Raw genomic sequence first — 54,874 nt, forward strand, 5'->3', positions numbered from 1 at the left:
GGGCGGGCCGACGAGGCAGAGGATCGGGCCTTTCAGCTTCGTCGCCCGCGCCTGCACGGCGAGATATTCGACGATGCGTTCCTTGACCTTTTCCAGACCGTAATGGTCACCATCCAGCACCTTCTGCGCGGCAGGCAGATCCTTCTTGGTGCGCGACTTCACGCCCCATGGCACGCCGAGGAGCCAGTCGAGATAGTTCCTGACAACAGTGGCCTCGGCCGACATCGGCGACATCGACTTCAGCTTTTTGACCTCGGCTTCGGCCTTCTCCTTTGCCTCTTTCGAGAGCTGGGTCTTACGGATCCGCTCTTCCAGTTCGGCAATCTCGTTCTGGCCGTCCTCGCCGTCGCCAAGCTCCTTCTGAATGGCCTTCATCTGCTCATTCAGGTAGTATTCGCGCTGCGTTTTCTCCATCTGGGTTTTCACCCGGGTCTTGATCTTTTTCTCGACCTGGAGGACGGAAAGCTCGCCCTGCATCTGGCCGTAAACCTTCTCAAGCCGCTCGGCGATCACCAGCGTTTCAAGCAGATCCTGTTTCTGCGCCACATCGACGCCCAGATGGCCGGCCACCAGGTCAGCGAGGCGCGCCGGCTCGCGGGTGTCAGAGACCGCAGCCATCGCCTCTTCGGGGATGTTCTTCTTGATCTTGGCGTAACGTTCGAACTCTTCTCCGACCGCGCGCAAGAGCGCATCGACCGCCGCCTGATCGCCGATCTCTTCTTCCAGCGGCGCGACGCTCGCCTCGAAATAAGACGGGTTCTCGATGAATTCGGTGATTTTCACGCGCGACTTGCCCTCCACCAGCACCTTGACGGTGCCATCGGGCAGTTTCAGCAGCTGGAGCACATTCGCCAGCACGCCCGTCCGGTAGATCCCTTCGGGTGAAGGGTCGTCAACGGTCGGGTCAAGCTGACTGGACAGGAGGATCTGGCGATCATCCTGCATCACCTCTTCCAGCGCCCGCACCGATTTTTCCCGGCCAACGAAAAGCGGCACGATCATATGAGGGAAAACCACGATGTCGCGGAGCGGCAGGACGGGGTAAGTGGAGGTTTTCATATCGCTCATCATTCATCCTTCATTCTGGCAGAGGGTGCGGCCCCGGGTATCGGCAGCCATCGTCCTCTCCATCGGATTGCCTGTTAATCTGTGTTTGCCACAGTATGAATTCAAGTCCGCCCTGTCGCTGGGTCAGCAAGGCAGAATAGCGAGCAGACGTTTCTCTGCAAGTGGAAAGGAGGCCCCGTCTGAGAATGAGCGAGACCGGGAGAAGTCAGCGGGAAGATCGCGCCAGCTCCGCTCGGGCGCGCGGGCCTGGGCGCGAAAATGACAGCCTGCGGGAAAATTTCCCGCACCCGGCCTGCCGCCCCTGTCAGCGGCGTCAGAGGTCCGGCCACAATTCCCGGCGGGGACCCCGGGGAAGGCAAGCGGTCGGGGACGATCCGCCTGCCCGGTCAGGTCGCCCTGACCGCCACACAGCCCGAAAGCATACCTTTCTCGCCTTTGGCGGTGTTTTTTATGCAAAACTTGTCCTTACCCCTGAAACCGGCGGCGGACGTGTAAATGATCACGTCTTTCGCGAGGCTGATCGTGGCACCCTGGTCAGGGTCATTTCGGTCGCAGGCACGCAGCGTTTCCCGTCTTCACAGATGAAACCCGGATAGCCGATCCGGCAGCCGCCATCCTTGCCCGACATCTCGAAACTGCCATGGCCATTGCTCCAGCCGCGGCCATTGCCGCCGGAGCATTCCGCCTGAGCGGCGGAGGCGAGCGTCATCGCCATAAGAGAAAATGCCGCGAAAACGGCTTTTCCTGTCATGGGAACACCCCTGGTGAAGGGTCTGAAAATGCTGCAAGACAGTTGAAAAGGAAACGATATCCTGCGGAAATTTACCAGAGACCCAACCGGTCACAAAAACGGAACTGGGGCGCTTCCGGGCGGTCAGACCCTGCCCCGCAAACCGATCCGGGCTGGGATTGCCAAAGCGCGTTTAAAGGGGCTCAATATCGCCTTCGGCGCGTTTTGCATGGAAAGCGGCAACAAAGGCTGAAAGCCGCCCTGCCCCGATGGCTTCCCGCAGGCCGGACATCAGCTCCTGATAGTAATGCAGATTATGCCAGGTCAGCAGCATCGAGGCGATGATCTCCTGGCTGCGCAGCACATGATGCAGATAGGCGCGGGAATAGTTGCGGCAGGCGGGGCAGCTGCAATCCTCGTCCAGCGGGCGCGGGTCGTCCTGGTGGCGGGCGTTTTTGATATTGACCTGACCGCGCCGGGTCCAGGCCTGGCCGGTACGGCCCGAGCGTGACGGCAGCACGCAATCCATCATGTCGATGCCACGCTCGACCGCGCCGACGATATCGTCAGGCTTGCCGACCCCCATCAGATAACGCGGCTTGTCTTCCGGCAGGAAACCGGGCGCATAATCGAGGACGCCGAACATAGCCTCCTGCCCCTCGCCGACCGCCAGCCCGCCGACCGCATAGCCGTCAAAACCGATCCCGGTCAGCGCCTTCGCCGATTCTTCGCGCAGATCCCGCGTCACACCGCCCTGCATGATGCCAAACAGCGCATGGCCCGGCCGGTCGCCAAAGGCATCGCGGCTCCGCTGCGCCCATCGCATCGAAAGCCGCACCGACTTCGCGACCTCTTCCTCGGTCGCAGGCAGCGCCGGGCATTCGTCGAAACACATCACGATATCTGATCCGAGCAGTTTCTGGATCTCCATCGAGCGCTCGGGGCTCAGCATATGTTTCGAGCCATCGACATGGGAGGAAAACTTCACCCCCTCCTCGGTCAGCTTTCTGAGCCCGGCAAGGCTCATCACCTGGAAACCGCCGGAATCGGTGAGGATCGGCTTTTGCCAGTTCATAAACTTATGCAGACCGCCCAGCCGGTCGATCCGCTCTGCGCCCGGGCGCAGCATCAGGTGATAGGTGTTGCCGAGCAGGATATCCGCGCCGGTTGCCGCCACCGAATCCGGCATCATCGCCTTTACCGTCGCCGCCGTGCCGACCGGCATGAAGGCCGGCGTGCGGATATCGCCCCGGGGCGTATGGATCACCCCCAGCCGCGCCGCGCCATCTTTCGCCTTCAGTTCAAACGAGAACCGGTCCTGCATCACCATCTCCAGCCATCCCGGGGCCGGTACAGGCGCGGAAATCCGCCCGCCACCCCGCCCTTTCGCGCGGCTTCTGCCACAGATCGGCGGCATTTGCACTTGCAGAGTCGCGCCGCCTCTGCTTTACGAGAATGAACGTTCATTCACTCCACCGGGCCGCCAGCATTTCCGCCCCCCGGTATTACAGGCCTTTGGTCTTACAGACCCCCGGACACATCAGATGGACCCCGCCACCACCACGCCAGCCCATGCCCGCAGCTCCGAAATCCTGACCTCGATCCGCAGCACATTCGCGGCAAAGGGGTTCGAGGGCACTTCGATGAATGATCTCGCCCGCGCTGCCGGCATGAGCGTCGGTAATTTCTACCGCTATTTCCCGTCGAAAACCGCGATTGTCGAAGCGCTGGTCGCTCAGGATGTCGAGGAGGTGCGCGAGCAGTTCCAGCTGGTGCTCGCTGCGCCCGACAAGATGGCGGCTTTGCGCATCGGCATCGCGCAGCATCTGGAGGAAACCGGCCCCGATGATTGCCGGCTGGCGGCCGAAATCTCGGCCACCGCACTTCGGCAATCCGAGATTTCCTCGGCCTGTCAGCGGATGGAGGAGACCGTCCGCGACATGCTGATCGAGGTTTTCTCCGCCCATTCCGGCCTTTCGCCCGGCGTCTGCCGCGACCGTTATACCTCGCATGCCCGCTTTATCGTGCTTGTTCTGCGCGGATATGGCCAGCGCTCTGACCTGACCCCCGACCTGATGCTGACCGATCTCATCCAGCGCAGCATCGACCAGATCCTTGATGATATTCCCGACACCCTTTCTGACGGTTGACCGATGCGCCAGCTTCTGACGATTGCCGCCCTTGCCGCCCTGCCCGCCTGGCCGCTGATGGCCGAAGAGGGGGCACCGACGACCGCGACTGCGACCGAAATCGCCCTGCCCGCGATCCGCGTCACCAGGGTATCCGAACTGGATATGACGCAGCGCCTGATCGTCACCGGCCTGATCGCGGCGGTCGAAGAGGTCCAGGTGCAGCCCCTGATCGAGGGCCAGCCCATCGAGGAACTCCGCGCCGATATCGGCGATTATGTCGGGACCGGCACTGTCCTGGCGGTGCTGTCCTCCTCGACGCTGGAGCTGCAACGCTCGCAAAGCCTTGCAGGTCTGGCCCAGGCCCGTGCTGCGGTTGCCCAGGCCGAGGCGCAGCAGATCGAGGCCGGCGCCGCACGCGATGAGGCAAAGCGGGTGGCGGGGCGCACGGCCCGGCTGAAGGATCAGGGATCGGCATCAGAGGCGGCGCTGGACAGCACAACCGCCGCGCTGCAGGCCGCCGAGGCGCGGGTTGACCTCGCCCGCGAGGCGCTGGCGGCGGCGCATGCCCAGGCCGATCTGGCCGCGGCACAACTGGCCAATGTCGATCTGATGCTGACCCGGACCGAGGTGAGGGCCCCCTATGCCGGCCGCATCACCGCAAGGAATGCCACCATCGGCGCGGTGGCCTCGGCGCAGGGCCTGCCGATGTTCGTGCTGGAGAAAGAGGGCGCGCTTGAACTCCGCGCCGATGTGCCCGAGACCGCGATCTCGGCGCTGCAACCCGGCCAGCCGGCCAGCCTGCGCGCCGCCGGCATCCCGGATGCGCTCAGCGGCAGCCTGCGCCTGATCGAGCCCGCCATCGACGCCACCACCCGCCAGGGCCGCGCCCGAATCAGCCTGCCAGAGCGTTCCGACCTCAAGGCCGGCATGTTTGCCGAGGCGACGATCACGCTCGCCGAGGCGAGGCTCCCGGCGGTGCCGCTTTCGGCGATCGGCACCAAAGACGGCCTCGGGCAGGTGCTGCTGGTGCGCGACGGCCTGGTCGAGGAAGTGCCTGTCATCGTCACCATCCGCGACAATGGCATGGCCGGGATCGCAGAGGGCGCCCTGAAACCCGGCGATCTGGTGATCACCCGCGCCGGCGCCTTCATCCGCCCGGGCGAAAAGATCAACCCGGTCACCGACGAAGCGGCCCAGTGAGGAAAGCGCCATGAACTTCTCTGCCTGGGCGATCCGCAATCCCGTCGCGCCGATCCTCGCCTTTGTCATGCTGATGGCTCTGGGCTGGCAAAGCTTCACCAGCCTGCCGGTCACGCGCTTTCCGAATATCGACGTGCCCCTGGTCTCGGTCTCGGTCACCCAGGCCGGCGCCGCGCCCTCCGAACTGGAAACCCAGGTCAGCAAAGAGATCGAAGACGCCGTGGCCGGGCTGAACGGGGTGAAGAATGTCACCTCGAATATCTCGGACGGGCTGTCGACCACGCTGATCGAATTCCGCATGGAGATCCCGACCACCACCGCCGTCCAGGACGTCAAAGACGCGGTCGACCGGATCACCGGCGATCTGCCCGCCGATGTCGAGACCCCCATCATCACCAAGGTCGATGTCGAGGGCCAGGCGATCCAGACCTTCGCGATTTCCTCGCCCGCCATGACCATCGAGGAACTCTCATGGTTCACCGATGACACGCTGACCCGCGCGCTCCAGGGTCGCCCCGGTGTCGGTCAGGTCAGCCGCTATGGCGGGGTCGACCGCGAGATCCGCGTCGACCTAGACCCGCTGCTTCTGGGCAGTTACGGCATCACCGCGCTGGCGGTCAGCCAGCAGCTGGCGCAGACCAATGCCGATCTGGGCTCGGGCAAGACCGAATTTGCCGGCGGCGAACAGGCGATCCGGACATTGGGGAACCAGCAGACGGTGACCGGCCTTGCCGGGGCCACCATCGCGCTGCCGAATGGCCGCTTCGTCCGCCTGTCGGATCTGGGCGACGTGCGCGATGGCTATGCCGATCCGCAAAGCTTTGTGCGCCAGGACGGCAATCCGGTGGTGGCGCTGGCGGTCTACCGCTCGAAAGGCGCCTCAGAGGTCTCGGTCGCGGCGACGGTGGGCGAAGCCCTGGAGCGCGTCCGCGCGGACTACCCCGAGGTGCAGATCTCCCTGATCGACGATCAGGTCTATTACACGCAGGGCAATTACCAGGCCGCGCTGGATACGCTGATCGAGGGCTCCATCCTCGCGGTGCTGGTGGTGCTGGCTTTCCTGCGGAACTGGCGCGCGACCTTTATCGCGGCCGTCGCGCTGCCTTTGTCGGCGGTGCCGACCTTCCTCGTGATGGATCTGATCGGCTTTTCGCTGAACCTGCTGTCGTTCCTTGCGCTGACGCTGGCGACCGGCATCCTGGTCGATGACGCCATCGTCGAAATCGAGAATATCGCGCGGCATATGCGCATGGGGAAATCGCCCTGGCGCGCTTCGATCGACGCGGCGGATGAAATTGGCCTCGCGGTAATCTCGACCTCGGCCACCATCATCGCGGTCTTTGTGCCGGTCTCGTTCATGCCAGGCATTCCCGGCCAGTATTTCATGCAATTCGGGCTGACCGTGGCGGTGGCGGTGTTCTTTTCGCTGCTGGTCGCAAGGCTGATCACGCCGATGATGTCGGCCTATATCATGCGCGCCAAAGATGCCGGGGGCCATTCCGACGACCATCGGGACGGGCCGGTGATGCGCGGCTACATGGCGCTGGTGCGGCTGAGCACCGGACCCACATGGATGGGCCGCTACCGCTTTCTTGCCCGCTACCTGACTTTTGTTTTCGCCGTGGTGCTGGTGACCGGATCGGTGATCGCCATGACGCAGATCCCCGGCAACCTCTTCCCGCCCGATGATGAAAGCCGCTTCACCATCTCGGTCGAACTGCCGCCGGGATCGGGGCTGGCCGAAACCGACCGCGTCACCGAAGAGATGCGCCAGACCATTGCCGGCATCCCTGGCATCAACCATATCCTCGTCACCGGCGGCGCCTCGCCGCTGGGTGATCGCGAACTCCGCCGCGCCACCATCACCGTGCTGCTTGAGCGCCGCGATGTCAGCCTCACCCGCCGGCTTTCCGAAGTGGCGGGATCGCTGCCGCTGATCGGCGCCTCGCTGACGCCGCCCCCTTCCGAGACCCGCACAAGGCCGCAGGACGAGATCGAGGCCGAGGTCTTCGCCCGTCTGGCCTCGGTCCCGGATGTGCGCGCCTTCAAGCTCGGCGGCCCCGGCGGGCCGGGCGGGCGGCCGCTGGCCTATGACATCCTCTCGCAGGACGAGACTGCGCTGAACGCCGCCATCGCGATGCTCGAAGGCGCGCTGTCGGGCGAGCCGCTGCTCAGCAATGTCTCCACCGAAAGCGCCCTGCCACGCCCGGAAATCCGCGTCACACCGCGCCTTGACGAGGCCGCGCGCCTGGGCGTCACCACCGGCGCCATCGCGGCGACGCTGCGCACCGCCACCATCGGCGATTTCGATGCGGCCCTCGCGAAGCTCTCCATCGACAACCGGCTGATCCCGATCCGGGTGCGGCTCAACGATGCCGCGCGGGGCGATCCCGACCGGCTGGCCGCGCTGAAGGTCCAGACCGCCAGCGGCGCGCTGGTGCCGCTGGCCTCGGTCGCCGATATCGCCATCTCGCAGGGCCCGGCGCAGATCAAGCGGCTGAACCGGTTGCGCGTGGCCCAGATCGGCGCCGATCTGCCGCCCGGCGTCGCGCTTGGCGATGCCACAGCCCGGTTCGAGGCGGTCACCTCGGCGCTTGACCTGCCCGAAGGCGTCATCCTGCGCCCCTCGGGCGATGCCGAGATCCAGGCAGAATTGCTCGACAGTTTCGCAAATGCGATGATCATGGGGCTGATGCTGGTGCTCTCGGTGCTGATCCTGCTGTTCCGCTCGGTGATCCAGCCGATCACCATCCTCGCCTCACTGCTGCTTTCCGTCGGCGGCGTCGCCATCGCACTGATCGTCACCAATAACCCGGTCTCGATGCCGGTGCTGATCGGCATCCTGATGCTGATGGGGATTGTCACGAAAAACGCGATCCTGCTGATCGACTTCGCCATCGAGATGCGGGCACGCGGCATGGAGCGGATCGCCGCCGTGGTCGAGGCCGGCCATAAACGCGCCCGCCCCATCGTGATGACCTCTATCGCGATGTCGGCGGGGATGCTGCCATCGGCGCTTGGCGTGGGCGAAGGCGGCACCTTCCGCTCCCCCATGGCCATTGCGGTGACCGGCGGCATCATCGTCTCGACGGTGCTGAGCCTCGTGATCGTGCCGGCCTTCTACCTGATCATGGATGATATCGCGCGGCTCTTCGCCTGGATCTTCGGCCGCCTGATCGGTCAGCCCGAACGCGAGCCCGAAGCCCCCGCCCCCGAGGAACTCGCCGCCCGCATTGAAACCCTGACAACAAGGCTCGACAAGCTTACCCCGCCCCTGCGCCGCAACCACGCCGCCGAGTAACCCTTCCTCTTGATTAAAATACTCCGGGGGGAGGCCGAAGGCCGTGGGGGGCAGCGCCCCCCGCTCCGCAGCTGGTATCACACCTTACGGCAATACAGCTCCAGCCGGTGATGGATGATCTCATAGCCCATCTCCGCCGCGATCCGGCGCTGCAATTCCTCGATCTTCTCGCTGTGGAACTCGATGATCTCACCACTGTCGAGATCGAGGATATGGTCGTGATGCCCCGGCGCCGCCACCTCAAACCGGGCCGAGCCATTCTCGAAGGAATGGCGGTGGATCACGCCTTCGCGCTCCAGCACCGTCAGCGTGCGGTAAACCGTCGCCAGCGACACCGTATCGTCGATCAGCTGCGCCCGGCGATGCAATTCGGTTGCATCGGGGTGATCGGCGGATTCGGTCAGCACCCTGACCAGCGCCTCACGCTGCCGGGTCACCCGCACGCCGCCATCGCGAAGCGCCTGGGTCATTCTCGCTGCCTGACTGGCCGCCTGATCGGAATGTTTTGCTTTCATGTCCGATCTTTAGCATGACGGTTCTCAAATGGAAACCGCCAGTTGAGAATCCATCCACAGCTTTATGGCCACAGCTTTCTGGACAAAGCATTCTGGCAGGCATCACTGATGCCTGAGCGCCTCGATCGGATCCATCCGTGCCGCGCGCAAAGCCGGGAACCAGCCGAACACCACGCCGACAAAGGCCGAGAAGACAAGAGCCAGCAGAATCACCAGCGGGTCCGGAACGAACGGGATTGCCATGAAAATCCCGGCAATGAAGGCAAGGCCCAGCCCCAGGCCGATCCCGATCACCCCTCCCATCAGCGACAGGACCACCGCCTCGACCAGAAACTGCGTCAGCACCTGGCCCGAACTGGCGCCAATCGCCAGCCTGATGCCGCTCTCCCGCGTGCGTTCCGTCACCGAGACCAGCATGATATTCATAATGCCGATGCCACCGACCAGCAGGCTCACCGCCGCGACCGAGGACAGCATCCCCGACAGCACTGCAGTGATCGAGCTGAGCATCTCGGCAATTTCGCGCATATCGGTCACGTTGAAATCCTCGGCGGCGCCAAGTGCGATGCGGCGGCGGTCGCGCATCATGCCGCCAACCGCATCAATGCCTTCGGCCGTGGTGACCCCTTCGGCCAGCGCGATCTGGATCGAACCGATCCCGTCATTACCGTTCAGCCGCCTTTGCACCAGCCGTGCCGGCATCAGCACCAGATCGTCCTGATCCATGCCGAAGGCGCCGGCGCCTTTGGCCTCCAATATACCGATCACCTGGCAGAAGATCTGCTTGACCCGCAGCAGCTCCCCAACCGGGTCCGCCGCCCCGAACAGACGCTGCCGCACCCCCTCGCCCAGGATACAGAACGCAGCCCCTCCCCGCGCCTCGGCGGCGGTCATGTTGCGCCCGAGCGCCAGTTTCCAGCCCGAGACCCAGTTCTCGTTCGAGCCGGTCACCTGGGTCTGGTGGTTGCTGCTGCCGTAGACCACCCGCGCCTGGGCAGTGGTGACCGGCGCCACCAGCCGCGCCTCGGGCAGATCCTCCAGCGCATCGGAATCGCGCAAGCTGAAGGGGCGGTTCATCCCCGGCTGCGGCGGGCCAAAGCCGCGCACGCCCGGGCGCAGCACCAGCAGATCCGAGCCCAGCGACGAGACCGATTGCGCCACCTGCTGCTGCGATCCCTGCCCCACGGTGACCATCGCAATCACCGCGCCGACGCCAATCACCACGCCAAGCATGGTCAGGAAGGATCTCAGCTTGTTTCGCAGGATCGAGCGCAGCGCCAGCCGGATTGCCTCGAAAATCATGGCGCCCCCCTGATGAGGCTCTCAACGCCGCGCGCGGCACCACCGCCTCGTCGCGGATGATGCGGCCATCGGTGAAGACGATCAGCCGTCTGGTCCAGGCGGCGATATCGGGTTCATGGGTGACCATGACGATCGTGATGCCGTCATCGCGGTTCAGCCTTTGCAACAGCGCAAGGATCTCATGGCTGCGCTGACTGTCGAGATTGCCGGTCGGCTCATCGGCAAGGATCACCGAAGGATTTCCGGCCAGCGCGCGGGCAATCGCCACCCGCTGCTGCTGGCCGCCCGAGAGTTGCGAGGGCTCGTGATGCTCGCGCCCCGCCAGCCCGACCCTGGCCAGCGCGTCCCGCGCTGCCTGCGCCCGCGCCGCCGCAGGCAGCCCCTTATAGATCAGCGGCAGCTCGACATTTTCCTGCGCCGTGCTGCGCGACAGCAGGTTGAAACCCTGGAATACAAAGCCAAGGTAATGCCGCCGCAGCAGCGCCATCGCATCCGCGGTCATACCCCCGATATCGGTGCCGCGAAAGAGATAGGCCCCCGATGTCGGCCGGTCGAGCCCGCCGATCACATTCATCGCGGTGGATTTCCCCGAGCCCGAAGGCCCCATGATCGCGATGAACTCGCCCTCTTCGATCACCAGATCGACCTGGTCGAGGGCGCGAACCTCGGCCTCGCCCTCACCGTATAGCCCTGAGACAGCGCGCAATTCGACCAGCGGCGGCGCCATCAGCGGGCGTCCCGTTGCGACAGGATCACCTGATCATCCACGCGCAATTCTTCCGAGGTCACGACAATGCTGGTGCCATCCGTGGCGCCCGGCGTCGCCCGGACCCGAAGCGGCACTTTATCCCGCAGCACCCAGACGCCAGACCCATCCCCTACCCCCGGGCGCGAGGCGCCGGGTGGTGGCGGCATCAATATCCCCATCAGCCCGCCGCCCGAACGATCCGCGCTGATCTGAGCCGGCGGCGCATAGCGCAAAGCCGCCATCGGCACCATGAGCTGGTTTTCCACCCGCGAAACCACGATCGTCGCCGTCGCCGTCATCCCCGGCCGCAGCAGCAGATCCTCGTTTTCCACCGCCAGCACTGCCGTATAGGTAACGACATCGCTCTCGCTTTCGTCAGGGGCGAAACGCAGGCTGGTGATCACCGCACCGAACCGGCGCCCGGGCTAGGCATCGACGGTGAAGGTCGCCTCCTGCCCCGGCTGCACCCGGCCGATATCGGCCTCGTCGACGGAAACCCGCAGCTCCATCCGCCGCAGATCCTCGGCCAGCGTGAACAGCACCGGCGCATTCAGCGAGGCGGCGACGATCTGGCCTTTCTCGGCGGCGCGGTCCAGCACGATGCCGTCAATCGGAGAGCGGATCACCGCCTTGTCGAGATCGGCGCGGGCCGAGGCGAGATTGGCCTCTGCCAGCGTCACATCGGCATTGGCGATCCCCACCGCCGCCACCGCACGGTCATGGGCGGCACGGGCCGCGATGATAACCGAACGGGTGTTCAGACCACGCCGGTCCAGCGCCTCGGCACTGTCCAGCGCATCCGCCGTCTCGGTCACCGTGGCTCTGGCGGAATCAAGCCGCGCGCGGGAGGCGGTCAGCTGCGCCCCGGAATTCAGCACCTGGGCTTTCAGCTTGGTATCATCCAGCCGCGCCAGCACCTCTCCGGCGGCGATGGTCTGATTGTATTCGGCATCGACCGTGGCGAGGGTGCCGGAAAGCTCTGACGAGATCTCGACCCTGGTGGTCGGCTGCACGGTGCCGGTGGCGATCACCGTCACCGCAAGATTGCCGCGCGTGACCGGCGCGGTGACTTAAGAGACCGGCGCCGGCGGACGCGCGGCCAGCCACCAGGCCAGCGCCGCCAGAACCAGCAATGATCCCGAAAATCAGCCAGCGCCTGCCACGGCGTTTTTTTCCATCCGGGCCAGTGTCGCCACATCGGGCGGATTGGAATTCGTCACCTCGGGCCGCCTCATGCTGCATTGCAGCAAGCCGCAGGGATTGTCCCGCGATGGCCTGCTGGCTGTGTCGCAGCATCATGGCGGCGGCGGCGGGAAAGCGAAATCAGATTGTCGTCACCCAAGCGAAAAGCAGGCCCCGGACGCGCCCTGGATGGGGAAAGCCCGGCCCCGGGGGACCCCTCTGGCTGAGGCCATGGCCGCGTCAGACGGTGGCGAGCCGCGCCTGATGGCCTTCCAGCACCCAGGCGAAAACCTGATCGGCGTTGCGCGGCAGTTCCTCGGCATGGCCGGCGGCATAGTTCAGGAAGCCTTCGAGGAAGTGGTCCGCCATGCCGCACAGCACCGGTTTGCCGTCGCCAAGCGCGTCAGCGACGGAATCGGCGAGACCATGACCGTCAGCCTCCTGCTTGCCGAATTTGTTGACCATCAGCACATCGGCTGCGCTGAGCCGCTGCGCCACGATCACCGCCGCATCCTCCAGCGCCGCCGTGTCAAGCCGGCAGCCGGCCGCTGCCTCACCGCGATCAAGACTGATGCGGATCTGCGGCCCCTCGGGCAAAAGCCAGAGATCCATATCGCTTTTGCTCCGCCCCGGCTGCCGTGTGTTGATCTGCAGCGTGCCGGCCATGTTCAGACCATGGGCGATCAGGCGGCGGGACACCTCCTGCAGCAAAAGGTCGGTTTCCCCCTCGGGGCCCGCAGAAATATAGCCAAGCTTCATGGCACCCTCTCAGGTCACTGCGTTATGTTCCGATATTTATATCGGATAGCCGCCCCGGGTAAAGCCTCAGCGCCGCGCCAGCGCGTCCTCCAGCACCGACAGGACCAGAGCGGGCGGCACGTCATCGGCCACGAAAGCCTCGCCAATGCCGCGCGCAAGGATGAAGCGCAGCCTGCCATCGACCACCTTCTTGTCCTGGCCCATCAGCGCCAGCAAGGCAGCCGCATCCGGCAGATCGCCGGGGATATCTGCGAGATCGGTCTTCATACCCATCGCATTCAGATGCGCGCGGACCCGGCTGGGCGCCTCCTGGGCGCAAAGGCCCATGCGCTGCGACAGTTCAAACGCCAGCGCGCAGCCGATGGCGACGCCCTCGCCATGCAACAGGCGGTCGGAATAGCCGGTCGCGCTTTCCAGCGCGTGGCAGAAGGTGTGGCCCAGGTTCAAAAGCGCGCGCTCGCCCTCTTCGGTCTCGTCGCGCTCGACAATGCCGGCCTTCATCTCGACCGAGCGCGTCACCGCTTTCAGCCGCGCCGCGCGGTCGCCACGCGCCATTGCCGGGCCTTCGGCTTCCAGCCATTCAAAGAACAAGGGGTCGCCGAGCAGGCCGTATTTCACCACCTCGCCATAGCCAGCAAGGAAATCACGGGGCTTCAGCGTTTCCAGCACGCCAATATCGGCCAGCACCAGCGAGGGCTGGTGAAAGGCACCGACAAGGTTCTTGCCCTGGGCGGTGTTGATGCCGGTCTTGCCGCCGACCGAACTGTCGACCTGGGCCAGCAGCGAGGTCGGGATTTGCACAAATCGAACGCCGCGACGCAGCACAGCCGCAGCGAAGCCAACCAGGTCTCCGATCACGCCGCCGCCGAAAGCGACCACGACATCCTTGCGCTCGACCTTCTGTTCCAGCAGCCATTCGACGGTCTGCGTCAGGTAGGGCCAGGACTTGGTGCCCTCGCCCGCAGGCAGCGCCAGATAGGAAATCTCAATGCCCACAGCGGCCAGCCCGGCGCGGAGCCGCTCCAGATGCAGCGCGCCGACAGTCTGGTCGGTCACCACGGCCAGCTTCTTTCTGCGCAGCATGGGAAGGATTGCTGCACCCGCATTTTCGATCAGACCAGAGCCGATCCTGACCTCATAAGCGCGCTCACCCAGATTGACCGGCACAATATTCGACATTTTCATCTCCTGATCCCGCCAGATCTCTTCCGGCACTCAGCCCCGTTCCGGCACTCAGATTTCTTCCAGCACATCGGGCCGCGTCATCAGCGCCCCCACCACCCGCGTGGCCATCTGCTCGACCGTCAGCCCCGAGGCCGATTCCACCGCCAGATCGGCCAGCCGGTACGAGGGCTCGCGCGCGGCGCAAAGATCCATAAGCGTCTGGCGCGGATTGGCGGTGCGCAGCAAAGGCCGCGTCGTCTTGTGGCGCACCCGCTGCCACAACAGTTCGGGTTCGGCCTGCAGCCAGACCGAAATGCCATGCGCGCCGATCTGGCCGCGATTGCGTTCGGCCAGAAAGGCCCCGCCGCCGGTCGAGAGAACCGCCGGACGCCCGCGCAAAAGCCGGCCGATCACCTCATATTCGCGGTCACGGAAAAACGGCTCGCCATCGCGCTCGAAGATCTCGGCGATGCTGCGATCGGCGGCTTTGACGATTTCCTCATCCGAATCGACAAAGGGCACTTTCAGCAGTTTTGCCAGCGCCGTTCCGACGGCGGTTTTCCCCGCCCCCATCATACCGACCATGGCGACGGTCTTTTTCAGTCGATACATTGCCTTCACCATCGCGTGAACGCGGCAGAGATCACGGAAAGCCGCCGCGCTTTTCGCTCTCCAATGGCGTGATCTTGATCGGAAAGCCATATATATTCACCCGGCGGGCAGGCGATCGGGCGCGAAAACGACCGGATCGGCGGCAAATCACAGCCCGCGAGGCAGTGCTTGAGTCAAAGCGAATACAAAGGGACTGGTATATGGGGCGGATCATAAAGGCGTTGCTGGTTCTGGCGATTCTCGGCTTTGCGGCGCTGACCGCCTATGCCTATCTCGTGGATCTGACACCGCCTGCCGGAGAGGTGACAAAACCCGTGGTGCTGGATGCGAACTGATTTCCCTGCCGGTTTCCCCTCTGGCCTTGCGGTGGGACGGCCCCCGGCCTGCGCGCCCCGGCCCGGCCATAATGGTGCCTTTCGTTGCCTGATCGCCTCTGGTTTTCTGGGGTTTGTCGCGCTGACCGCCTCTGCCGGGGCAGCGCTGGCGGCGGGCGATGACCCGCTTTCCGCGATTGACTGGCTGTCGCAATCGGTCAGCACACCCGGCACGGCCAGGTCCACCGGCACGGCAAAGCCGGTGGAGCCGCCGGTCGCCAGTGATGGCGCACTGCCGGTGATGGTGTCTTCGACCTCGCTTGACATCCCCTCGCCCGATTCCGTCGGGCTGATTTCGCCGTCCGTTTCGGGGCTGCCGCGCAATCTCTGGGGCGCCGGCCTCACGGATGAGATCGCCCGCGCGGTGATCCGCGACCGGATGGAGAGCCTGCCGGCGCTGCGCCAGCTTTTCCTGACCATGCTGCTGGCCGAGGCCGATGCGCCGATTGATGCCGGCAATAAGGGGCATCTGCTTCAGGCAAGGATCGACAAGCTCTTGCTGATCGGCGGGCTGGAACAGGCGGCGGCGCTGATCGACATTGCCGGAGACAATACGCCCGCGCTTTTCCGCCGCGCCTTTGACATCGCGATCCTGACCGGGCGCGAGGACAAGGCCTGTGAGCGGATGCAGAAGGCCCCCGGCCTCGCGCCCACCCTCCCCGCCCGCGTCTTCTGTCTGGCGCGGAGCGGCGACTGGGATGCGGCCGCGCTGACCCTGACCAGCGCCGATGCGCTTGGAGATGTCGACAAGGGGCAGACCGCGCTCCTGTCGCGCTTTCTCGACCCCGACCTGTTCGAGGCCGATACGGTGCCGCCGCCACCCAGTCCGGTGACACCGCTGGACTGGAAACTCTATGAGGCGATTGGCGAGACCATCCCCACCGGCCGTCTGCCCATCGCCTTCGCCTATGCCGAGACAGGGCCGCAATCGGGCTGGAAGGCGCAGATCGAGGCCGCCGAGCGGCTGACCCGCGCCGGCACCATCGCGCCCAATGTGCTGCTTGGTCTTTATACCGAGCGGGATCCGGCCGCTTCGGGCGGGGTCTGGGACCGGGTCGATGCCTTCCAGATATTTGATGCCGCGATGCAATCGGGGGACCCGGCGCGAATCGCCGCCGCGCTGCCGCCGGTCTGGTCGCGGATGCAGGAGGCCGAGCTTGAGGTCCCCTTCGCCTCTCTTTACGGTCCCGCGCTTGCGGGGTTCGACCTGCCCCCCGATGCGGCGCGGATCGCCTTTCGCATCGGCCTTCTGTCGCCGCAATTCGAAACCATCGCCCGCGCGCATAAGCCGCTGGACGAGACCGAGACCTTCCTTGCCGGGCTGGCGCTTGGCGATATCACCGATCTGCGCGCGCCTGACACGATGGGCCGCGCCATTGCGCCGGCCTTCCTTGCGCCCGAATTGTCCGATGAGGCGCGGATGCTGCTGGAAGGGATGCGGCTGGGCGAGGCGATCCTGCTCGCGATTGAGGATATCCAGCGCGGCGTTGACGGCAATGTCACCGGCGTGACGCGGGGCCTGTCGCTTTTGCGCAAGGTAAAGCTGGAAAATGTCGCACGCCGCACCGCGCTGGAACTGATGATCCTTGAGCGGCGGGGCTGAGCCATGGCCGCCGGCAACCGGGGCGCGCAGAACCCGGCCTTTCGCTGGATCTCGACCTTTCTCGACGCCATTGCCGCCGAGGCGGGTGCCGCGCGGAATACCCGCCTCGCCTATGGCCGCGATCTGAAGGATTTCGCCGAATGGATCGCGGTACAGGGCCATGACATTGCCAGCCTCGACCGCAGCACCATCGGGGACTATCTGATCCATTGCGATGCCCAGGGGCTTTCCGCCGCCACCAGGGCGCGGCGGCTGTCGTCGATTCGCCAGCTCTACCGCTTTGCCTTCGAGGAGGGCTGGCGCGAGGACAATCCGGGGCTGCGCATCTCTGGTCCCGGCAAGGCGAAATCGCTGCCGAAGACGCTTTCGACCGACGAGATCAGCCGCCTGCTTGATGCCGCAACGCAGCATGGCCGCAGCCAGGACGACCGGCTGCGCAACACCGCCCTGATGGAGCTGCTTTACGCCACCGGCATGCGGGTGAGCGAACTGGTCACCCTGCCCCAGGCCTCTCTGCGCGGCAATCCGGCGATGATCCTTGTGCGCGGCAAGGGCGATAAAGAGCGGATGGTGCCGCTCTCGCCGCCTGCCCGCGCGGCGGTGGCGGCCTGGCTGACAGCGCTGGACGCAAAGGCCGACCTGTTGAAAACCTCGGGTCGGCCGGTGCCGAAATACCTCTTTCCCGGCAGCGGCGCCGATGGTCATATGACCAGGCAGAGCTTTTTCGCCCTGATCAAGACGCTGGCGGTCAATGCGGGGATCTCGCCGGCAAAGGTGACGCCGCATGTGCTGCGCCATGCTTTCGCGACCCATCTTCTGGCCGGCGGCGCCGATCTCAGGGTGATCCAGACGCTGCTGGGTCATGCGGATCTGGGCACGACCGAAATCTATACCCATGTGCTGGAAGATGAGCTGAAAGAGCTGGTGCTGAACCATCACCCGCTGGCAAAATCCCGCGATGATGCGTCCTGACCGGGCAAATTCCGTCCCGCCTGGTCCCGCCCCCCCCGGAACCGGGCCCCTGCCGCCACAGCACCGGCCCTGCACCAATGGCGAATTTGATCCTGATCAATTCTTCGTTGCGGCGCCTCACGGTGACCGCTAAACACGGATCAGCAAGGGAATGAGGCCCCAGCGACTGGCAACAGCCGGGCGTGGGTCCGAAGTGCAATAGCGGGAGACGCCTATGGCGGATGCAGCCATCCACGGGCATGACCATGACAATCGCGGATTTTTCGTCCGCTGGTTCATGTCCACCAACCACAAAGATATCGGTATTCTCTATCTGTTCACGGCGGCAATCGTCGGGCTGATCTCGGTCATCTTCACCGTCTATATGCGGATGGAGCTGATGGAGCCGGGCGTGCAGTATATGTGCATGGAGGGCATGCGTCTCACGGCCGCCGCCGCCGGGGAATGTACCCCGAACGGCCATCTGTGGAACGTGACCGTCACCGCGCATGGCATCCTGATGATGTTCTTCGTGGTGATCCCGGCGCTGTTCGGCGGTTTCGGCAACTATTTCATGCCGCTGCAGATCGGCGCGCCGGATATGGCCTTCCCGCGGATGAACAACCTCTCCTACTGGCTTTATGTGGCCGGGACCGCGCTGGCGGTGGCGTCCCTGTTCGCGCCGGGCGGTGACGGGCAGCCGGGTTCGGGCGTGGGCTGGGTGCTTTACCCGCCGCTTTCCAATCTGGAAGCCGGGTTCTCGATGGATCTGGCGATCTTTGCGGTCCACCTTTCGGGGGCCTCGTCGATTGTCGGCTCGATCAATATCATCACCACCTTCCTGAACATGCGCGCGCCCGGCATGACCATGCATAAAGTGCCGCTGTTCGCCTGGTCGGTTTTTGTCACCGCCTGGCTGATCCTGCTGGCGCTGCCGGTTCTGGCCGGTGCGATCACCATGCTGCTGACCGACCGCAATTTCGGCACCTCGTTCTTCCGCCCCGAGGGCGGCGGCGACCCGATCCTCTACCAGCATATCCTGTGGTTCTTCGGTCACCCCGAGGTCTATATCATCGTGCTGCCGGCCTTCGGGATCATCAGTCAGGTGGTGGCGACCTTTTCGAAAAAGCCGGTCTTTGGCTATCTGCCGATGGTATATGCGATGGTCGGGATCGGTGTTCTGGGCTTTGTCGTCTGGGCGCACCACATGTACACCGTCGGCATGTCGCTGTCGCAGCAGCAATATTTTATGATGGCGACCATGATCATCGCGGTGCCCACAGGCATCAAGGTGTTCAGCTGGATCGCGACCATGTGGGGCGGCTCGGTCGAGTTCAAGACGCCGATGCTCTTCGCCTTCGGCTTCCTCTTCCTCTTCACCGTTGGCGGCGTGACCGGCGTGGTGCTGAGCCAGGCGCCGCTGGATCGTGGCTACCACGACACCTATTACGTCGTCGCCCACTTCCACTATGTGATGAGCCTCGGCGCCGTGTTCGGGATCTTTGCCGGGGTCTATTTCTGGATCGGCAAGATGTCGGGCCGTCAATATCCGGAATGGGCGGGCCAGCTGCACTTCTGGGCGATGTTCATCGGGGCGAACCTGACCTTCTTCCCGCAGCACTTCCTGGGTCGTCAGGGCATGCCGCGCCGCTATATCGACTACCCGGTGCAGTTCGAATACTGGAACTACATCTCGTCGATCGGCGCCTTCATCTCCTTCGCCTCGTTCCTCTTCTTCATCGGCATCGTGTTCTACACCCTGTTCGCCGGTCGCCGCGTGACCGAGAACAACTACTGGAACGAATATGCCGATACGCTGGAATGGACCCTGCCCTGCCCGCCGCCGGAGCATACCTTCGAGCAGCTCCCGAAGCGCGAGGACTGGGATCGTTCGCACAGCCACTGAGAGCGTGGCCGGAAAGACAGAAAACGCCGGGGCATTCCCCGGCGTTTTTCATTTGCGGGCTTGCGGATGGCGCATGTGTTTTCGATTGCGCCGCGCGCAGGATCTGCGAGACACGACCCGGGAAAACCTGCAGAAAGGTTTGTAAAGAGTGGAAGATATTCTCATTTCCGTCGCCGCGATCCTGACCCTGATTTCGGGTTTCGCTATTGGCAAGCGCTATGGGCTCTGGCGGGGTGTTGCGGCCGGTCTGGTGGTTTTCGCCATCATGGTGCTGCTGATCGTCGGGCTCGGCTACGGCTATTGACCCCGGCGCAGATCGCCTGACAGCGCGCCATGGCATTTGCCGGCTCCGTGGTCTTTACCTCGACCGGCGCGGCGGTCTATCACCGGATGCAGCGAGTGCAGCGGAGCCGCCATGCCCTATCACTGGTCTAGCGACAGCGACGGCAGCCGCCGCCTGAGCCTCACGCCCCATTCGGCCCTGAGCCGCACCGGCTTTGCCTGGTTCATCGGCGCGACCGCCGCGCTGATCATCCTGCCGCTGCTGTCGGTGATCGCGACGCCGGTATTCTGGGGGCTCCTGCCCTTCATCCTGATCGCAATCACCGGGATGTGGTTCGCGCTGAAACGCTCCTGGACGGACCGCAGCATCACCGAAGAGCTGGTCCTGACCCGCGACAGCGCTGTCCTGATCCGCAAAGGCCCGCGCCGCAGGCTGCATCGCTGGGAGGCCAATCCCTATTGGGTCTCGGTGCATCTGCACCCGACCGGCGGGCCGGTGCCCGATTACCTGACCCTGAAAGGCGATGGGCGCGAGGTTGAACTGGGCGCCTTTCTCACCCCCGAAGAGCGCCTCATGCTGCGCTCAGAGCTGCAAACCGCGCTTGCCGGGGTAAAGACGGCGGCCCCTGGCTGAGCCGATGCACCAAAGGCGATTGCCGGTCAGAAATGCTGCCACCGCGCGCAAGTAGCGGCGGTTCATTTCGGCCAGGACGAAGACCGTGATCCCCCAGCCGAGGCCGATGGCCGAGGATCGGCAGCCTCACCATATCGGCATCCCGGCGGAAGCAATCGGCGCTGCCGTAAAGCGACCCGCCCCTCCTGATGACGATCGCGCGAAACAGGATCCCTCCGGACGAGATCTGCTTTTCGACACGGATCACCCCGGGGAGGCCAGGGATCCGGAAAACGCTGACCTCACGGCCCGAACCCATCGGACCCTTCCCTCGCTCTCCATCCCGGTGCCGTCAGAACGCCGTCAGCGCAGCAGAGGGTGCTACCCGGTGCAGGTGTCGCCCTCGCTGATCCGGTTGCCGGTCACGATACCCTGCCCGGACAGCCCAAAGCGATATCAGCGCCATTGATCCCGGCACATCAGCAGACAGAAAGCGGTCAGCGCAGCGCAGACCGGCCCCGGCATTTCGCTGATATCAGGGCAAATCACCCCGGGCCTGTCACCAGGCCCCCTGACATCACTTAGCCCACCGGCTGAGCGGCCGGTTTACAGGAGAAGCTCTGCATGATTTTGGGGCACTGAAATGGCCGCGCCCAGGCCGGGTCAGGTCAGGCTGTTCAGGCTCAGGCCAGCTTTTCGCGGATCTTCGCACCGATCACCGCGAAATCCAGCTGGCCGGTATAATTCGCCTTCAGCTCGGCCATCACCCGGCCCATATCGCGGATCGAATTCGCACCAAGCGCCGCAATCGTCTGGTCGATCACCGCCGCGGCCTCATCATCCGACATCTGGCGTGGCAGGAATTCCGAGATCACCCGCACCTCGGCAAGTTCCTTCTCGGCCAGCTCCAGCCGGCCGCCCTCTTCATAGATGCGGGCAGATTCCTGGCGCTGCTTCACCAGCTTGCCCAAAAGCGCCAGCAGCTCGGTTTCTCCCACGCCTTCCTCGCCCCGGCCTTCGCCCCGCGCCGCGATATCGCGGTCCTTGATCGCGGCACTGATCAGCCGCAGCGTCGAGGTCCGCGCAGAATCGCGCGCCTTCATCGCCTCTTTCATCGCGTCATTCAGGCGCTCACGCAGGCTCAAAACCGGGCTCATCGTCGGGCTCCCCTTATGGTCCCCTGGTCACAGACGCCCAATCTGCCATGGCCGCACGATTCCGGCAAGTCAGGACCGCAGGAGCAAGCCACTGATTACAAACAATAATATCAATATTCTCAAAGCCTTGACCCTGCAAGGACAGAGGCATAGGTTGCGCCCGTTTAAGCCGCCAATACAGAATCCCCTCACGCTCCGGAGCCAACCATGCCGCATGCAGCACCCCGTCCCACTGCCTGTCTCGTGCTGGCGGATGGCACGCTTTTCTACGGCCACGGCTTTGGCGCAACGGGCGAGACCGTGGCGGAACTGGTCTTCAACACCGCGATGACCGGCTATCAGGAAATCATCACCGATCCCTCTTATGCCGGCCAGGTGGTGACCTTCACCTTCCCCCATATCGGCAATACCGGAATCACCCCCGAGGATGACGAAACGGTGGTGCCGGCGGCGGCCGGTATGGTGGTGAAATGGGACCCGACCGAGCCCTCGAACTGGCGCGCAACCGGCGATCTGCAAAGCTGGCTCGCGAAGATCGGCCGGATCGGGATCGGCGGCATCGACACCCGCCGCCTGACCCGCGCGATCCGCCAGCAGGGCGCGCCGCATGTGGCGCTGGCCCATGACCCCGAGGGCAGGTTTGACATCGAGGCGCTGGTCGCCAAAGCCCGCGCCTGGAAAGGTCTCGTGGGTCTCGATCTCGCGAAAGACGTGACCTGCCCGCAAAGCTACAGCTGGGACGAGAAACGCTGGGCCTGGCCCGAAGGCTATACCAAACGCACAGCCCCCGGCCCGAAGGTCGTGGCCGTCGATTACGGTGCCAAGCGCAATATCCTGCGCTGCCTGGCCTCGACCGGCTGCGAGGTCGTGGTGCTGCCGGCTCAGGCCACTGCCGAAGAGGTGCTGGCGCATAAGCCGGACGGCGTGTTCCTCTCGAATGGCCCCGGTGATCCGGCGGCGACGGGCGAATATGCGGTGCCGATGATCAAAGGCGTGCTGGAGGCCGATCTGCCGGTTTTCGGCATCTGCCTTGGCCATCAGATGCTGGCGCTGGCGCTTGGCGCCCAGACCCGCAAGATGAATCACGGCCATCACGGCGCCAACCATCCGGTCAAGGATCTGACCACCGGCAAGGTCGAGATCACCTCGATGAATCACGGCTTTACGGTTGACGCCGACACCCTGCCCGAGGGGGTGGTCGAGACCCATGTGTCCCTGTTCGACGGCACCAATTGCGGTATCGCGGTCAAGGACAGGCCGGTATTTTCGGTACAGTATCACCCCGAAGCCAGCCCCGGCCCGCAAGACAGCTATTATCTGTTCGAGCGTTTCGCCGCCGAGATGAATGCCCGCCGCAACGCCTGAAAGGCGCGCGTGAATGACGGCCAGAAAGCAGGACCTGACGGGCCTGCCTGAAAACGGTGTGGCAAAGCTGTCGGGCTCTGCCTGAGCTGACCATTTGCCTTAACCGACTGTTAACTGATCTTCGCGCAACCTGGCCCGGAAGAGATCCGGAATGCGGTTGGTGATGACGGTTCGGCATTTGATAAGCATTGGCGGTCCCCGGATGGGTGGCTCCCGGATCCATGATCCAGGGGCCGCACAGGCGCAGGAGAGTGCCGGCCCGGATCGTTTCGCCCTCTCGCTTCTGCGCCATGGGCTGATCCGGCCTGAGCAGCCCGGATCAGCAGCCGCGCGGCAGCCGGCGCCCGGAGGCAGCGGTTTCCTCCCCCATGGCACCCTGGCCGAGGATGACCTTCTCGCCGCTGCGGGGGATCATTTCGGCGCACCCTTTGTCGATCCTGTCTCCCCCCCGCCCGAGGCCGCAGCCATCGACCGGCTCGGCACCGGTTTCTGTCAGCGTCACGGCATTCTGCCCCTGCGCCGCGCCGGGGCGGTGACTGTCGTTGCGACCTCGCGCCCCGAGACTTTCGCAACGCTGCGCCCGGTGATCGAGGCGCAGATCGGCCCGGTGCTGATGGCTCTGGCCCCCGCCGCCAGGATCGCCCAGGCGCTGGCGCTGGTGCGCGGGCCGCAGATCGCCCATGCTGCCGAAACCCGGGTGGCAACGGATCTCTCCTGCCGCACCTGGGGCGGGATCGGGCTGAAACTGACGGTGGCGGCGATCTTTGCCGCGCTGATGGGACTGGTTGCGAATTTCCCGGTCACCATCGGGCTGGTTCTTCTGGTCATGGTGCTGGGCGCCATGGTGCTTTCGACGCTGATGAAACTGGTCTGCGGCATCGCCACCCTGCGCCGCCCGGCCCCACCGCAGCCCGATCCGGTGGCGGGTCCGCTGCCCCGGGTTTCGGTGCTGGTGGCGCTCTACCGCGAAAGCGACATCGCGCCGCGCCTCGTGCGGCGGCTGTCGCGGCTGGATTACCCGCGCGACCTGCTGGAAGTGGTGCTGGCGGTCGAGGAAGAGGATCACCTGACCCGCAATGCGCTGGAAGGTGCCGGGCTGCCGGCCTGGATGCGCATCGTCGTGGTGCCGCCGGGACGGGTCAAAACCAAGCCGCGCGCGCTGAATGTGGCGCTGGATCACTGCCATGGCGCCATTATCGGCGTCTATGATGCCGAGGACGCGCCGGATCCCGATCAGATCCGCCGCGTGGTCACGCATTTCCGGCAAAGCGATTCCGGCCTCGCCTGTGTCCAGGGCGTGCTGGATTATTACAACCCCGCGACCAACTGGATCGCGCGCATGTTCACCATCGAATATGCCGCCTGGTTCCGCCTGATCCTGCCCGGGGTGGCGCGGCTCGGGCTGATGGTGCCCCTTGGGGGAACGACGCTTTTTTTCCGCCGCGACGTGCTGGACGATATCGGCGCATGGGATTCGCATAATGTGACCGAGGATGCCGATCTCGGCATCCGCCTCGCGCGCGCGGGCTACCGGACCGAGCTATTGTCGACCGTCACCCGTGAAGAGGCGAATTGCCGCCCCGTGCCCTGGGTCAAACAACGCTCGCGCTGGATCAAAGGGCATATGATGACCTGGATCGTCCATATGCGGCAGCCCCTGCGCCTCTGGCGCGAGGTCGGGACGCGGGCCTTTCTTGGCTTTCAGGTGATGTTTCTGGGTGCGGCGGTCCAGACCCTGCTGGCGCCTCTTTTATGGAGTTTCTGGATCATCGCCTTCGGATTCTCGCATCCGCTGGCCGAGGCTTTGCCGGAAGGGGTGGCCTGGGCCATGCTGGCGGCCTTCCTGCTTTCGGCGGTGGTGGATTTCACCCTTGGCTGGCTGGCGCTGAAACAGGCCGGGCACCGGATTTCGAAATTCTGGGTCTTCACCCTGCATCTCTACCAGCCGCTCGCCACCTTTGCCGGGGCCAAGGCGCTGTGGGAACTGATCACCCGCCCCTTCTATTGGGACAAGACCAGCCATGGCATCTTTGACAATATCGAAGCCGCAGGCACCGGCCGGAAAAAGCCGGCAAAAGGCTGAGCCCCGCCGATGGGCTCAGCGCAGTTTCAGCTCGCCCGCCTCGACCCGTAGCCTTGTCTCGAAAGCACGGCTGATATGGGTGCGCAGCGCCTCCCAGGCCCGGTTCTCGTCGCGCGCCGCGATCGCCGACACGATCGCCTCATGCTCGGTCAGCGCCACCCCGTCGCGCCCCTCGGCCGCGAAAGAGGTCTGCGCCATCAGCGCCATCGAGCGGTGCAACAGATCCAGCTGCTGCACGAGGAAGCGGTTATGGCTGGCCAGGTGGATCTGCCGGTGAAAGCGCTTATTCGCCCGGCTCAGCGCCGCCGGATCGCCCCCCAGCAGCGCACGATCATCCGAGACCATGCTTTGCAGCACGCGGATTTCCTCTTCGGTCGCATGCCGCGCCGCCAGACGCGCAGCCAGCCCCTCCAGCTCGGTCCGGACTGCGTAAAGTTCGGCCAGCTGGTTGTGGTCCAGCGTCGCCACGATCAGGCTGCGCCCGTCGCGTTTCAGCATTGATTGCGTTTCCAGCCGCTGCAGCGCCTCGCGTACCGGGGTCCGCGAGACCCCGAATCGCTCGGCCAGCTCGCTTTCGACCAGCCGGTCCCCTGGCCGGAATTCGCGCGCTTCGATCGCTTCGAGGATCAGCGTATAGGCATCTTTCTGCACGGGACCCGCTCCTGTTGGCAGCACCGCATCCAAAGCGGCGCCGGGGCTGCGATACCACCCGCCGACCCTGGCCGCGAACCCTAGAGGCGCGGGCATCGGCAGGCAAGCCCGCCCTGCCCGCAAAAGAGGCATGGTGCCGCAAGTTGCGGCTGCATCCGGCGCGCGCCCATGCTAAGAAAGCCCATGCCCAAGCAAGCCTTCAGCACCGTCACCACCTGGGTCTTTGACCTCGACAATACGCTTTACCCGCCCGCCGCCTGCCTCTTTCCGCAGATCGAGCGCAAGATGACCGATTGGGTGATGCGCAATCTCGGCCTTGACGAGGCCGGTGCCAACCAGCTGCGCCACAATTACTGGCAAGAGCACGGGACCACGCTTGCCGGGCTGATGGCCGGGCATGACATTGATCCGTCTGACTTTCTTGCCTTCGTCCACGATATCGACTTCTCGGGCCTGACCCGCGATATCCTCCTTGCGCGCCGCATCGCCGACCTGCCGGGGCGGCGGATCGTCTTTACCAATGCCGATACGCTATACGCCACCCGCGTGCTGGAGCGGCGGGGGCTTTCCGGTCTGTTCGATGCAATCTATGGCATTGAAGAAGCAGGATATTTACCGAAACCGCGACGCGATGCCTTTGACTTGATCGCCCGGCTTGACGGGTTCGACCCAGGGGCAAGCGCGATGTTCGAGGATGATCCGCGCAACCTGCTGGAGCCGCACCGGATGGGTATGCGCACCGTGCTGGTGGCGCCCGAGCCGCTGGCCGGGGACCATATCCACCACCATACCGGCGATCTGCGCGATTTTCTCGACCGGCTCGCAGCAGGCTGAGCCACTAACAAAACCGCCGATAAATCACAGACGAGCCTCCCATAAAACCACTGGCCGAACCGGGGCAGATTGCCGCACTGCGACACCACGCCCCGCCCGGGGTGGATGCGGTGCAGGGCAAAACGCGATATGAGGCATTCAGCTATTGAAGCTGCGACCTGGTCCCCCGGCCCGGCCAGCCCCCGTACCATATCCGCTCGATGACCGAAGGGATTCGCCATGTCCGACACGCTTGCCCTGACCGCCCCGCCGCCCCGTCGCAGTCTCCTGAGCCGTATCCCGCTGATCGGCCGGCTCGCGCGCGAGATCGACCGGGATGTGAACAATTTCTTCTGGCTGCTGCCGGTTTTCATTCTGGGCCTGGTGCTAGGCGTGAAGTTCTGGGGCCTTGCCGCGCTGACCATGGTGGCGCTTGTGCTGGTGCCGATGATGTTTGCGTTTTTCATCGCAATCACCTGGCCCTGAGCCGGCCTTTCGTCCGCCCAAACTTTCGCCTGCCCGAAACTTTCACCTGCCCGAACTTTCACCTGTCCACCCTTTCGCCCGGAGTGACAGAGTGACCTCTGGCCCCTGCCCGGCCGCGCGCGTAGACTCGGGCCATAGCAGCACAGAGGCCGTCGGATGAAACGCGCGGAAACCGGAATCCTGATCTCGGGCGGCGGCATTGCCGGGCTGACGGCGGCGGCCGCCTTTGGCTCGGCCGGGTTCGAGGTGATCTGTGTCGACCCCGCCCCCCCGCCGCAATCCGAGGCGGCGAGTGACGCCGATCTGCGCAGCACCGCCTTTTTGCAGCCCTCGGTTTCCGTGCTGGAAGAGGCCGGGATCTGGTCCCGCCTCGCCCCGCATGCGGCAGCGCTTCAGGTGATGCGGATCGTCGATGCCGGGGCCAAAGACCCTGCCGCACGGGTTATCCGCGATTTCGATGCGGCCGAGATTTCCGATCAGCCCTTCGCCTGGAACCTGCCCAACTGGCTCTTGCGCCGGGAAATCGCCGCGCGGCTGGCAGAATTGCCGAATGTGACCTTTCGCCCCGGCACCGGCACCAGGGCATTATTGACCCGTGACAAAGAGGCGCTGGTGACGCTGAGCGACGGCTCCCAGGTCGCGGCGCGGCTGCTGATCGCTGCGGATGGACGCCATTCGCCGATGCGGGAGGCGCTGAATATTCCCGTGAAAACCATCCGTTACGGGCAAAAGGCGGTGGTGTTCTCGGTCACCCACACCCTCCCCCATGACAATATCTCGACCGAGGTACACCGCTCGGGCGGGCCCTTCACCATGGTGCCGCTGCCGGATCGCGGCGGGCTGCCGGCCTCGTCGGTGGTGTGGATGGAGACCGGCCCCGAGGCCGCCCGCCTTGCCGCCCTGCCCGAGGCGGAATTCGAGGCCGCGATGAATGCGCGTTCTTGCGGCATCCTCGGCGAGATGCGGCTGGCGACGCGGCGGCTGGTATGGCCGATCATTTCCCAGGTGGCGGCGCGGCTTTCGGGTCAGCGCAGCGTGCTGATGGCCGAGGCCGCGCATGTGGTGCCGCCGATCGGGGCACAGGGGCTGAATATGTCGCTGAAGGATCTGCGGGCGCTGCTTGATCTGGTGCGTTCCGGCGCCGACCGTGCAGGGGGCGATCCGGGCGCGCAAAGCATCCTTGACGCCTATCACCGCGCGCGTCACGGCGATATCACGCTGCGGGTCGGCGGCATTGATATGCTCAACCGCGCCTCGATGGCCGGCGCCCCGGCCTTGCGCAGCCTGCGCGGCGGCCTGCTTGAAATGCTTTACGCGATGACGCCGATACGCCAGGGGCTGATGCGCGCGGGGCTTGGCGTCTCCTGACGGTTGACCTCGCCGCTTGCGAGGCGTAAGCGAGAGGCGTGGCGATTTGTTGACCGGATTGCGGGCCACGTTAAACAAACCGCTAAAGAGGTGACGGGACGTCTTCGCCCTGCCGCGCTTTCCGGTCATTGGATTTGCTTATGGCCCAGGGAGCCTTGTGCCGCGATGACGAACTGGAAGACACGCACCAAACTTGTCCATGAAGGCAGCCGCCGCAGCCAGTATGGCGAAATGGCCGAGGCGATTTTCCTCACCCAGGGCTTTGCATACCCGGATGCCGAAACCGCCGAGGCGCGCTTTATCAAATCGGGGCCGGATGAGTTCATCTATGCCCGTTACGGCAACCCGACCACGCGGATGTTCGAAGAGCGCATCGCGGGGCTTGAGGGCACCGGGGATGCTTTTGCCACCGCTTCCGGCATGGCGGCGGTCAATGGTGCGCTGACCTCTTTGCTCAGGGCGGGGGATCATGTCGTCTCGGCCAAAGCGCTGTTCGGATCCTGTCTTTACATCCTCGAAGAGGTGCTGACGCGCTACGGCGTGACGGTCACCTTCGTCGATGGCGCCGATCTGACCGCCTGGGAGGCGGCGGTGACGCCGGAAACGAAGGCGGTGTTCTTTGAAAGCATGGCGAACCCGACCCTCGACATGGTGGATGTGAAGGGCGTGGCCGAGATTGCGCACAGGCATGGCGCGCTGGTGATCTGCGACAATGTCTTTGCGACGCCGATCTTCTCGCGCGCGGTGGATCTGGGCGCCGATGTGGTGGTCTATTCTACCACCAAACATATCGACGGCCAGGGCCGCGCACTTGGGGGCGTGATCTGCGGCTCGGCGGACTATATCCAGAAGGTCGTGCAGCCCTATATGAAACACACCGGCGGCGCGATGAGCCCGTTCACCTCCTGGATCATGCTGAACGGCATGGCGACACTGGATCTGCGTTGCCGGGCGATGGCCGGCTCGGCGCTGGAGATCGCGGAGTTTCTGGAAGGACATGATAAGATTGAGAAAGTGCTCTATCCCGGACTGAAATCGCATCCACAATATGATCTGGCGATGGCGCAGATGGGCACCGGCGGCACCATCGTGAGCTTCGTTGTGAAAGGCGGCAAAGAGGGCGCCTTCCGGCTGCAAAATGCGCTGGAGATCCCGAAGATCTCGAACAATCTCGGCGATGCGAAGTCGATCACGACGCATCCGGCGACCACGACGCATCAGCGGCTTTCCGACGAGCAGAAGGCAGAGCTGGGCATTGCCCCGGGGCTGATCCGCTTTTCGGTCGGGCTGGAGGATGCAGGCGATCTGATCGCCGATCTCGGACAGGCGCTCGCGCAGGCCTGAGGCCCGGCAGGCGGGGGGCAAGTCCCCCCGCGCATCCGGGGGTATTTCTGCCAGATGACGCGCAACCGGTTGAGCGGCAATCGGCCCGCAATCGGCTGTAGCGCGTGAAGTCCTGCATGTCATCAGTGTTTGCCTCCCGGAAGTCCCCCTGCCTCCCCATAAGTGACCCGCCTCCGGATATGGATTTATGGCCAGGGCTGGGGTCGATGCATGGCTGGTCTCCTTCTTTTACCGTGCTGCGGCGGCAACTGGCCCTGAAGCGGAAACTGTCTTTTCGGGTCGCCAGGTCGGACCATTGCGGCGCCATGGGTTCCGATCTGGTGCGAGGGGCCGCGATGGGTGGGGCGCTCGTGCAGGGCGGCAGCCATTTTCGCATCGCCTTCGCATCGCCAAAGATGGCACCAGCACAGGCGATACCAGATCAGCCCCGCTGGCGAGGGGGGGGGGTAAAGTTACTGACGAAACTGTCAGGGTCATGGCCTACGCGGAGGGATACATGATGGTGCACCACAGGGGCTGAGCGCCCTTCGTCTGGGGCGTCAAAGAGGTGTTGGCATTCCTTCGCGCCAAACAGGAGGCAAGGCTATGAGCGGGTCGGACATAGCCAGCCGATATATCGGCAAAAGCGGCAGGACCGCGACCTATGACCGCAAGACATGGGCAGATGATCTGATGATCCTGGCCGGTTTTCGGGTCTGGGCCGAGGAAGATGGCGCCTTTTACGGCGGCGAGAGAGCCGCATCAGCTTATGCCGCTGCCTGCCGGATGTTGGACCTGGATGGTATCGGGCTGAGAAATATCATGCTGGGAGGCAAGCTGTGAGCGGGCCGGAACGGATACACGCAAAGATCCACGGGGTTAGCCGGGACGCAATGTCCGGCCGCCGAGAATGGATCGGCGGCGTGAACGAGCATCGCCGAGATGGTCAGGAGGAATACCTGCGCCGCGATCTGAAAGGGGCTGGCCGAATTGCTTGATGACTGCCGTGCTGCCCAGAGTGCCGGCGGTGGTGCAGACCGCCCCGGTGTAGCCCCCGGCCGATGGTTGGGTGTAAAGCCAGCGATCCCCGCGCACGGCGGCACCGAAATTCGCGTCCGTGATGGCTGCCAGATTGGTGCAGGACCTGACCCGGTTGACCGCATTGCCGGTGGCGCTGCCGTCAGCGATATAGACCCCGTTTACCCAGAGAAACCGCTGGGTTATCGCGCCATAGCCTGTGCCGCCGAAGCCAGCGCCAGAGACGCCCCATACCCCCCGGCTGCTATTTTTCGCGTCTGTCCACTCATAGCGCCCCCGCGTCTGGTTCCAGGAAAGCCGCAGCGCAGAGGTCGTGTTGACGGCATCATCACGCCCGTCACCGTACTGCGCGATCCGCCCCCCCGTGAAACCATTCACCTGACCAAAGCCACCGCCAAACGCCGTTGTGCTGTCATCCGGGCTTGTTTGCCCCTGATATTGCGCTGGCGAGTTCTGGATGCCCGGCCCGACAACTTTTGCTCCCGCATATTCCGGATGCCAGAACACTCTCTCCGCAGACGTGCCCCCGACAACCGTGGTCGTATTCCGGGCAACGATACCTTTCTCAATGCCGCCTTCTGAATAGCAGCCGATGATCGAGGCGCGTCCATTAGGCGAGCAGACATGGATTCCGCCCGACGGCCAGTAAAGTGTTGCTGTTACCCAATCACCATCTTTGACTGTGGCGGTGATCGTTGCCCAATAAGTGCGCCAGTTTGCGCCGACACCCGGCTCACTGTCTGAGGCGGACGTGTGCCCCTTGATGCACATGTAATAGACGCCGTTGTGCAGGACTTTGAATGTGTTTTGCGCACTATGACAGGCTATATATTCCGACCCGATTGTCGTGTTGTCGAGAAACCCTGCACCCATGTTTCCGGCGCAATCGCTTTTGAAATATGTGACCGTACCGGCATTATTTCCATGGCAAACCGCCCCGTGCATCAGGCCACCTTGCCCCATGCAGTAGTGGTAGATCGACCCGTTGACATTGCCGTAGACCGAGCCTGTTCCGGAATAGTCGATCACCGCCGCGCCGCCCGGCGTGGTGTTGTTGGCGTTGCTCCGCCCCGGGTGGTCGAAGAGGTTGACAGCAAGGCCGCTGGTCTGAGCATGAGCATGCCAGTCCGCCTCGGAGAAGCCCGACGAAAGGCAATACTCAAAAAATGCGGTGGCGTTGTGAACAACACCCTGACGCACCGTAGCACCGGCTTCCGGCAGGAAATTCAGGTTTCTGAATCTTGAGCGCAAGCCACCGAACTTCAGACCAAACCCCGGAACTGTCGGGTGATCCGGCGCGTTTTCGGGTTTATAAACCCCCACTCCGCTGACGCCGCCGGGATACAACACGGCCATGACCGCAGCGATGCCATTCACGCCCCGGATTTCGACGCCTTTTTGGCCGCGCAAAGGTGCTGGCGTATCCCCATAAAACAACGCAGTGCGCGTCACAAACCATGTCTGGGCCACCCGATAATAAGCCGGTACGGACGGAAACCGCACCGGGACGCTCTCGGCGTATTCCTCGCGGATCGTGTTCAGGGTGGCGGCGCGGCTGGCAGCGGTGATCGCTGGCCAGTCATCATGGCCCGCCCCGATCCCCCGCGCTCCCCAGTGTTGCGGCGTCACATAGCCCATCGGGGCCGCGCCGACCGTGACCGTGCCGCCCCCTGAGATGTCAAAGCAGTGGTTATAAGGATCTGCAACATACCCGCGCGCCAGATGGACCGTGACGCCTGACGGCACCACCAGCTTTGCACCATCGGCAAACTGCACAGGCCGCGTAATCGTCATATTGCTGGCGATGCGATAGGTGCCGGTCGGCACGAATATCTCATTCACGTCATTCGCGAGCAGAAACGCCGTCCGACTGTCAGCCAAACCGGACGGGTCGCCGCCAAACGCGAGGGGCGTGTTGAACGGGGTCGATGAGGCGGCAGCAACCGCTGCGATCCGGGCCAGTTCGGCGGCGGCCGCCGTCGCGTCAACCTCATCTCGCAGCAACTCGACCTCGGCAACGGCGCCCGCCATTTCCTCATACTGCGCCTGTGTCAGAGAGCTCCAGAACGTCTCCCCCGCCGGCGCCGCGCCCGCAATCAGCAGCTCGGCCAGCGCATAGGACGGATCGCTGCCGAGCTGGATCTTGCCAAGGGTTGCGTATTTTTCCGCCTGGCCGTTGCCGCGATCCGGCTCCGTCCAGCGCGCCAGGACGACATAATGCGTCCCGTTTTGCCCTGCCGTATTTTGCCAGAGGTCAAAGCCCGCCGGAATGCTCGCGTCCGCAGTCAGCGGCACCCGCCTGCCCGACCCTGGCGGCAGCACATTCGCACCCTCGGTATCCAGCCCGGACAGCACAAAGGTCAGGCTACCTTCAACATGCACGGTCGCACTCGCGCTGCCCAGCGTGTGCGCGATGATCGCGGCGCAGTCGCAATCCACGGCTTCGGTCAGCAGTACAGCCAGCGTGGCCGGCATCGCGGCAGGGGTCCAGTAGTCGAATGTCTGCGGCCCCAAGGCGTTTTCCGCAAAGCCGTCCGGCGTCTCGCTGGACCATGACAGCACGCCCTCGGCCAGAACGTTGCGAAATGCGACCGCGCTGGCGCGAGTGCCGGTGGCGCTGTTCTCGATACGGATCATGGCTTCCCCATGCAAAAGGCCGCCCAGAAGGACGGCCAAATCTCGATCCGGCGATCATTCGCCGGTCGCTTCTGTTGATTTCAGCGGGTCCTCGCTACGCAGAAATGCCCCTGGCAACGAGATGAGGGCCGAAACGTTTACATCCCACAGGGCGACACAACCCGTGGCGCCTCGCACGGAAGGAGACAAACATGACTGTTCAAGCCAATGTCACCAACCCCGGCACAACCCCGTCTGTGTCATCGCTGATCTCGGGCCGCACTGTTCAGGGCACAAAAGTCTACAGTCCTGCCGGTGACGATCTCGGGCATATAGATGACATTATGATCGATGCCGCCTCGGGCAAGATCGTCTACGGCGTTCTTCAGTTCGGCGGCTTCCTCGGGATCGGCTCCGACCACTATCCGATCCCGTTCGGACGGCTGCGCTATGACAGCGCGCGCGGCGGCTATACCACCGATCTGACAAAAGCAGATCTGGAAGGAGCACCGCCTGCCGACCGTGATTGGTACGAAAACCGCGAATGGCAGCGCCGGAACTACGACCACTATGGCGTACCTTACTACTGGCCGTAACTCCCGCTGAATGATTGAGGCCGCCCTTCGGGGCGGCCCTGATTTCAGTGTGTTGCGGCGCGAAGCTCAGGTGGGAAGCGAAGACGGTGGAGCCTTGACGACCTTGCCCGCAGCAAGATCAATCTCCCGGTAATGGGATTTCAGATAGCGCTCATAAGCTCCGTTCCTGAACTCGATGCAGTGCTGTGCCTCTTTGCGGGTCTCTTCTGGCACATCAAGACCAAGGGCCACGCGGATGAGATACGCCGCGTAAAGCTTGCCCGATGCCATAGCCGCAATGTCGTAGCCCTCTGCCCCTTCCAGATCCTCAATCACAGCCAGAAGCGCGGAGTTTTCTGGTGCGGCCTCAACAACCTCTGCACCAGCCACCATCGCGGCAAACCCTACAGTCGGGGCTGAGCGAAGAAACGAACGGCGATCAATCGCGCTCATGCGTCCACCTCCTGCGACAGGAACTCGCCGAGCTGCGGCTCAATCGGGCGAACCGGCCAGGGGATTGTCATCGGTTCCCCATCCTCGCCACGGTGGAAAGCGCGGGAAAGGCGGGGGTCAGAGAACATGTCGCTGAGGCGAAGTTCTTGGTATTCAGAGGGCGTGAGTCTATATTGGCCAGAAGCCATGGCGATCTCCTATTCAGATCGTTTCAGGGTTAGGGCCGGTCAGGTGTCGTAAGCACCTGGTCGGCCCGTCTCATTTCAAGGTATGGTGACCGTCACCATACCTTCTCCGGGTCAGTCGTCGTTTTCTACCTGCGGAACGAGGACCATGCGCATCTGCCGCCCGTTCTCGACCAGTTCGACCGGCGGCACCGGGAAGCCAAGCTGCGGCCCAATCCATTGCGCGGGCATGATGCCGTAGAGCAGGCGATACATGTCCACGATGCCGCGCTTGGTCCGCATTTCTTCCATCGACCAATCCGGGAAAGGGCGGCGCTCGGCATCCTGCGCAACTTCGCCCTGCATGGCATAGGCCCCGGTCTTACGGATGGATGGGATCACGTCGCCCGTCACCCACTTGCGGAACCGATGCTGGATAGTGCCAGGAGTGGTGGCGAGGTGAGAACGAAGGATCAGCGTGTAAAGCCCACCCTCCGAAACAACGTTCGCTTCGCCCTGACGCCCTATGTTCAACATAGCCCGTTCGTCGTCATCAAGCGCCTGAACCGCCTGCGTCGGGTTCTTAACGCCCAGCACTGCACAGGCATCGGCGGCCACGAACCACGGGTCATCGCTGATCCACACCGCGCGAAGCATGTGCTCGCCTTCGAAAAGGAAGGGGGTCACCCCGCTTGCGGCGGCTTCAAATCCGCCCTCGCCTATATTACGTTCATGGATGGACACGCTGATCTCCTACGTTGAGCGTGTTTCGGTTCAGTCGTGCGTCAACACGTCTGGCTCATTCGGCAGCGGCGGGACTGGCTTCGATCCCCTGACCCACCGCTGCCGCTCTCGCCTCACGAATAAGGCGGATAAAAATGTCGTTCATCGAAACACAGTCAGCTTCGGCCCGCTCCTGAACCCAAGAGCGATGTTGCTCCGGCAATCTCACCGTGAGACTCGACCTTTTCTTTTCGGCCATGCTATCTCCATGTGGCGTCGCCATGACGCCAACCTATTATGACGCCACTTTGGCGTCAATAAGAAAGTGACGCCAGATGGACGCCAGAGAAGACTTCAAGCGCACCACCCTGCGCCTACCGCAAGATCTCTATGATCAACTCGAAACTCTGGCACGTGACCACCAGCGAAGCTTGAACGCTGAAATCATAAGCATCCTAAGAGGCCACACCCGACCGCTTTTCCTCGACCTGAATGGAGATCCCCCAACACAAGAGGAATTGGTCGCAAAAGGCTTAAAGTTTGATCTACTGATCAACACCATAAGCAGTTTCTTGGCAGACGTTCGGGACTGATCCTCCATTGATCAGGTTGGGGTTAGGCCTCGGATCGGTCTCGACCACTGATCCGGGGCCGCTTTGTTTCAGGCGGCGCGGGCGTACTGGTTCTCCATCAGCACCTTGCGGTAGTTGTCGATGGCGGTCTTGAGGCGGCGTTTTGCGTTGTAAACCTTGCGCTTAGCCGCTTCGGACGACTGATATTCGCCTGTGGTCGCCGCTATCATCGCTTCCCATTCAGGAGTATTCTGCGTGATGGTGTCGATGCCTTCGCGGCGTTTGTAGTCGGCATATGCCGTCCGCAGATCGTCCTTTTCGATACCGGCAGCGATCTCCAATTCATCGACTTCCACCGCCTTGTTGGCGATATCAATGAGGATGTTCAGGAACTTACCCGCCTCTGTGAACATGTTGGCTTCCGTCATCATGCCATGCCCCCTTGGATTGCGAACAGCCCATCGGTCGACTTGCCGAGGCGATTGGAAGCGTAGCTGCGGGAATGCTGCCGAAGGCCGAGTTCAAGAAGCGCCTCGGCCTTATCCGGGTCGAACAGGCGGATAGCCCTGTCGCCACGGTCAGCGCGACCTTCCAGCATGCAGCCGCCCTTTTTCAGGCGATTGCCAAACCAGACGGCAGAACCTTTGATGTTCGGCGGCAGGCCGCAGGCATCCCAGATCTGCTTGGCGGTTTTGCCAGCCCGGAGAAGATAGGCGCTGGACGCCAAGCGGGCCGCGACCAGAGGCTCCACCATATTCGCAACGATACCGGGAAGCGCCTTTTCCAGCTCCGTGACCTTGTGAGCCACCATCCGCATGATGCCGAAGCTGCGCTCTATCTGCTCAAGTACCTCGGCAGGCAGAGTCGCGCCGACCGGCTTGCCCTCCATGGCCGCCCTGACGACAGAGTTGCACCACATGTGAAACTCATGGCTCAAATATTTGGCGTAGGCTATGGCGATCTGCCAATGGGCGAATGTTGCCCCACGACCAGAACCGCTACCACCCCGTGATGTCTGAATGTGCCCCACGGGCATATTCAGGATCATGCTGACATGCGCGATGAAATCGGCTCCTTCCTTGCGCGACCAGTTGGCCGGGCGCTTGGCTTCCGGCGAACCGGATGCCTTCCACATATCGGTCAGAGACAGCATCTCGCCTTTGTCGCGGATCGCGGTCCCATTATAGACAAGGCCCTTGCCCGAAGGCTCCGGCGATGTCATTTGAAAATCAAGCATGCTGACAGGTTCCTTCTTTCAGCGTGTGGGAGGTGTCACCCTGCAAGGTGACGGCTTCACTTCCGGCAGCAGGGGCTTGGACGCCAATCTCACCCCCTGCTGCCGCTTCGGCCCCCTCTCCCAACAGCATCACGATGTGAGTGTTGAGCGAGCGGCCAAGACTTTTAGCCTCTATCCTCAATTTTTCGCGCAGCGGAAGCGGCAGACGAATTGCCGTCTGGACAACCCCCTCCACCCCTTTCGCTGGCATGATCGTCATCATATCTGACACCTCCAGATCATAAAGCACAAAGCTATAAAGCATCACGCTACGTCTTGCGTCAAGCGCATTTTAAAGCATCTTGCTGCATACAAGGAGAATCGAATGGCACGCCCACCGGCATCGGAACAGGTACAGGTCAACTTCCGAATGCCCGCAGACCTGAAAGCGCGCATTGAGGCCGCAGCAGAGGCTAACGGCAGATCAACAACCTCCGAACTCGTAGCTGCGCTGGAAAAAGAGTATCCGGCTCCTCTACCAACCTTCCGGTCGCTTCTTGTCGATCTTATGGATCTTCTGAAAGTCTCCACAACCAACCCTGTCGAGATGCTCGAGCTTGCCGATAGTCTTAAGCAGTCACTAGCTGGCATGCCCGAAGATGAGGCCGAGGAATTCTCAAGGAGAGGGTTGAAGGAACTGACGCCGGTGATTCAATCCAAATTAGACGATGCCAAACAGAGGCGCGCTCTAGGAGAGGTCGGCGCACGCCCTACCCCACCCGACGCCCCCGAGGAGTGACCGGACAGGAATGACCAGTCACCTTTATCTTGACTATCCGTATCACACCATGATACGTATCATTGCATGATACAAAACACCAAAGGCAAGCTGATCGAGCAAGTCCTGACCGGCAAGACCGGCAAGGGCTTCCCGTCAGACCTGCTGCGGGTCGCTCAGCGCAAAGCCGCGATGCTTGAGGCCGCGAAGGTCCTGGATGATCTCCGCGCGCCGCCGGCCAACCGGCTGGAAGCCCTCCGGGGCGACCGTGAAGGCCAGCACTCGATCCGCGTGAACGACCAATGGCGCATTTGTTTCATCTGGACCGATAACGGCCCGGAACAAGTTGAACTCGTAGACTACCACTGAAAGGAAACGCCATGACCATGCTGCAAGTGCCGGTCCACCCCGGCGAGATCCTCAAACACGAATTCCTTGACGAGTTGGGCATCAGCGCGGGGAAGCTGGCAAAGCACATTCATGTGCCCCGGACCCGCATCGAGCGCCTGGTCAAGGAAGAGACCCCGGTGACCACTGACACCGCTGCTCGTCTGGCCCGTGCATTCAACACGACGCCGGAATTCTGGCTCAACCTCCAGATGGCCTATGACCTGTTGGCCGACAGGCCGGACGATGTTGCCGAAATCGCTCCGTTGTTCGCGGCAGAGTAACCCATGGTAGCCACCCCCGACTTCACAGAGCCCCTGCTGATGATCCTGATGGCGTGGCCGGGGCTGGCTGGCGTGGTGTTCCTGCCCCTCACCTTCCTCGGCTTCGCGTGACCGCATAAGCATCATAGCCCTGATCCCTCTGTCGCCGGTCTTTGTCGCCTTTCCGATGGTGGTGGGCGCGGTGTTCTGACACGCACAGGTTGACTCCCCTCTCCCCGCCCGCCGACGATGGCGGGATTGGAATCAGGGGGTAAATTATGACCATTGAGAACACGCTCAAGGTTTTGACGGATCGGGTCCAGCAACACGCGAACACAATGCTGACCGAAGAAGCGGTCAAGACAGCGGTGGTCCTGCCTTTCCTGCAAGCCCTGGGCTATGACGTATTCAACCCCGGCGAAGTTATCCCTGAGTTTACGGCCGATGCTGTCGGCAAAAAGGGCGAGAAGGTCGATTACGCGATCAAGCTGGACGATCAGATCCGCATCCTGATTGAGTGCAAGCCGATCAGCACGAACCTGGACAAGGTGCATCTTGCGCAGCTTTACCGGTATTTCTCTGTCACCAGCGCCAAGTTCGCAATCCTGACCAACGGGCGTTTCTTCCATTTCCACAGCGACCTGGAGGAGCCAAACAAGCTCGACACTCGCCCTTTCTTCACCTTCGACATTTCAGAGCCGAATATTCAGGTGCTGGCCGAGCTGAAGAAGTTCGAGAAGGCGGGCTTCGATGTGGATGGCATCCTCGCGAACGCCGAGCGCCTGAAATACACTTCCGCGCTCAAGGCGGAAATCACAAAGCAGATCGACAGCCCGAGCGAAGAGTTCATCCGCCTTCTGGCCTCCAGCGTACATGAGGGACGCTTTACTGCCGCTGTCATTGATCAGTATCGCGGACTGGTGAAATCGGCCTTCCGAGAAGTTATCCGGGAATCTGTCCAGGATCGGCTTTCCTCCGCACTCGCTAAGACCGAGGCTCCAGCTGAGATCGTCGAAGACATCGCGCCGCAAACCGATGGCGATGTTGTGACCACGCCGGAGGAGGCTGAAGCCTTCCTGATCGTTAAAGCCATCGTATCGGCGGTGATGAAGCCCGCCCGGGTGGTGATGCGGGATCAAAAATCATACTGCGGCATTCTGGCAGATGACAACAATCGGCGCCCTCTCGCGCGCCTGCATTTCAACCGCGCAACAAAATATCTCGGGCTGTTTGATGGTGAAGCCGAGGAGCGCGTTGTAATCGAAGATTTGGACGATATCTACGGCCATGCAGAGCGCCTACGCCAAACTGCAATCAAATACCCGGCCACCTGAAAGGATTCCCCCATGCGTTCAATTATTGCCCTCGCCGCCCTGGCTCTGGTGGCGGGGTGTGTGGATCCGATGGGCGTGGACCCGTCATCCAACATCAGTCTCATCACCGGAACCGGCGTCGCAGCGGTTGACCAAAATGGCACGCGAAGCTTCCGTTATGTGTTCCCGCCCCACGCGGGCTCCGACAAAGCCCACCATAACGCAATGATTGCGCAATGGGCCGCCAAGCCAGAAGGATGCCCGAGAGGTTACACAGTGGCGAAGGTGGAGGGTTTCCAGGGCGGACTTGTTTACTCTGGCCCTTGCCGCTGATCCTCGCCCAAATTTCCCGGAGACTTTCCCATGGCTGATCACAGCTTTGCATCCAACCAAGAGGCAATACAGTTCCTTGCTGATCAGGTATCACGGTTAACCTGGGAGAACAGGGCTCTGCGGTTCTATGTCTTGGCATCCCAACGCATCGCGGAAGACGGTGGCGCTCCTGAGGGGATTGCAGAGCGGGTCCGTCATGTTGCAAGACGATTTTCAGAAGGCCACCCCGAGAATGATCGCCGTAGTTTTATGAACGCCATCGAGGAGATATGTGGCAATCCCAGCCACATGGCCGAAGTGTTGAACTTCCCCCGGCCTTAGACTGGAACCCAAACTATTCCTCGATTTCCAGCCTCTTTCTGTACGGCATCAAACATATCGATCAGCGCCTGGCCGGAATAGAGTTGCCTCGGATCAATAGCGGCAAGCGTGGCTCTCAGAGGAGGCTCTGATGAGCCAGATCCTTGGTTGCCCGATGAATTACCGGAACCTGATGATGTGACACTTGAGCCTCCGCTGGCACTCCCGCCCTTGGCTCCAGCAGCGCCCTGAACCACACCTTGGGCTACAATAAACGCGGCGGACGCCTTCCCCATTGCCATCACTTTTGCAAATGCCGCTGGCCCGGCGATTGGTCCTGCTGCTGCATATGCCTGCCACGCCGCGGCGGTCGAATTCTGGAGGGTTTCCCGCACCTTCAGCATAGTATTTATTGCGAGTGCGGCGATGCCGGCCGCTTTCGACTGCTGGCCAAACGCTCCCATCAGGCCTGCAAGATTGCTATACATTTGGCTTTGAGCCGCAACCTCAATTGACCTTTCCTGCTCCCGCATCTGGCGCAGTCGCTCCTGATGCTCCAGCTCCAGCCGCTCGATGGCCCCATGCTTATCCCCACCGAAATTACGCTCTCCGACGATCCTGTCGGCATTGTGCCGGTGGTATAGGTCAACGGATCGCCTGCCCCACCCCTCCGGTGAGAGCTGGCAGGTGCCATCCTCCAGCACGTAGGCGTGCCCATCGATCCCAAGGCCCGCCACCACGATGCCGATATCATCCCCGCCGCCGTCGCCCCGCGTGCCCGATGGGTCAACCGCGACGACAATGCGCTGAAGCTCCGGTGCCTCTTTGACCCTCAGGCTGTCGAGTCCCGGCATAGTCTTGCCGTCAGGGGCTTTGCGGTCCTCCAGCGCCCATAGCGCGCCGTTCACATCGCTCGCCCACTCGCCAGCCTCGAACCGAAGACGCTTTGCCGCTGACATCGAGGCCAGCACCTCGAAATACTCGGGTGGCAGGTTGTCCGCGTTGTCTGACGGGTTCACCTTCATCTCGGCGTAATCGTCAGGCTTTGGCAGCGCCTCTTTGGTGCCCGGCTTCAGCTTGGCCCGGAATAGCTGATAGCTCCAATGCAACTTGGAAGGCGGATTGCAGTCGAAATAAGCCTTGAGCGCCAGATATGCCCTGCCGGTCGCCTGCGCGATCTCAGGGGCGAGGTCGCACTTTTGCGCAAGGCGAGACATGGCCATCTCGACCGAGGCCCACGGGATCTGGCTGCTCTCGTTGAAGTAGAGCGTGGCGTATTCCTGCCCGAGGATCTTCTCGACCCGCTCCTTGTCGTCTAGGCCGGCAATCCAGATCTGCGATCCGTTCGGCAGCTCGACGTAGAAGTCGGTCTTGTCAAACCTCACTGAGAGCGCAGGGAAGCAGAGCTTCAGCACCTTCGGGATGGTGTCGGACCAGACCGAGGTCTTGGCGTGGTTGAAACGAAACCGGAATATCGCATGACGCGAGCCCGGCGCATTGATGGCGCGTTGGATGAGAGCGCGGACCAGAATGAACGTCTTGCCTGAGCGAGACCCGCCCCGCAGCATGATGTTTCGAGCCTTGCTGCCAAGAAGCCGATTGGCCTCCCGCTGCTTCGGCGTGAGCTGAGCGATCACAGCTCGGCGTCTTCCTGTTTGATGGTCAGGCTGATCGCGCTTGAGACCTCGGACTTATCGGCCAGGCCCAATTCACGGGCGATGATGTTCGCATTCAGCAGGTCCGCTGCGGCGCCCTCGAACTTCTGGGTGCGGATGATCTGCTCAACACGGGCGATGACGTCAGATAAATCTTCTCGCTTCGACCGCCATTCGGTCCAGGTTTGCAGTGTGATGTCGAGGAACACGCACAACCCGGTCGTGGTCATAGCCCGCATCTTCGGCAGGCTCATAATCTTCGGTTTCCCCCCGGCGGTGACGACCTTCCCCTCATGCAGCGGGTTGCGTTCGATCCACTCGAAGTATTCCAGGCAGGCATCCCATAGGTCGGACGCATGCTCGAACTTAGGGTTTGCGCCGTGTGAGGATCGGGCCTCCCAGAACTTGTTACCCTTGGGGGCGGCCATGGCAGCCTCCTGTGATTATTCCCGCCGTTCCCCGATTGCCCGCATTCGCGACCTTTCGGCCCGGCCTGCGCGGGGTGACGGCGTTAGCCGCATCGGGGATGTGTCGGCTGGCGGGTGGAGCCGCTTGCGGTGCGGGCCGGCGGAAAGAAATATGCAGTTTTTTCGTATCAACCCCGTATTTCCGGTTGACCGATGTGCAGTTTCCGCATATAAAGAGGGTGTGCAGAAGGGAAGGACAACCCAACCCGAAGCACAGAAGGAGAAGATGATGGACTACGAAACCATCTCCCTGATCCTTCAAGCCGGGCAGCTGGCGGTAGGAATTGCCGCTCTCATCGCCGTGCTGACCCGGTAAGAAGGATGGTCGGGGGGTCGAAAGGCTCCCCGGCTATCCCCGAAGATAGCAACTGAAAGGCCCCGGATCAATGACAAGGGAAGAGTTTATCGAAGCCCGCAAGGCAATGAACATGACCCAGACCGATGTGGCGGATCAGATGGGGATGTCTCTCCGACAGATCCAGAGCATCGAGAAGGGCGAGGCTGAGCTGCGCCGTGTCCATATCCTTGCCATGGAGCGGATCAGCCTGGCCTATGCCGCCGCCTCAGGGGAGTGGCAGATAGCTTTGCCACCAGTGCGCCGGGACGCCATGGATGTTGTTGCCCTCTTTCGCGGAAAGGAGCCCGTATGACGACTGTCGAAACGATCACCCTTGCCCTGGGGTTTGCCAATCTGGGCGTGCTGCTTTGGCTTGTGGTGCTGCTTAAGCGCCGGTGAACTGCTGGCCTCCGGTGAAAGCCGGGGGCCAGTAAAGCAAACGCCCGGCAGGGGGTTATCCCTCCGGGCGCATACCATTGCTTTCGCAAGATACTAAAACGTTCCCGCGAATCAGTCAACGCCTTTCCGAATCACTGATTCTCTCCAGTGCCAGCACCGCATTGCGCCCATTTGCCGTGGGCTTGCCCTGATGCCAGAGGGCCGCGCCAAAGCCGTCAATGGCCGAACGCAGGGCCATCTGCATCTGCGGCACCGGCACGGCGGCAATCTGCTGCGCCCAATATGCCTCGCCTGTCTTCGCCGCCTGATCCCGCTCGGCTGGCTGGCCTGTATCATGGGTCGCTATCAGCGCAGGGCTGGCCTGCCCGCACCGCAGGAGGGGAGTGACATGGGGAAGCGCCAGACATTCACCGAGGCCGAGGTTAGACGGTTTATCAAGGCTGGACGGGCGGAAGATCCGAAGGCCGTTGTAGAAATCGTCACCGAGAGAGGTACGGTTCGCTTCAGGCCTGAGGCCGAGTCGATCAAATCAACCGATGAAGTGGAGAACTGGTTCAGTGGTAGCGCGGGTTAAACTCACCGGGATCAACCGCGTTAAGAAGAAGCTGGCTGATGGGTCTGAGGTAAGCATCCATTACGCATGGCGGGGAAAGGGCGCCCCGAGCTTCTGGCGCTCAGACAGCGGCGTCCGGATAGGATCGCCAGAATACATCGCCGCTCTTGCTGCTGCTGCGCCGAAAGCCGCCGCAGCTAAGGGGAAATTCAGGGAGATCATTCTGGCCTTTTTGGGCAGCCAGGAGTTTGGCGCTCTGGCCGAGAGAACCCAGAAAGATTTCAGGAACTCCGTATATCATCCGAAAAACGGTATCGAGGCGAAATTCGGGGCAGCCCCAACCCGCGCCTTTGAAGATCCCCGCATCCGAAAACAGGCCCTGGAATGGCGCGATGAGATCGGCGGAAAGGTCGGAGATGACCGAATAAGGCACCTTCAGCGCATCGTCGGCTTCGGGTTGGATCGGGCCATGCTGATGCACCATCACCTGCAAAAGGTCAGATCAGTCTACAAATCGAATCGCGCGGATATCTTCTGGATGCCCGAGGAAATCGAGGCATTTGAAAAGCTCTCGCCGGCTCATGTCTCGCGCATTGTGATTGCCGCTACCGAAACCGGACTACGCCCCGGCGACCTCCTGCTCCTCTCTCGCCAGCATATACACCCCACCCCTACAGGGCGGCGTATTGTGCTGTGGACCAGGAAGGGCCAGCGCAAGCGCAGGGTGGCATCGATCCCCCTCACCGCCAGAATGGCCGCTATGATCGATAAGCTCCCACCGGGGCAGGACAGGATCATCATTACTAAGGGCGGACAGCCCTATACCCATGAGAACTATCTGGGCGATGCCGTCAGCGAATGGCGGGACAAAATGGGCCTTAGAAAAGACTTGCGCCTTTACGATGCCAGAGGGACCGCCGCGACAAGGCTCTTGGAAGCGGGTGCGGATTTGAAGGAAATCGCAACCCACATGGGTTGGTCCATCAAACACGCTGCGGAGGTGATCGAGCGCTACGTCGCGCTTTCGCCGAACATGACTGACGGGATCGCTCAAAAGCTTCGCGAGGCCGAAGCGCGAACGAAAATGCAAACCAAGGTGCAAACCGTATAGGCTTGTATGGTGCTAAGTGCTGGTCGGGGCGGAGAGATTCGAACTCCCGACCTACGGTACCCAAAACCGTCGCGCTACCAGACTGCGCTACGCCCCGAACTCGCTGTCAGATAGCGGTTTCGTGGCGGGAGGGAAAGCCCCTGTTGCGAGAAAAACCGAATGCGATGGCGGCGGCAGAGGCAGCTTGTGGCACGGAAAGCTGCACCGTCTGCCCCTTGCGGTAAAGATCCGTTACGGGCAGGGCCAGGCGGCGGCGGTGATCAGCGGATGGCGCATCTCGCTGCCCGGTGTGATGCCGGCCTTCCGCGCCAGGCCGCCATTGATTTCAAGCACATAGAGAACGCCATCCCCGCCCGGGATCGGCGTCTCATCGCCGGGGACAGCGTTTTCATGCACCACCGTCACCCGCCCCTGCGCATCGGCAAAGATGATATCCAGCGGGATCAGCGTGTTCTTCATCCAGAATTCCGCCCTGCGGGGGCTATCATAGACGAAAAGCATGCCGGCATCAGGCGCGAGCGTCTCGCGATACATCAGCCCCCGGGCGCGGCTGGCGGCGGTATCGGCGATCTCGACAACAAAACTCTGCCGCTCTGCCCCCTGCCCCGCAACTGCGGCCGGGCGCAGGTCAATGCGCGACATCGCGCATCCCTGTGCGGCTTCGGCCGCGCCGGAAAGGCTATGAGTCCCGATCGGAATCCCGGTCGGAAACACTGTCAAAATCATGGAAAGGCAGAAAGCCGCAGCAAGCCTGACCGGGCGTTTCCCGCGGCCTTTGCCGCCGGTCCCCGGGGGGTCAGCCTGCCCGTATGATGGCCCGATTCCCGGCCCCGTCGCGGGCAGGGCCGGATGGCAGGGCGGCAGCACTGCCGCCGCCCGCGCCGTCATTCGGTTTCGCCCTGTGGGGCGAGGATTGCACGTTCCCAACTCAGCACCTGCACTGCCATTCTGCCGCGCCGGCCCTCGATCACCTTGAGTGCCACCGCCTCGCCGGACATCAGATCCGCAAAGCCCGAGACCCGCAAGACCTCGATATGAACGAATATATCCTCCGACCGCCCGAAGGCGTTGGCGAAGCCAAATCCCTTGGCTTTGTCGAACCACTTCACCCGTGCGGGTTCCATCGGCAAAGCGGAAAGATCCGCCGCCGACAGCTCACCCGCAAGTTCCCCCAACGGCACAACAGGCCCGTCCGGAGGTTCAATCGCAAGAACTTCAACCGCTTGCACACCGCGTGGTGTAGTCTGGATCCGAACTGTGACTCCTGCCCCATCCGCGACTGAACTCTGCCCAAAGTTGCGCAGAACATTCGCGTGCAACAGGATATCGGCATTGGATGTATCGCTGACGATGAAGCCAAAGCCTTTAGCCGGATCAAACCACTTCACCCGGCCCTGCAACACTTGCATGGCCTTATCTTCTTCAGTCATAACAAGGACTATCTCCCCAGATTAAGCCCTGAGCGGTTGATGAAGGCTTAAACACGCCTGATCAAGAGGAAATCGTATAATCAGGCAGAATTGTTTACCTTTTGCCGTGATTATCAGGGGTTGAGCCGCAGGACTGTCCACTCTCCGGTTGCGTTTTTCACCCGTTCCACGCCTTCGACATCGCCGCCGCCGATGCGGCTCCAGCGAAAGCGGTCATGCAGGCGAAAGGCACCATCGGCCCAGAACTCGATTTCGACGGGGGCAATGCGAAAGCCGCCCCAGAAGGGCGGCCGCGCCGGAATCGGCCCCTTTGTCACCGTGACTTTTGCGACCTCGGCCATCAGCGCCTCACGCGAGGACAAGGGCTGCGACTGCCGGCTCGCCCAGGCACCAAGCCGGCTGGTGAGGCTGCGCGAGCGGTAATACTCGTCGGCCACCTGGCCTTCCTCACGGGTGACGGTGCCGCGCACCCGGATCTGCCGGCGAAGGCTTTTCCAGTGCATGACGAAAGCCGCCTTGCCCGAAGCCGCGATCTCCTGCCCCTTCACCGAGGTATAATTTGTATAGAAGACAAAGGATTCCGCCGCGATCTCTTTCAGCAGAACCATCCGGACATCCGGCAGGCCTGTCTCGTCGACTGTTGCCAGCGCAATGGCATTGGGATCGTTCGGCTCGACCGCCGCCGCCTCTTCCAGCCAGCTGCGCGCGATTGCGAAAGGGTCGTCGCCTTTGAAAATTCCGGTCCGTTCCATGGATGCCGCTCCTCTCCTTACGTCAACGGTAACGGTCTCCCGCCCTTGCGGCAGGCTGCCTTTCCGCCTAAACGTCAACGCTATCAAACCGTAAAGGTGTGCGAGGGACCAGGAATGTCAACCGGACTGATGCCCGGATTAATGACCGGCAAACGCGGGCTGATCATGGGCCTTGCCAATGACAAATCGATTGCCTGGGGTGTGGCCCAGGCTCTGGCGGGTGCGGGGGCAGAGCTTGCCTTCTCCTACCAGGGTGAAGCGCTGAAAAAACGGGTTGAGCCACTGGCCTCCAGCCTGGGCAAGCCGCTTCTCTTCGAATGTGATGTGGCAAGCGAGGAATCGCTCGATGCTCTGTTCGAAGGGCTGAAAGAGGCCTGGGGCACGATTGATTTCGTGGTCCATGCCATCGGCTTTTCCGACAAGAACGAATTGCGCGGCCGCTATGCCGATACCAGCCGCGCCAATTTTCTGATGTCGATGGACATCTCGGTCTACAGCTTTACCGCTGTGGCCCGGCGCGCGGGCGCGCTGATGGGACCGGGCGGCGCGATGCTGACGCTCACCTATTACGGCGCCGAAAAGGTGATGCCGCATTACAATGTGATGGGCGTTGCCAAGGCCGCGCTTGAGGCATCAGTCAAGTATCTGGCCGAGGATTTCGGCCGCGACGGGATCCGCGTCAATGCGATCTCGGCCGGGCCGATCAAGACGCTGGCCGCCTCCGGCATCGGTGATTTCCGCTATATCCTGAAATGGAACGAGCTGAATTCGCCGCTGCGCCGCAATGTCACCCAGGAAGAGGTCGGGAAATCGGCGCTTTACCTGTTGTCCGATCTCGGCTCGGGCACCACGGGTGAGAACCTGCATGTCGATTGCGGCTATCATGTCGTCGGCATGAAGGCGATCGACGCGCCCGATATCGACGTCGTGACCGGTAAGAAGGAATGACCTTCGCGGCGTTCCTCGCTTTTGCGGGCCTGTCGCTTTTCGCAGCCGTCAGCCCCGGCCCGGCCGTGCTGATGGCGGCCCGCACCGGTCTGACCGAGGGATTCCGTACCGGCATGATGTTGGCCATGGGCATTGGTGCCGGCGCCGTCTTCTGGGCGGCGGCGGCGATGTTCGGGCTGAACCTCGTCTTCGCAGTGGCACCCTGGGCGCTCTGGGTGCTCAAGATCGGTGGTGCCGCCTATCTGTTGTGGATGGCCTGGGGCCTCTGGCGCCACGCCGCCGAGCCTTTCCAGACCGAGGACAGTCGCCCGCTGCCGCGCTCGGCCGGCTCTGCCTTCCGGCTGGGGCTTTTCACCCAGCTTGCCAATCCGAAACCGGCGGTGATGTTTAGCGCGATTTTCCTCGGCACCGTGCCGCAAGGCACCGCGCCCTGGATCTATGCGGCATTGTTGGCGGTGGTCTTTCTGAACGAGACCATCTGGAACACCATCGTGGCGCGGATCTTCTCGCTTGAGAAAACCCGCGCCGGCTATATCAGCCTGAAAACCGTGATCGACCGCGCTTTCGGCGGGATGCTCGCGCTGCTCGGGATCAAAATCGCAGCTACCTGAAGGGACGCAAATGGCCGCTGACCGCCTGCCGCACGAAAAGGGCTTCCATATCAGCTGGGACCAGATCCACCGCGATGCCAGGGCGCTGTCCTGGCGACTGGACGGCAAGGGACCGGGAGAAAGCGGCCAGTGGCGGGCGGTGGTGGCGATCACCCGGGGTGGGCTGGTGCCGGCCATGATCGTGGCGCGCGAGCTCGATATCCGGGTGATCGACACGATCAGCGTCAAAAGCTACAACCACCAGGCCCAGGCCTCTGCCGTGGTGACCAAATCCCCCCAGCCCGAGCTGATGGAAGACGGCGCCGGCATCCTGATCGTCGACGACCTTGTCGACAGCGGCAAGACGCTGGAACTGGTGCGCAAACTCTACCCGAAAGCGCATTTCGCCACGGTCTATGCCAAGCCGCATGGGAAACCCCAGGTCGATACCTATGTGACTGAGGTAAGCCAGGACACCTGGATCTTCTTCCCCTGGGATATGGCGCTGCAATATGTGCAACCCTATCGCGGCACCGACTGACCGAAGGAAGGGGGCGTTCCGCCCCCTCTTGCGCCCTGTGGCGCAATTCACCCCCTGAGAGTATTTGGATCAAGAGGAAATCCGGACCTTCTATTCCTCTTGATCCAAATACTCCCGGGGGGAGGCCCGGAACGGGCCCCGGGGGGCAGGCAGCCCCCCGCTCCACATCAGCCATCGGGCACAGGAGCCAGCCATGTCTCTCCCTCTCAATCCCAATCTGGGCGCCACGGAATTGCCGCCGGTGATGGAGGCGCGGCGCTGGATCCAGGGCAAGATCTTCCCCGCCTACCGTCCGCTGATCAATGTCAGCCAGGCAGCGCCGCTTGAGATCCCGCCCCTTGGCCTGCGCGAGGCAATTGCCGAGGCTGCGCTGCATGATCCGGATGCGCATCTTTATGGGCCGGTGCTGGGCCTGACCACGCTCCGCGAGGAAATCGCCAGCCAGTTCTCGACGGCCTATGGCGGCTCTATCCGCGCCGCACAGGTGGCGATCACCCAAGGGTGCAACCAGGCCTTCTGTGCCACGCTGGCGGCGCTGGCCGGCCCCGGCGATGAGGTGATCCTGCCCGCGCCCTGGTATTTCAACCACAAAATGTGGCTCGATATGAGCGGCGTCACCACCCGCGTCCTGGAAACCGGCCCGACCCTGATCCCCGAGGTCGGGGCCGCCCGCGCGCTGATCGGGCCCAAAACCCGCGCCATCGTGCTGGTCACCCCGAACAATCCCGGCGGCATCGAATATCCGGCAGCCACACTTGCCGCCTTCCGCGATCTGGCCCGCCGCCATGGCATCGCGCTGGTGATTGACGAGACCTATCGCGATTTCGACAGCCGCCATTCGCCGCAAACCGGCGGGCGTCCGCATGATCTGTTCCAGGATTCTGGCTGGGACGAGACGGTGATCCAGCTTTACAGCTTTTCAAAGGCTTACCGCATGACCGGCCACCGGGTCGGCGCGATCCTTGCCTCCACCGCGCTGCTGGCCGAGATCGAGAAGGTGCTCGACACCATCGCCATCTGCCCGAACCAGCTGGGCCAGATCGGCGCCCTTTGGGGGATGCGCAATCTCGGATCCTGGGTCGAGACTGAGCGCCAGGAGATCCTTAAGCGCCGCGAGGCCATAACCCTGGGCTTTGCAGCCCTGCCCGACTGGAGGCTGATGGGGTGCGGGGCCTATTTCGCCTGGGTCGAACACCCGTTCGGCCTCGCCTCGGATGCGCTGTGCAAAAGGCTGGTCGATGATTGCGCCATCCTGATGCTGCCGGGCACCTTCTTCACGCCCGAAGGCTCCGACGCCGGCCGCCGCCAGATCCGCATTGCATTCGCCAATATCGACACCGATGGGATCGCAGAGATGTTCAGCCGGCTGCGGGATTTCCGCCCCTGAGCGCCCCCGACACTGCCCCTCCCCGCGAAAGCGTGACACCCCTGCCCTTGCCCCAAATCCCGCTTGCCCTTAGACAGGCGCAAACGTCCTGACCGGAGCCGCGACATGGCCAAAAGCCCTGATGATCAGCCGAAGAAAAAGAACAAGGGCACCTCGGCCCTGACATGGCTGATGACCGGTATGCTGATCCTGGGGCTTGGCGGCTTTGGCGTCAGCAATTTCGGGGGCACGGTCAATTCCATCGGCTCGGTCGGCAAGATTGATCTGTCGGTGCGCGACTATGCCCAGGCGGTGCGCGACGAGGCGGCAAAGCTGTCGCAGCAGCTGGGCACCCGGATCGCGGTGCAGCAGGCCATCGGCTTCGGCATCGACCGCCAGGCGCTGGCCGGGCTGGTGACGCGGGCGGCGCTGGACAATGCGGCGCTCTCCTTTGGGCTTTCGGTCGGCGATGCCACCGTGGCGCAGGAAGTGATGAAAGAGCGCGCCTTTATCGGAAGTTCGGGTACATTCGACCGCGCGGTCTACCGCGAGGCCCTGTCCCGCGCGGGCTGGCGCGAGGCCGAGTTCGAGGAAAACCTGCGCCGCGATGCTGCGCGGACGCTTCTGTCGGGCGCGGTAACGGGCGGCTTTACCGCGCCCGGGGCCACCACTGATGTGATCTATAAATGGGTGGCCGAGCGGCGCGGCTTCTCGCTGATCCGCCTGACCGAGGCAAGCCTGACCGCGCCGCTGGCCGAGCCCGACGAGGCAGCCGTCAAAGCCTGGTATGATGCAAGGATCGCCGATTTCACCCGTCCCGAATCAAAGCGGATCCGTTATGCGGTGCTGCTGCCCGAGACCATTGCCGTCGGTCTGCCGGTCGAAGAAGAAGATATCAAGGCGATGTATCAGGCGCGGATTTCGGAATTCGTGACGCCGCCGCGCCGGCTGATCGAACGTCTGGTCTATCCCGATGAGGCCGGTCGCGAGGCGGCTCTGGCCCAACTGACCGCCGGCGAGGCCACATTCGAGGATCTGGTCAGCGCGCGCGGCCTGTCCATGGATGCGGTCGATATGGGCGATGTCTCGGAGGCCGCGCTTGGCGAGGCTGGGCCTGTGGTCTTTGCCGGCGCCGAGGGCGCGGTGGTTTCCGCCGACACCTCGCTTGGCCCGGCCTTGTTCCGCATCAATGGGCTGCTGCCCGGCGAAGAGACCACCTATGAAGAGGCGCGTGACGATCTGGCCCAGGAAGTGCGGCTGGAGGTGGCCCGCAAGGAGATCAACCTGAAGATCGACGAGATCGATGACCTGCTTGCCAGCGGCGCCAGCCTTGACGAACTGGCCGGCCAGACCGGCATGGTGCTGGGGCAGATCGACTATGTTGCCAGCGGCCCCGGCGCACAGACCGATGACAAGCTTGAGGGCTACCAGGCCTTCCGCACCGCCGCCAATGCACTGCAACAGGGCGATTTCCCCGAGGCGATCGCCCTTGATGATGGCGGTGTGGTGGCGATGGAATTCGTCGAAATCCTGCCCCCTGCCCCGATCCCGTTTGAAACCGCAAAGCCCGAGGCCCAGGCCGCCTTGCAGCAGGACCGGCTGAAAGCGGCGCTGGATGCACGCGGGCTTGAACTGAAGACCGCCGCCGAAAGCGGCAGCGATTTCGCGACGCTCGGCACCGTCGAGGCCGTGGCCGAGACCTCGCGCGACGGGGCGACGACCGAAAACATCCCCGCCGCCGTGCTGGAGGCCGCTTTCGCGATGAAAGCCGGCGATATCCGTCTGGTCGAGGATGGCAGCTTTATCGGCCTGTTGCGGCTGGACCATGTGACTGCGGCCCCCGAAACCGGCGATGAGGCCGAGGCGCTGAAAGCCGCCATTGCCTCGCAGCTGGAGCAACAGGTCGCCCAGGATGCCTTTACCGCCTTTACCGCCAGCATGGCGGATCAGGCCGGGATGACCATCGACCAGAATGCCATCAACCTTGTGAATTCGGGCCTGCAATGAAACTGGAACCCTCCTTCGACGCCTTTGAGAAAGCCTGGGGAGAGGGGAAAAACCAGCTGATCTGGGCCCGGTTGGCGGCAGATCTGGACACGCCCGTCTCGCTGATGCTCAAGCTGGGGGAGGCGCGCAAGGACACGTTCATGCTGGAATCGGTGACCGGCGGCGAGGTGCGCGGCCGGTATTCGATCATAGGCATGAAGCCCGATCTGATCTGGCGCTGCCGGGGCGAGGCCTCGGAAATCAACCGCTCGGCGCGGTTCGATCCGGATGGGTTCTCGCCGCTGGAAGGCCACCCGCTTGACACGCTGCGGGCGCTGATCGCGGAATGCCATATCGAGATGCCCGAGGATCTGCCGGCGGCCTCGGCGGGGCTGTTCGGCTATCTCGGCTATGACATGATCCGGCTGGTCGAACATCTGCCGGATGTGAATCCCGATCCGCTGGGCCTGCCTGATGCCGTACTGATGCGCCCTTCGGTGGTGGCGGTGCTGGACGGGGTGCGCGGCGAGGTGATCGTGGTGGCGCCGGCCTGGTATGAGAAAGGCGTCACCGCGCGCGCCGCCTATGCCCAGGCGGCCGAGCGGGTGATGGACGCGCTCAGGGATCTGGACCGCGCACCGGCGGTACAGCGCGAGATCGACGGGATGGCGATCTCGGGCGATCTGAGTTCGAATTTCACCCATGAAGGCTATAAGGCGGCGGTGGCAAAGGCGAAGGAGTATATCCGCGCCGGCGATATTTTCCAGGTCGTTCCCTCGCAGCGCTGGACGATGGACTTCCCGCTGCCGCCCTTCGCGCTCTATCGGTCTTTGCGCCGGACCAACCCTTCGCCCTTCATGTTCTTCTTCAATTTCGGCCCCTATCAGGTGGTCGGCGCCAGCCCCGAGATCCTCGTGCGGCTCAGGGATGGCGAGGTGACGATCCGCCCGATTGCCGGGACGCGCAAACGCGGTGCGACGCCCGAAGAGGATACTGCGCTTGAGGCCGATCTGCTGGCCGATCAGAAGGAACTGGCCGAGCATCTGATGCTGCTGGATCTGGGCCGCAATGATGTGGGCCGGGTGGCGAAGATGGGAACCGTACGCCCGACCGAGAAATTCGTGATTGAGCGCTACAGCCACGTCATGCATATCGTCTCGAATGTGGTCGGAGAGATCCGCGAGGGCGAGGACGCATTGTCGGCTTTGCTGGCGGGCCTGCCGGCGGGCACGGTCTCGGGCGCGCCGAAAGTGCGGGCGATGGAGATCATCGACGAGCTGGAGCCGGAAAAGCGCGGCGTCTATGGCGGCGGCTGCGGCTATTTCGCGGCGAGCGGAGAGATGGATTTCTGCATCGCGCTTCGCACGGCGGTGCTGAAGGATGAGAAGCTTTATATCCAGGCCGGGGGCGGTGTGGTTTATGACAGCGATCCTGAGGCCGAATATCAGGAGACGGTGAACAAATCCAATGCGCTTCGACGCGCAGCGCAGGATGCGGGGCTGTTCACCCGACGCGGAAACGGCTGAGATCGCCGCCACGGCCGAGGGGGCGCTGCCCCCTCGCGCGGTACCCGCGCTCTCCCCCGGGATATTTAGGGACAGATGAAATGCAGGCCCTTCAACGATTGTAGCGGATGAAGGGGGTTACTTTGGCGATGCGGTCATAGAGCTGGCGCGCGGTGCTGTTGAAGTCCTGGGTCAGCCAGTACACGCCGGGGGCGCCTTTTTCATCAGCGATGGCGTAGACCGCCTCGATCAGTTTACGGCCGAGGCCGGTGCCACGGCTTTCCGGGGCGACATAGAGATCTTGCAGGTAGCAGACATTTTCGATCTTCCAGCCGTGACGGTGGAAGAGGAAATGCGTCAGCCCCATTGGCTTGCCATCGACCAGGGCGATCAGGCCGGAAAAATCCTGCGGATCATCGCCCAGGAGCCGCGCGAAGCTGGAAGCATAGACCGCCTCGGGCACCGAGGTTTTATAAAAGTCCAGATAGGCGGTCCAGAGACGGCGCCACGCGGCCTCGTCGTCAGAGCGTAGCGGGCGAATTTCGATCTGTGCCATCTGCCGGACCTTTCTGCCTGGGATCTCCAACCCTGTCCTGGGCCTCACGGCAATGGCAGGACCAGTTTTCCCGCAGCGATGGCGCCAGCTTTGCGTGATTCCGCTTGACCCCATGCCTTTGCAAAAGGAATTTTCGATTTGCAAATACGGAGCCCGTCATGGCCACGCAAAAACTCTATGCAGGGGTGAAACTGCGCGAAATTCGCGGCCGCCTTTCGCTGACGCAAAAGGCTTTCGCGGATAAGCTTGGGGTTTCGCT

Annotated in this window: 60 protein-coding genes, 1 tRNA gene, 1 pseudogene and 1 riboswitch (2 of these 63 running past the window's edge); of the genes and pseudogenes, 35 read left to right on the forward strand and 27 right to left on the reverse strand. The window is 63.0% G+C overall.

Translation table 11 applies throughout. From position 1 onward, the window contains the following. The 3 genes from lon to tgt form a co-directional block, all read right to left on the reverse strand. Positions 1-1,068: the beginning of an endopeptidase La gene (gene lon / locus DRF71_RS06870; protein ID WP_112310049.1), read on the reverse strand. 1,338 nt of this gene lie to the left of the window's left edge; 1,068 of the gene's 2,406 nt are visible here — the first part of the coding sequence; it begins with the start codon at positions 1,066-1,068; its stop codon lies beyond the left edge, outside the window. Between the two features lie 499 nt (positions 1,069-1,567). Further along, a complete protein-coding gene (locus DRF71_RS06875) occupies positions 1,568-1,819 on the reverse strand; it encodes a hypothetical protein (protein ID WP_112309697.1) in 252 nt (83 codons plus the stop codon). A gap of 172 nt (positions 1,820-1,991) precedes the next feature. Beyond that, positions 1,992-3,122, reverse strand: a complete 1,131-nt coding sequence (gene tgt, locus DRF71_RS06880; protein WP_112310050.1) for a tRNA guanosine(34) transglycosylase Tgt — start codon at positions 3,120-3,122, stop codon at positions 1,992-1,994. 220 nt (positions 3,123-3,342) lie between these two features. Here tgt and DRF71_RS06885 point away from each other — a divergent pair, with 220 nt between their 5' ends. Genes DRF71_RS06885 through DRF71_RS06895 form a run of 3 tightly spaced genes read left to right on the forward strand, consistent with a single transcriptional unit; the run spans position 3,343 to position 8,431 of the window. Next, positions 3,343-3,948 carry a TetR/AcrR family transcriptional regulator gene (locus tag DRF71_RS06885; RefSeq protein WP_112309698.1) on the forward strand — a complete coding sequence of 202 codons (606 nt, stop codon included), beginning with the start codon at positions 3,343-3,345 and terminating at the stop codon, positions 3,946-3,948. Positions 3,949-3,951: 3 nt separating this feature from the next. Beyond that, positions 3,952-5,130 (forward strand): efflux RND transporter periplasmic adaptor subunit, encoded by a 1,179-nt coding sequence (locus DRF71_RS06890; protein WP_112309699.1) that lies wholly within the window; start codon positions 3,952-3,954, stop codon positions 5,128-5,130. A 10-nt stretch (positions 5,131-5,140) separates the two neighbouring features. Next, on the forward strand, positions 5,141-8,431 hold the full coding sequence (locus DRF71_RS06895) for an efflux RND transporter permease subunit (protein ID WP_112309700.1): 3,291 nt from the start codon (positions 5,141-5,143) through the stop codon (positions 8,429-8,431). A 77-nt stretch (positions 8,432-8,508) separates the two neighbouring features. Here the strand turns inward: DRF71_RS06895 and DRF71_RS06900 are convergent, their stop codons facing one another. From DRF71_RS06900 to DRF71_RS06930, 8 genes and pseudogenes are all read right to left on the reverse strand, one after another. Next, positions 8,509-8,901 (reverse strand): Fur family transcriptional regulator, encoded by a 393-nt coding sequence (locus DRF71_RS06900; protein WP_112310051.1) that lies wholly within the window; start codon positions 8,899-8,901, stop codon positions 8,509-8,511. Positions 8,902-9,048: 147 nt separating this feature from the next. Then, entirely contained in the window at positions 9,049-10,248 is a 1,200-nt protein-coding gene (locus tag DRF71_RS06905; protein WP_112309701.1) for an ABC transporter permease, read from the reverse strand. A 268-nt stretch (positions 10,249-10,516) separates the two neighbouring features. Then, positions 10,517-10,975 (reverse strand): annotated as a pseudogene (locus DRF71_RS29225) (ABC transporter ATP-binding protein); the annotation flags it as partial. Continuing rightward, on the reverse strand, positions 10,975-11,400 hold the full coding sequence (locus tag DRF71_RS28475) for an efflux RND transporter periplasmic adaptor subunit (protein ID WP_232831335.1): 426 nt from the start codon (positions 11,398-11,400) through the stop codon (positions 10,975-10,977). The pseudogene DRF71_RS29225 and the gene DRF71_RS28475, both read right to left, overlap by 1 nt. Positions 11,401-11,421: 21 nt before the next feature. Beyond that, positions 11,422-12,033 (reverse strand): efflux RND transporter periplasmic adaptor subunit, encoded by a 612-nt coding sequence (locus DRF71_RS28480; protein WP_232831337.1) that lies wholly within the window; start codon positions 12,031-12,033, stop codon positions 11,422-11,424. A 385-nt stretch (positions 12,034-12,418) separates the two neighbouring features. Continuing rightward, positions 12,419-12,937, reverse strand: coding sequence for a DUF2478 domain-containing protein (locus DRF71_RS06920; protein ID WP_112309702.1), 519 nt, complete (start codon positions 12,935-12,937; stop codon positions 12,419-12,421). A 66-nt stretch (positions 12,938-13,003) separates the two neighbouring features. Beyond that, a complete protein-coding gene (aroB, locus tag DRF71_RS06925; RefSeq protein WP_112310052.1) occupies positions 13,004-14,116 on the reverse strand; it encodes a 3-dehydroquinate synthase in 1,113 nt (370 codons plus the stop codon). A gap of 54 nt (positions 14,117-14,170) precedes the next feature. Then, positions 14,171-14,713 (reverse strand): shikimate kinase, encoded by a 543-nt coding sequence (locus tag DRF71_RS06930; RefSeq protein WP_112310053.1) that lies wholly within the window; start codon positions 14,711-14,713, stop codon positions 14,171-14,173. 200 nt (positions 14,714-14,913) lie between these two features. On the opposite strand from DRF71_RS06930, the gene DRF71_RS29000 reads away from it, so the two are divergent. The 6 genes from DRF71_RS29000 (at position 14,914) to DRF71_RS06950 (ending at position 20,463) form a co-directional block, all read left to right on the forward strand. Next, a complete protein-coding gene (locus tag DRF71_RS29000) occupies positions 14,914-15,048 on the forward strand; it encodes a hypothetical protein (protein WP_269814339.1) in 135 nt (44 codons plus the stop codon). Beyond that, positions 15,038-16,690 (forward strand): hypothetical protein, encoded by a 1,653-nt coding sequence (locus DRF71_RS06935; protein ID WP_232831339.1) that lies wholly within the window; start codon positions 15,038-15,040, stop codon positions 16,688-16,690. The genes DRF71_RS29000 and DRF71_RS06935 overlap by 11 nt, the downstream gene beginning before the upstream one ends. A gap of 3 nt (positions 16,691-16,693) precedes the next feature. After that, a complete protein-coding gene (locus tag DRF71_RS06940) occupies positions 16,694-17,662 on the forward strand; it encodes a site-specific tyrosine recombinase XerD (protein WP_112309703.1) in 969 nt (322 codons plus the stop codon). 214 nt (positions 17,663-17,876) lie between these two features. Then, positions 17,877-19,547 (forward strand): cytochrome c oxidase subunit I, encoded by a 1,671-nt coding sequence (ctaD, locus tag DRF71_RS06945; RefSeq protein ID WP_112309704.1) that lies wholly within the window; start codon positions 17,877-17,879, stop codon positions 19,545-19,547. 148 nt (positions 19,548-19,695) lie between these two features. Then, complete coding sequence (locus DRF71_RS27305) at positions 19,696-19,851, forward strand: hypothetical protein (RefSeq protein ID WP_157970962.1); 156 nt, start codon at positions 19,696-19,698, stop codon at positions 19,849-19,851. A 111-nt stretch (positions 19,852-19,962) separates the two neighbouring features. Further along, positions 19,963-20,463 carry a DUF2244 domain-containing protein gene (locus DRF71_RS06950; RefSeq protein WP_112309705.1) on the forward strand — a complete coding sequence of 167 codons (501 nt, stop codon included), beginning with the start codon at positions 19,963-19,965 and terminating at the stop codon, positions 20,461-20,463. A gap of 662 nt (positions 20,464-21,125) precedes the next feature. Here DRF71_RS06950 and DRF71_RS06955 read toward each other — a convergent pair. Beyond that, the gene (locus DRF71_RS06955; protein WP_112310055.1) at positions 21,126-21,587 is read right to left on the reverse strand and encodes a GatB/YqeY domain-containing protein; all 462 of its coding nucleotides are present in this window, start codon (positions 21,585-21,587) and stop codon (positions 21,126-21,128) included. A gap of 219 nt (positions 21,588-21,806) precedes the next feature. Between DRF71_RS06955 and carA the strand changes: the two genes are divergently transcribed. Further along, positions 21,807-22,964 carry a glutamine-hydrolyzing carbamoyl-phosphate synthase small subunit gene (gene carA, locus DRF71_RS06960; RefSeq protein WP_112309706.1) on the forward strand — a complete coding sequence of 386 codons (1,158 nt, stop codon included), beginning with the start codon at positions 21,807-21,809 and terminating at the stop codon, positions 22,962-22,964. Positions 22,965-23,166: 202 nt separating this feature from the next. Further along, complete coding sequence (locus DRF71_RS06965; protein WP_112309707.1) at positions 23,167-25,047, forward strand: glycosyltransferase; 1,881 nt, start codon at positions 23,167-23,169, stop codon at positions 25,045-25,047. Between the two features lie 15 nt (positions 25,048-25,062). Here DRF71_RS06965 and DRF71_RS06970 read toward each other — a convergent pair whose 3' ends face one another. Further along, the gene (locus DRF71_RS06970; RefSeq protein ID WP_112309708.1) at positions 25,063-25,698 is read right to left on the reverse strand and encodes a GntR family transcriptional regulator; all 636 of its coding nucleotides are present in this window, start codon (positions 25,696-25,698) and stop codon (positions 25,063-25,065) included. A 183-nt stretch (positions 25,699-25,881) separates the two neighbouring features. Between DRF71_RS06970 and DRF71_RS06975 the strand changes: the two genes are divergently transcribed. The 5 genes from DRF71_RS06975 to DRF71_RS06995 all read left to right on the forward strand — a co-directional run bounded on the left by DRF71_RS06975 (position 25,882) and on the right by DRF71_RS06995 (position 30,531). Continuing rightward, positions 25,882-26,532 (forward strand): pyrimidine 5'-nucleotidase, encoded by a 651-nt coding sequence (locus tag DRF71_RS06975; protein WP_112309709.1) that lies wholly within the window; start codon positions 25,882-25,884, stop codon positions 26,530-26,532. A gap of 219 nt (positions 26,533-26,751) precedes the next feature. After that, positions 26,752-26,997, forward strand: coding sequence for a hypothetical protein (locus tag DRF71_RS06980; RefSeq protein WP_112309710.1), 246 nt, complete (start codon positions 26,752-26,754; stop codon positions 26,995-26,997). A 156-nt stretch (positions 26,998-27,153) separates the two neighbouring features. Beyond that, positions 27,154-28,365 carry a UbiH/UbiF family hydroxylase gene (locus DRF71_RS06985; RefSeq protein WP_112309711.1) on the forward strand — a complete coding sequence of 404 codons (1,212 nt, stop codon included), beginning with the start codon at positions 27,154-27,156 and terminating at the stop codon, positions 28,363-28,365. 28 nt (positions 28,366-28,393) lie between these two features. Beyond that, positions 28,394-28,472: riboswitch (SAM riboswitch) on the forward strand. 58 nt (positions 28,473-28,530) lie between these two features. Then, positions 28,531-29,709 carry an O-succinylhomoserine sulfhydrylase gene (gene metZ / locus DRF71_RS06990; protein WP_112309712.1) on the forward strand — a complete coding sequence of 393 codons (1,179 nt, stop codon included), beginning with the start codon at positions 28,531-28,533 and terminating at the stop codon, positions 29,707-29,709. 585 nt (positions 29,710-30,294) lie between these two features. Beyond that, a complete protein-coding gene (locus DRF71_RS06995; RefSeq protein ID WP_112309713.1) occupies positions 30,295-30,531 on the forward strand; it encodes a hypothetical protein in 237 nt (78 codons plus the stop codon). Between the two features lie 36 nt (positions 30,532-30,567). On the opposite strand, the gene DRF71_RS07000 is transcribed toward DRF71_RS06995, so the two are convergent. Beyond that, on the reverse strand, positions 30,568-33,363 hold the full coding sequence (locus DRF71_RS07000) for a hypothetical protein (protein WP_157970963.1): 2,796 nt from the start codon (positions 33,361-33,363) through the stop codon (positions 30,568-30,570). 191 nt (positions 33,364-33,554) lie between these two features. Here DRF71_RS07000 and DRF71_RS07005 point away from each other — a divergent pair, with 191 nt between their 5' ends. Then, on the forward strand, positions 33,555-33,938 hold the full coding sequence (locus DRF71_RS07005; protein ID WP_112309715.1) for a PRC-barrel domain-containing protein: 384 nt from the start codon (positions 33,555-33,557) through the stop codon (positions 33,936-33,938). Between the two features lie 66 nt (positions 33,939-34,004). On the opposite strand, the gene DRF71_RS07010 is transcribed toward DRF71_RS07005, so the two are convergent. The 3 genes from DRF71_RS07010 to DRF71_RS27310 form a co-directional block, all read right to left on the reverse strand. Further along, positions 34,005-34,370, reverse strand: coding sequence for a hypothetical protein (locus DRF71_RS07010; RefSeq protein ID WP_157970964.1), 366 nt, complete (start codon positions 34,368-34,370; stop codon positions 34,005-34,007). 299 nt (positions 34,371-34,669) lie between these two features. Continuing rightward, on the reverse strand, positions 34,670-35,278 hold the full coding sequence (locus DRF71_RS07020; protein WP_198672083.1) for a BRO-N domain-containing protein: 609 nt from the start codon (positions 35,276-35,278) through the stop codon (positions 34,670-34,672). Positions 35,279-35,333: 55 nt separating this feature from the next. After that, a complete protein-coding gene (locus DRF71_RS27310) occupies positions 35,334-35,516 on the reverse strand; it encodes a hypothetical protein (RefSeq protein WP_157970965.1) in 183 nt (60 codons plus the stop codon). 76 nt (positions 35,517-35,592) lie between these two features. Between DRF71_RS27310 and DRF71_RS07025 the strand changes: the two genes are divergently transcribed. Continuing rightward, positions 35,593-35,850 carry an Arc family DNA-binding protein gene (locus DRF71_RS07025; protein ID WP_112309718.1) on the forward strand — a complete coding sequence of 86 codons (258 nt, stop codon included), beginning with the start codon at positions 35,593-35,595 and terminating at the stop codon, positions 35,848-35,850. Between the two features lie 68 nt (positions 35,851-35,918). Here the strand turns inward: DRF71_RS07025 and DRF71_RS07030 are convergent, their stop codons facing one another. Genes DRF71_RS07030 through DRF71_RS07040 form a run of 3 tightly spaced genes read right to left on the reverse strand, consistent with a single transcriptional unit; the run spans position 35,919 to position 37,370 of the window. Further along, positions 35,919-36,260, reverse strand: a complete 342-nt coding sequence (locus DRF71_RS07030; RefSeq protein WP_112309719.1) for a hypothetical protein — start codon at positions 36,258-36,260, stop codon at positions 35,919-35,921. Next, positions 36,257-37,066 carry a KilA-N domain-containing protein gene (locus DRF71_RS07035; RefSeq protein WP_112309720.1) on the reverse strand — a complete coding sequence of 270 codons (810 nt, stop codon included), beginning with the start codon at positions 37,064-37,066 and terminating at the stop codon, positions 36,257-36,259. The genes DRF71_RS07030 and DRF71_RS07035 overlap by 4 nt, the downstream gene beginning before the upstream one ends. Beyond that, positions 37,059-37,370 (reverse strand): Arc family DNA-binding protein, encoded by a 312-nt coding sequence (locus DRF71_RS07040; RefSeq protein WP_112309721.1) that lies wholly within the window; start codon positions 37,368-37,370, stop codon positions 37,059-37,061. The genes DRF71_RS07035 and DRF71_RS07040 overlap by 8 nt, the downstream gene beginning before the upstream one ends. A 60-nt stretch (positions 37,371-37,430) precedes the next feature. Here DRF71_RS07040 and DRF71_RS07045 point away from each other — a divergent pair, with 60 nt between their 5' ends. From DRF71_RS07045 to DRF71_RS27315, 6 genes are all read left to right on the forward strand, one after another. Next, entirely contained in the window at positions 37,431-37,844 is a 414-nt protein-coding gene (locus DRF71_RS07045; RefSeq protein ID WP_112309722.1) for an Arc family DNA-binding protein, read from the forward strand. A 66-nt stretch (positions 37,845-37,910) separates the two neighbouring features. After that, positions 37,911-38,192: a type II toxin-antitoxin system RelE/ParE family toxin gene (locus DRF71_RS07050; RefSeq protein WP_112309723.1), complete on the forward strand. Its 282-nt coding sequence runs from the start codon at positions 37,911-37,913 to the stop codon at positions 38,190-38,192. Positions 38,193-38,203: 11 nt separating this feature from the next. Next, on the forward strand, positions 38,204-38,494 hold the full coding sequence (locus tag DRF71_RS07055) for a HigA family addiction module antitoxin (RefSeq protein WP_112309724.1): 291 nt from the start codon (positions 38,204-38,206) through the stop codon (positions 38,492-38,494). Positions 38,495-38,751: 257 nt separating this feature from the next. Next, positions 38,752-39,807, forward strand: coding sequence for a type I restriction endonuclease (locus DRF71_RS07060; protein WP_112309725.1), 1,056 nt, complete (start codon positions 38,752-38,754; stop codon positions 39,805-39,807). A gap of 12 nt (positions 39,808-39,819) precedes the next feature. After that, positions 39,820-40,119, forward strand: a complete 300-nt coding sequence (locus tag DRF71_RS07065; protein ID WP_112309726.1) for a hypothetical protein — start codon at positions 39,820-39,822, stop codon at positions 40,117-40,119. A gap of 30 nt (positions 40,120-40,149) precedes the next feature. Further along, a complete protein-coding gene (locus DRF71_RS27315; RefSeq protein WP_157970966.1) occupies positions 40,150-40,440 on the forward strand; it encodes a hypothetical protein in 291 nt (96 codons plus the stop codon). On the opposite strand, the gene DRF71_RS27930 is transcribed toward DRF71_RS27315, so the two are convergent. Both DRF71_RS27930 and DRF71_RS07075 read right to left on the reverse strand, forming a co-directional pair. Further along, positions 40,437-42,056: a phage terminase large subunit gene (locus tag DRF71_RS27930; protein ID WP_198672084.1), complete on the reverse strand. Its 1,620-nt coding sequence runs from the start codon at positions 42,054-42,056 to the stop codon at positions 40,437-40,439. The genes DRF71_RS27315 and DRF71_RS27930 overlap by 4 nt on opposite strands. Further along, a complete protein-coding gene (locus DRF71_RS07075; protein ID WP_112309727.1) occupies positions 42,053-42,502 on the reverse strand; it encodes a DNA-packaging protein in 450 nt (149 codons plus the stop codon). The genes DRF71_RS27930 and DRF71_RS07075 overlap by 4 nt, the downstream gene beginning before the upstream one ends. 151 nt (positions 42,503-42,653) lie before the next feature. On the opposite strand from DRF71_RS07075, the gene DRF71_RS07080 reads away from it, so the two are divergent. The 4 genes from DRF71_RS07080 to DRF71_RS07095 all read left to right on the forward strand — a co-directional run bounded on the left by DRF71_RS07080 (position 42,654) and on the right by DRF71_RS07095 (position 44,941). Continuing rightward, positions 42,654-42,857 carry a hypothetical protein gene (locus DRF71_RS07080; RefSeq protein WP_112309728.1) on the forward strand — a complete coding sequence of 68 codons (204 nt, stop codon included), beginning with the start codon at positions 42,654-42,656 and terminating at the stop codon, positions 42,855-42,857. A gap of 70 nt (positions 42,858-42,927) precedes the next feature. Continuing rightward, positions 42,928-43,191 carry a helix-turn-helix domain-containing protein gene (locus tag DRF71_RS07085; RefSeq protein ID WP_112309729.1) on the forward strand — a complete coding sequence of 88 codons (264 nt, stop codon included), beginning with the start codon at positions 42,928-42,930 and terminating at the stop codon, positions 43,189-43,191. Positions 43,192-43,467: 276 nt separating this feature from the next. Beyond that, positions 43,468-43,851 (forward strand): hypothetical protein, encoded by a 384-nt coding sequence (locus tag DRF71_RS27320; protein ID WP_157970968.1) that lies wholly within the window; start codon positions 43,468-43,470, stop codon positions 43,849-43,851. Next, positions 43,835-44,941, forward strand: coding sequence for a tyrosine-type recombinase/integrase (locus DRF71_RS07095; RefSeq protein WP_157970969.1), 1,107 nt, complete (start codon positions 43,835-43,837; stop codon positions 44,939-44,941). Before DRF71_RS27320 ends, DRF71_RS07095 begins: the two co-directional genes overlap by 17 nt. Before the next feature lie 20 nt (positions 44,942-44,961). Here DRF71_RS07095 and DRF71_RS07100 read toward each other — a convergent pair. From DRF71_RS07100 to pdxH, 4 genes are all read right to left on the reverse strand, one after another. After that, a tRNA-Pro gene (locus DRF71_RS07100) sits at positions 44,962-45,038 on the reverse strand. A 134-nt stretch (positions 45,039-45,172) separates the two neighbouring features. Further along, positions 45,173-45,583, reverse strand: coding sequence for a DUF192 domain-containing protein (locus DRF71_RS07105; protein ID WP_112310057.1), 411 nt, complete (start codon positions 45,581-45,583; stop codon positions 45,173-45,175). Positions 45,584-45,825: 242 nt separating this feature from the next. After that, positions 45,826-46,371, reverse strand: coding sequence for a cold-shock protein (locus DRF71_RS07110; protein WP_112309732.1), 546 nt, complete (start codon positions 46,369-46,371; stop codon positions 45,826-45,828). Between the two features lie 113 nt (positions 46,372-46,484). After that, positions 46,485-47,123, reverse strand: a complete 639-nt coding sequence (gene pdxH, locus DRF71_RS07115; protein WP_112309733.1) for a pyridoxamine 5'-phosphate oxidase — start codon at positions 47,121-47,123, stop codon at positions 46,485-46,487. Between the two features lie 114 nt (positions 47,124-47,237). Here pdxH and fabI point away from each other — a divergent pair, with 114 nt between their 5' ends. The 6 genes from fabI to trpE all read left to right on the forward strand — a co-directional run bounded on the left by fabI (position 47,238) and on the right by trpE (position 54,080). Next, positions 47,238-48,071, forward strand: coding sequence for an enoyl-ACP reductase FabI (gene fabI / locus DRF71_RS07120; RefSeq protein WP_198672085.1), 834 nt, complete (start codon positions 47,238-47,240; stop codon positions 48,069-48,071). Beyond that, positions 48,068-48,682, forward strand: a complete 615-nt coding sequence (locus tag DRF71_RS07125; protein ID WP_112309734.1) for a LysE family translocator — start codon at positions 48,068-48,070, stop codon at positions 48,680-48,682. The genes fabI and DRF71_RS07125 overlap by 4 nt, the downstream gene beginning before the upstream one ends. Positions 48,683-48,692: 10 nt before the next feature. Continuing rightward, positions 48,693-49,202 carry a xanthine phosphoribosyltransferase gene (gpt, locus tag DRF71_RS07130; RefSeq protein ID WP_112309735.1) on the forward strand — a complete coding sequence of 170 codons (510 nt, stop codon included), beginning with the start codon at positions 48,693-48,695 and terminating at the stop codon, positions 49,200-49,202. A gap of 193 nt (positions 49,203-49,395) precedes the next feature. Continuing rightward, the gene (locus DRF71_RS07135; RefSeq protein WP_112309736.1) at positions 49,396-50,589 is read left to right on the forward strand and encodes an aminotransferase; all 1,194 of its coding nucleotides are present in this window, start codon (positions 49,396-49,398) and stop codon (positions 50,587-50,589) included. Positions 50,590-50,694: 105 nt separating this feature from the next. Beyond that, the gene (locus DRF71_RS07140; protein ID WP_112309737.1) at positions 50,695-52,575 is read left to right on the forward strand and encodes a peptidyl-prolyl cis-trans isomerase; all 1,881 of its coding nucleotides are present in this window, start codon (positions 50,695-50,697) and stop codon (positions 52,573-52,575) included. After that, positions 52,572-54,080, forward strand: coding sequence for an anthranilate synthase component I (gene trpE, locus DRF71_RS07145; protein WP_112309738.1), 1,509 nt, complete (start codon positions 52,572-52,574; stop codon positions 54,078-54,080). The genes DRF71_RS07140 and trpE overlap by 4 nt, the downstream gene beginning before the upstream one ends. A gap of 91 nt (positions 54,081-54,171) precedes the next feature. On the opposite strand, the gene DRF71_RS07150 is transcribed toward trpE, so the two are convergent. Next, entirely contained in the window at positions 54,172-54,615 is a 444-nt protein-coding gene (locus DRF71_RS07150; protein WP_112309739.1) for a GNAT family N-acetyltransferase, read from the reverse strand. A 158-nt stretch (positions 54,616-54,773) separates the two neighbouring features. Between DRF71_RS07150 and DRF71_RS07155 the strand changes: the two genes are divergently transcribed. Beyond that, a protein-coding gene (locus DRF71_RS07155) for a helix-turn-helix domain-containing protein (RefSeq protein WP_112309740.1) crosses the window boundary here: on the forward strand, positions 54,774-54,874 show its 5' end (the start). 1,297 nt of this gene lie beyond the right edge of the window; the window shows 101 of its 1,398 coding nt (coding positions 1-101); its start codon is at positions 54,774-54,776; the stop codon falls past the right edge of the window.

Origin of the sequence: Pseudogemmobacter bohemicus (assembly GCF_003290025.1) — a bacterium.
GTDB lineage: Bacteria > Pseudomonadota > Alphaproteobacteria > Rhodobacterales > Rhodobacteraceae > Pseudogemmobacter > Pseudogemmobacter bohemicus.

Bases quoted from the DNA above. Each gene is read 5' to 3' on its own strand.
- DRF71_RS06875 (WP_112309697.1), bottom strand. From the start codon at position 1,819: ATGACAGGAAAAGCCGTTTTCGCGGCATTTTCTCTTATGGCGATGACG.
- tgt (WP_112310050.1), bottom strand. From the start codon at position 3,122: ATGCAGGACCGGTTCTCGTTTGAACTGAAGGCGAAAGATGGCGCGGCG.
- DRF71_RS06885 (WP_112309698.1), top strand. From the start codon at position 3,343: ATGGACCCCGCCACCACCACGCCAGCCCATGCCCGCAGCTCCGAAATC.
- DRF71_RS06890 (WP_112309699.1), top strand. From the start codon at position 3,952: ATGCGCCAGCTTCTGACGATTGCCGCCCTTGCCGCCCTGCCCGCCTGG.
- DRF71_RS06895 (WP_112309700.1), top strand. From the start codon at position 5,141: ATGAACTTCTCTGCCTGGGCGATCCGCAATCCCGTCGCGCCGATCCTC.
- DRF71_RS06900 (WP_112310051.1), bottom strand. From the start codon at position 8,901: ATGACCCAGGCGCTTCGCGATGGCGGCGTGCGGGTGACCCGGCAGCGT.
- DRF71_RS06905 (WP_112309701.1), bottom strand. From the start codon at position 10,248: ATGATTTTCGAGGCAATCCGGCTGGCGCTGCGCTCGATCCTGCGAAAC.
- DRF71_RS06920 (WP_112309702.1), bottom strand. From the start codon at position 12,937: ATGAAGCTTGGCTATATTTCTGCGGGCCCCGAGGGGGAAACCGACCTT.
- aroB (WP_112310052.1), bottom strand. From the start codon at position 14,116: ATGTCGAATATTGTGCCGGTCAATCTGGGTGAGCGCGCTTATGAGGTC.
- DRF71_RS06930 (WP_112310053.1), bottom strand. From the start codon at position 14,713: ATGTATCGACTGAAAAAGACCGTCGCCATGGTCGGTATGATGGGGGCG.
- DRF71_RS29000 (WP_269814339.1), top strand. From the start codon at position 14,914: ATGGGGCGGATCATAAAGGCGTTGCTGGTTCTGGCGATTCTCGGCTTT.
- DRF71_RS06935 (WP_232831339.1), top strand. From the start codon at position 15,038: ATGCGAACTGATTTCCCTGCCGGTTTCCCCTCTGGCCTTGCGGTGGGA.
- DRF71_RS06940 (WP_112309703.1), top strand. From the start codon at position 16,694: ATGGCCGCCGGCAACCGGGGCGCGCAGAACCCGGCCTTTCGCTGGATC.
- ctaD (WP_112309704.1), top strand. From the start codon at position 17,877: ATGGCGGATGCAGCCATCCACGGGCATGACCATGACAATCGCGGATTT.
- DRF71_RS06950 (WP_112309705.1), top strand. From the start codon at position 19,963: ATGCCCTATCACTGGTCTAGCGACAGCGACGGCAGCCGCCGCCTGAGC.
- carA (WP_112309706.1), top strand. From the start codon at position 21,807: ATGCCGCATGCAGCACCCCGTCCCACTGCCTGTCTCGTGCTGGCGGAT.
- DRF71_RS06965 (WP_112309707.1), top strand. From the start codon at position 23,167: ATGGGTGGCTCCCGGATCCATGATCCAGGGGCCGCACAGGCGCAGGAG.
- DRF71_RS06975 (WP_112309709.1), top strand. From the start codon at position 25,882: ATGCCCAAGCAAGCCTTCAGCACCGTCACCACCTGGGTCTTTGACCTC.
- DRF71_RS06980 (WP_112309710.1), top strand. From the start codon at position 26,752: ATGTCCGACACGCTTGCCCTGACCGCCCCGCCGCCCCGTCGCAGTCTC.
- DRF71_RS06985 (WP_112309711.1), top strand. From the start codon at position 27,154: ATGAAACGCGCGGAAACCGGAATCCTGATCTCGGGCGGCGGCATTGCC.
- metZ (WP_112309712.1), top strand. From the start codon at position 28,531: ATGACGAACTGGAAGACACGCACCAAACTTGTCCATGAAGGCAGCCGC.
- DRF71_RS06995 (WP_112309713.1), top strand. From the start codon at position 30,295: ATGAGCGGGTCGGACATAGCCAGCCGATATATCGGCAAAAGCGGCAGG.
- DRF71_RS07000 (WP_157970963.1), bottom strand. From the start codon at position 33,363: ATGATCCGTATCGAGAACAGCGCCACCGGCACTCGCGCCAGCGCGGTC.
- DRF71_RS07005 (WP_112309715.1), top strand. From the start codon at position 33,555: ATGACTGTTCAAGCCAATGTCACCAACCCCGGCACAACCCCGTCTGTG.
- DRF71_RS07010 (WP_157970964.1), bottom strand. From the start codon at position 34,370: ATGAGCGCGATTGATCGCCGTTCGTTTCTTCGCTCAGCCCCGACTGTA.
- DRF71_RS27310 (WP_157970965.1), bottom strand. From the start codon at position 35,516: ATGGCCGAAAAGAAAAGGTCGAGTCTCACGGTGAGATTGCCGGAGCAA.
- DRF71_RS07025 (WP_112309718.1), top strand. From the start codon at position 35,593: ATGGACGCCAGAGAAGACTTCAAGCGCACCACCCTGCGCCTACCGCAA.
- DRF71_RS07030 (WP_112309719.1), bottom strand. From the start codon at position 36,260: ATGATGACGGAAGCCAACATGTTCACAGAGGCGGGTAAGTTCCTGAAC.
- DRF71_RS07035 (WP_112309720.1), bottom strand. From the start codon at position 37,066: ATGCTTGATTTTCAAATGACATCGCCGGAGCCTTCGGGCAAGGGCCTT.
- DRF71_RS07040 (WP_112309721.1), bottom strand. From the start codon at position 37,370: ATGCTTTATAGCTTTGTGCTTTATGATCTGGAGGTGTCAGATATGATG.
- DRF71_RS07045 (WP_112309722.1), top strand. From the start codon at position 37,431: ATGGCACGCCCACCGGCATCGGAACAGGTACAGGTCAACTTCCGAATG.
- DRF71_RS07050 (WP_112309723.1), top strand. From the start codon at position 37,911: ATGATACAAAACACCAAAGGCAAGCTGATCGAGCAAGTCCTGACCGGC.
- DRF71_RS07055 (WP_112309724.1), top strand. From the start codon at position 38,204: ATGACCATGCTGCAAGTGCCGGTCCACCCCGGCGAGATCCTCAAACAC.
- DRF71_RS07060 (WP_112309725.1), top strand. From the start codon at position 38,752: ATGACCATTGAGAACACGCTCAAGGTTTTGACGGATCGGGTCCAGCAA.
- DRF71_RS07065 (WP_112309726.1), top strand. From the start codon at position 39,820: ATGCGTTCAATTATTGCCCTCGCCGCCCTGGCTCTGGTGGCGGGGTGT.
- DRF71_RS27315 (WP_157970966.1), top strand. From the start codon at position 40,150: ATGGCTGATCACAGCTTTGCATCCAACCAAGAGGCAATACAGTTCCTT.
- DRF71_RS07075 (WP_112309727.1), bottom strand. From the start codon at position 42,502: ATGGCCGCCCCCAAGGGTAACAAGTTCTGGGAGGCCCGATCCTCACAC.
- DRF71_RS07080 (WP_112309728.1), top strand. From the start codon at position 42,654: ATGCAGTTTTTTCGTATCAACCCCGTATTTCCGGTTGACCGATGTGCA.
- DRF71_RS07085 (WP_112309729.1), top strand. From the start codon at position 42,928: ATGACAAGGGAAGAGTTTATCGAAGCCCGCAAGGCAATGAACATGACC.
- DRF71_RS27320 (WP_157970968.1), top strand. From the start codon at position 43,468: ATGCCAGAGGGCCGCGCCAAAGCCGTCAATGGCCGAACGCAGGGCCAT.
- DRF71_RS07105 (WP_112310057.1), bottom strand. From the start codon at position 45,583: ATGTCGCGCATTGACCTGCGCCCGGCCGCAGTTGCGGGGCAGGGGGCA.
- DRF71_RS07110 (WP_112309732.1), bottom strand. From the start codon at position 46,371: ATGACTGAAGAAGATAAGGCCATGCAAGTGTTGCAGGGCCGGGTGAAG.
- pdxH (WP_112309733.1), bottom strand. From the start codon at position 47,123: ATGGAACGGACCGGAATTTTCAAAGGCGACGACCCTTTCGCAATCGCG.
- fabI (WP_198672085.1), top strand. From the start codon at position 47,238: ATGTCAACCGGACTGATGCCCGGATTAATGACCGGCAAACGCGGGCTG.
- DRF71_RS07125 (WP_112309734.1), top strand. From the start codon at position 48,068: ATGACCTTCGCGGCGTTCCTCGCTTTTGCGGGCCTGTCGCTTTTCGCA.
- gpt (WP_112309735.1), top strand. From the start codon at position 48,693: ATGGCCGCTGACCGCCTGCCGCACGAAAAGGGCTTCCATATCAGCTGG.
- DRF71_RS07135 (WP_112309736.1), top strand. From the start codon at position 49,396: ATGTCTCTCCCTCTCAATCCCAATCTGGGCGCCACGGAATTGCCGCCG.
- DRF71_RS07140 (WP_112309737.1), top strand. From the start codon at position 50,695: ATGGCCAAAAGCCCTGATGATCAGCCGAAGAAAAAGAACAAGGGCACC.
- trpE (WP_112309738.1), top strand. From the start codon at position 52,572: ATGAAACTGGAACCCTCCTTCGACGCCTTTGAGAAAGCCTGGGGAGAG.
- DRF71_RS07150 (WP_112309739.1), bottom strand. From the start codon at position 54,615: ATGGCACAGATCGAAATTCGCCCGCTACGCTCTGACGACGAGGCCGCG.